Here is a 57671-nt window from a genome sequence, read left to right on the forward strand (position 1 = left end):
CGCTTTGCTGGTTGCCGCGTTCGTGGCCTCGGGCTGTGGGCCCAGCCCCGCGCGCGAGCGCTTGCACACTCCCAAGGAGCCCTTTGCGGAGTTGCCCGGCCTGCGCGCGTCGGAACACCCCGAGTTGCGCCGCGAGCTGGCTCGGTTGTTGGACGAACATGCCACGCCTCTACTGGTGCAACGCGCGGCGGTTCCCATGGAACAGAACGCCGCGGCGCCGTTGACGGGGCTCTTCTCGCTCGATGATCTCGACTATCTCGAGCGACGCTCCGCGGCGATCGCTGCCCTGGGGGGGCTGCCCCTGGCCGGCGAGGCCCTCGAGCAGGGCGCGAGCATGCTGGCCGGGCACGAACATCAACTCGACGTCACGCGCCGCGCGCTCGATCGCCCACGCTGCGACCTGGGTATCGATCCGGCGCGTGGCGCCTTGGCCGATCTCTCGTTGGTGCGCACCGCGCGACTCGCCGCGCGGTGGGAGGCCTTCGCCGCGTCGCGCGCGCTGGCCAAACGCGATCTCTCCGGGGCGATCGAATCGCTCGTGCGCAGCCTGCGCTGGGCCGAGCATCTCGCGCACGAGCGGCACGTCGTGTCGCGCATCGAGGGCGCCTACGCTCGCATCGAAGCCCTGTCGATCGTGGCCCATCTGGTCGAACAGCCCGGCGTCACTCAGGACGATCAGGCCTATCTGGCCCATTTGATTGCTTATCAACTCGACCGCTGGCCGGCCGATGCCGAGGCCTGGATCGGCGACCGCGCGCAGGGCATGTACACCTACGAGATGGCGCGGCAACGCAAGATCCTTCGACTGCTGACGCCGGAAGAAATCGCTCAGTTCGAAGCCGAGGGACTCGCCGGCCGCTTCCGGCGATTCATTCCCAGCGAGCTCGATGCCGACGAGTGGTTCTACCTGGCGGCGATGCGCCGCTTGATCGAGGCCTGCCGCCGGCCCTATTTCGAGCGCGACGAGGCCTTCGCCACGTTGCACGCCGAGCTCGCCGACCTGGAAGCGCAAGAGCGCTACCCGCTGATCGCCGCTCGGCTACTACTGGCCGACGTCGAACACGCGCAACGCGTGCAAGCCGAAGATCGCGCGACCTGCGAGGCTTACTGCATTGCTCTCTCGCTGGCCGCGGGGCACGCGCGCCCCCCCTATGCCACGAACCCGCTCACCGGCACGGCGTACGAAGTGACCGATGAGGTGAGCCGCGTTTCAGTGCGACCCGTGGGAGGAGTCTCGCCGGGGTCGAAGACGGCCATCGTGCCGCGCGCCACGTTACGCTAGCGCGCCTAGCTGCGGAAATCGCCGTGACACTGATCGCAGCTCTTGGTGGCGGCTGCCGCGGCCTCCTGTGCTCCGGCGAAATCGTTGGCCCGCGTCGCCTCGGTCAGTCGCGACAAGGCGGCCTCCAATTGGCGAGCGTATTCCTGGTACGTCTCGTCGTCGCCGTACTCGTACTCGTGCGACTGAATAATGCGACCGAGCGCCGTCAGCAATTCTGCCTCGTGCAGAAGCTCTGGCGCGTGCCGCTCGAAATCCTGTTGCGAACCGGTCCAGGGGACGAGCCGATCGCGCTGGCCGGTTTCGAGACGCGTCATGATCGGTCGGCGGTCGGCGATCGTGGCCCAATCCTCGCGCGGCTTGCCTTCTCCGGCGATCCCCGTGCCGCCGCGCACGAGATCTTGCAGCTCGGTGCTGCGCACCCGGGCCTCCTGAAAGGTGGTGTCGGATCCGGCCTTCGAGTTCCTGCCTGCCCGGGCCATCGAGTCGCGCATCGAGGGGGCGACCTCTTTCCAGCGCACGTCGGTGTCGTACTCGGCGATGATGCCGAACAGCGCTGCTAGCACGGTGAACTGCACGCGGGCATCCTGATAGCCCCCCGACTTGAACTTGCCGGCCGTCTGCGTCAACTCGCCGAGTGTCTGCGAGATCGCTTTGACCTCGTCCTCGATCGTCTCGGGCGAGATCACCTTCGACCATTGCTCGGCCTGTGTCGCGGTCGCCGCCGGCGACGGACTCGGCGGGGAGTTCGCAACCTTGGGAGGCGACGGAGTCGGCATCGCCCCCGCGAGCGGAAGCGAGGGAGCTGTGCCAGGCCCCAATTCCTTGCTTGCGTCGGGAAAAAAGACGTCGCGGACGCTAGCATCCCACCGGGGTGGCGGCGCCGTGAAGTGGGCCCGCGGACGGTGGCGCCGGCGGGCCAAAGGCGCCTGCGCAGCGGCCAGCTCGACCAGCGTATGGACCGCCAGGCCCAGGCAACCCAAGACAACGATCGTGGCGAGAAAAGGTCGCGGCATCCCTCGATTATGAGCCCACCTGGCGCTAGCGGCAAGCAAGGTGTCGTGCGCCAACGGGGCGCCTCACCGTATAATCGAAGCATGCCGCACGACGAACCACGCACGGGCTCACGGCGCGACTTTCTCACCGGAAAGGGGGCCGTCGATGCGCTGGCGGAGCTGGTCGACCAGGGGCTCGCCGATACTTCACCGGCCAGCGGTTTGCGCGGACGCGCCGCACCGGCCGAGCCTTACGTCATTCGCTACGGCCGGCGCGCGATGGCCTGCGAGTTCGAAGTGGTCGTGAATGCCGGCGAGCACGAGCAGGCCACGACCGCCGCGCTGGTGGCGCTCGACCTGGTCGATCAACTGGAAGCACAACTGACCGTCTATCGCGATACGAGCGAGATCTCGCGCCTCAATCGCGAGGCCGCGCTGGGGTGGATGGCCGTCGAGCCGCGGCTGTTTCGATTGCTGCAGCAGGCCGCGCGGTTGCACGAGGAGACTGCCGGCGCCTACGACATCACCTCCGGACCCCTTTCCAAGGTTTGGGGCTTCTATCGTCGCGAAGGGGCCATTCCTACCGACGAGGCGCTCGCCCAAGCGAGGGAATCGGTCGGCATGCGGCACGTCGAGTTCGATGAAGCGCAGCGAACGCTCCGCTTTACCAGGGCCGGAGTCGAGTTGAACCTGGGAAGCATCGGCAAAGGCTACGCGCTCGATCGCGCGGCGGCCAGCATGTTTGCCGCTGGGGTGGACCATTTTCTCTGGCACGGGGGTCAGAGCAGCGTCCTGGCGCGCGGCACGCACGCGGCGCAACCCGTCGACCGGCCCGGCTGGATCGTCGGCCTGCTCGATCCCTTGCATCCCGCGCGGCGCATCGCTGAAATCGTGCTCCACGATCGAGCGATAGGCACCTCAGGGGCCGGCAGCCAGTTCTTTCGCCACGGGGGGAAACGTTACGGCCACATCCTCGATCCGCGCACCGGCTGGCCCGCCGAGGGAGTTCTGTCGGCGACCGCCGTGGCCCCGACAGCCGCCGAGGCCGATTCGCTCGCCACGGCCTTCTACGTCATGGGGGTCGAGGCCACGCGGGCCTATTGCGAATCCCGGCCGCAGATTGGGGCGGTACTCACCTACCAGCCATCGCCGGGGGCCCCGCTGGCATGCGAATCCATCAACCTGCGCGACGAAGAATTCCGGCGCCTGGACGAAATTGTCTAAGGTGGGCTAATCGATCCCCCTACGTCCGCCGGCCGTAGTAAACCGGACGAGGGTGAACCGATTCCCATCTTCCCTGTTGTGCGACCGCAGTCGCAGTTGTCCAGTTGGGGAAGAATAGGTAAGTTTTCAGGTTGTTCGGACTAGAGGAAGCAGGCAAGTAGTGGGGAGCCCTGCGGTTGCACCGACCGCTGCCGGCAGCCTGGGTCATGGTGACCGCGCCTGGCCGGTCGGAGACGTCCTTGCCTCGGGTCCCGCCCATTACCCCGCCAAGTCGTTGGTGTTCCGCATATTCCGACTCTAACAGGCAAGGTTCGGCCCACGACCGCCTAAGTTCCGACAGCCTTAAACCGCGGGCGGGGTTAGAATTGATCTGGTGTCCGTTCCAGGGCGCATCCTTCCGCCGCTCGCACCGTCATCTCCCCTGATGTTCGATTACCTCTTCGGCAACATTTCCTACTTCGGCATTGTGGCGGTCCTGCTGCTGAGCGGGATAGGCCTGCCCGTGCCCGAAGAACTGCCCGTCGTCATCGCCGGCGCCGCGAGCGCCTATGGCCAATTGAATCCTTGGCTGGCCTTTCTTGCCTGCCTGGTGGGGGCCTTGGCCGGCGATTGCCTGCTGTACGCCATCGGCTACCACTTTGGTCACAGCGCGCTCAAAGACCATCGCTTCTTCACACGGTTTCTCCGACCCGAGCGCGAAGCACGCGTCGAGCAGATGATTTTGCAGCACGGCCTCAAGGTGCTGATCCTGGCGCGTTTCATGGTCGGCATCCGCTCGGCCGCCTTTCTCGCCGCGGGCATTCTGCGCTTGCCGTTTCGCCGCTTCATCGTGGTCGATGCCATCTGCGCGACCATCGTCATCGGGATCTTCTTTAGCCTCAGCTTCCACTTCGCCCCGCGCATTCACGAGTTGCTCACCTGGATCCGTGGCTTCGGCCTTGGCTTTACGGGCCTCGTCTTGCTGGTGGTGGCGATCGTCGGTTACGTCTACTACCGTCGTCGGAAGAACCGCATCGCCCGGGTACTCGAACGCCGTGTCAGCCGGAACCTGGCCCGTAGCGGCGCGAACGGCCTGGTAACGCCAGACGGCGCCAAGAACGAGGCCCCCGCCGATACGCTCGACGACGAAAAGTCGGTCGCCTGAACCGACGGGACGCTCGAGCCGGGGGAACTTCGGCGATCCGATTCGCCGCCAGCGGGGTTAGCAACTTAGGGACGTGCGGACGTGCGAGCCGGACGATTTTTGTTCGCCGCGGTGGGAGCCGCTTGGTAAATTAAAACTGGCCACTAAGCTGCCTCCAGCTCAGAACTTGGAAGAGGAGTAGCATGCCCGAGCTTGCGCCCCCATCGACCCAGGCAGCCTCTGCGCCCACGGTGCAGCCGGCGGCGGTCGAAGATCTGCGCGCAGCCGGCGGCCGCTTCTCCGGGCTGCTCTCGCAACTCACGACCCTTTCGGCGAATCGCACGTTGCTTTGGGCCGTGCTCATCAGCCTGGGACTCCATTTCGTGCTGCTGGCGGCCTTCGGCCAGATCGAGTTCGCGGCCATTCCCACGGTCGTCCTGCGCGAGATCGAGGCCCTCGTCGATCAGCCCGAGCGATTTGAGCCGCTCGACAACTTTCCCGAACAACTCGAGATCGCCACCCCCAGCGAGATGATTAGCGAATCGGTTTTCGCCTCGGTCGGGGGCGCGTCGAGCAGCGCCATGCCCAGCTCAGTCGGGGGAGGCGGAGGTGGCGGCAGCTTCAGCAGCTCGATCGTCGGCCCCCAGATTGCGCTCTCGAGCGCCCTGCCCACCACCGGCTCGGGCGGACCTTCGCTCGAGATCATGGCCCCCGAGCAGATCCGCGGCATCGAGCTCGACAAGGTGCTCGTCAGCCACGGCACCGTCGGCGGAGAAGTCGCGTCCGTCGAAGGGGCCGTCGATCGCCTCACGCGCGAGATCGCGCTGAATCTCGAACAGAGCAACGTGCTCGTCATCTGGCTGATGGATGCCTCGATCAGTCTCGTCGACGAGCGCGAGGCGGTCGCCGACCGCTTGAAGCGCGTCTATCGCGAAATCGACGAGCTGGGTTCTCTCTCCGCGGGCGCGCTGTTGAGCACCGTCGCCTCGTTCGGCCAGAACTCGGCCACGCTCGTGCCACCCACGGGCGATGGCGACAAGATCGTCGACGCGATCCGTTCGGTGCCGATCGATGACTCGGGGCAAGAGAACGTCTTCTCGGCCGTCATCGCGTCGGTCGATCAGTACAAGGCCCTCCGCTCGCGTGAAAAACGCAAGCTGATGGTCGTCATCTGGACCGACGAGTCGGGGGACGACATGGCCCGGCTCGAAGAGGCGATCAATATCTGCCAGCGGCTGACGGTACCGGTCTTTGCCGTCGGTCCCTCGGCCATGTTCGGCCGCGAGGTCGGCACGCAGGAATACCGCGATCCCGAGGATGGCCAGGTCTATCAGCTACCGGTCGACCGCGGTCCCGACACGGCCCGGCCCGAGCTGTTGAAATTGCCCTACTGGTTCAATGGTCCGCAGCACGACAACCTGCGGGCCGGCGTGGGCCCCTACGCCCTGACGCGCCTCGCCACGGAAACCGGCGGCGCCTACTTCATCAGCGAAAGCAAGGCGGACGGTTCCCGCTTCCGACTGGCCGATCTGCGCCGCTATATGCCGGCCTACACCTCGGCCAACGAGTACACCAAAGGGGTCAAGCAGAGCAAAGTTCGCCAGGCGGTCCTCTCGGCGGTCGACATCACCCATCAGCGAGATCTGAAGGGAACGCCCACTCTGTCGTTTGCCCCCACGGGCGACAACTTTCAGCAGCAGCTTCGCGAAGCGCAAGAATCGGTCGCCTACGACCTGTTGACGATCGAACGGGCGCTCGCCCCCTTTGGCAACAAGGGGATGGAGCAGGAGTATTCGCAAGAGGTCTCTCCCCGCTGGCAGGCCTGGTACGACCTGACGCTGGGCCGCCTGCTGGCGATGCAGGTTCGTTGCCACGAATTCAACTGGGCCTGCGCCGTCATGAAGGGAAAAGGCTCCGACTTCGTCGATCAGAAGTCGAATCGCTGGGAGTTCGTCCCCGACGAGAAGATCAACTTCGGCAGTGTCTCGGAGCGCGCCGCCGCCGAGGCCACGCGTCTGCTCAAGCGTGCGGTGGAAAACAACCCCGGCACCCCCTGGGCTTTATTGGCCCAGCGCGAGTTGGAAAAACCGTTCGGCTTCCGCGTGGAAGAGGGCTACGTGCCACCTCCCCCCGCAATGAATACGCCCAACGCGAACAATCCACCCCCGCCGGGCATCCGCGTCGAGCAGCCCCGCATGATCCCGCGCAAGACGGCCGACCAGTTGCCCAAGCTCTAAACGGCCGGGCAGCGCCATCCACCACACGGTCATTTTCCCGGGCCCCACTCGTCGATTAGAATCGCGGTGTCGCCACCTGGCGGGGTCGTGATCCATCGTGAGATCCCCCCTGCTCCTGCCGCGTACCGCATTGCGAGATTCCCCCATGAAGGCCCGTCTCGTTCGCTTGTTTCTACTCGCGTTGTTGCTGGTCTTGCTCCACACCGAGCACGCTTCGGCCGACCATTGGCCCCAAATGCGCGGACCGCACGGCACCTGCGCGACCGAGGCACACGACCTGCCCGTCGAATTCGGCAAGGAGAAGAACCTGCTATGGCGAGTCGAGATGCCCGGCCATAGTGCGGCCACGCCAGCCGTCTGGGGCGATTACATCTTCACCGTCACGCCCGAGGGAGAAGAGGTCTATCTTGTGGCCCTCGATCTGGCGGGGCAGGAACGCTGGCGGCGCAAGGTCGGCACCGGCAACCGCAAGCTCGGCTTCAATGGCAAGAACAACTTTGCCACTCCCAGCCCCGCCACCGACGGCGAGCACGTCTGGCTTCTCGTGGGGACGGGCGAACTGCACTGCTTCGACATGGACGGCGCGCCGGTTTGGAGCGTCAACCTGAACGACCTCTTCGGCAAGTACGACACGCTCTTCGGCTTCGGCTTCACGCCGCTCTTGTGGCAGGATTCGCTCTTTGTGCCCTACCTGCACCAGGGCACGTCGCTCGTCGCGGCGCTCGACAAGCGCACCGGCGAGGTGCGGTGGAAGACCGGCCGCACGACCGACGCCAAGGACGAGTCGAAGGACGCCTATAGCAGCCCCTGCATCCTCACGTATCCCGATCGGGCCGAAGTGGTCATCTGCGGCGCCGATCTGGCGAATGCCTACGACGCCGCCACGGGCGAGGAGATCTGGCGCCACGGCGATATCAATCCCACGGACAACAACACGCTGCGGATCGTGGTCTCGCCCGTCACCGATGGCCAGCGCATCTACGTGTCGAGCGCCAAGCGCGGACCGGTCCACGCGATCAAGCCGGGCGGATCGGGGGATGTCACGGCGACGCACCATCTTTGGACGCGCACGGAAGACACCCCAGACGTGCCCACGCCCGCCGTGGCCGACGGTTTATTCTACATGCTGCGCGAGAACGGCGTGCTCAGCGTGCTCGATGCCGCCACGGGCGAGCAATGCTACTCCGAGCGTGTGGCCAGCCGCGCAGGCGCGTTCAGCCCCAGTCCCGTCGTGGCCGACGGCAAAGTCTACCTGGCCAGCGAAGGGGGCATCCTTGCCGTCGTCGCCGCGGGCCGCACGTTCGACAAACTCGCCGAAAACGATCTCGGCGAAATGATGATGGCCACGCCGGCGATCGTCGGCGATCGCATCTACGTACGTACGGAAAAGGCGCTCTACTGCTTCCAGAAGCAATAGTCCGCTCGTCGCTTCCGATCTTCCGCGCACGAATCGCCTGGCCCACGCATTTCTCTTGCGACGCTTTGCGCCTCTCGCATAAGATGGGGGGCATGCAGCATCGCTCGAACATTTGCCGGTGCGTGTGGGCAATTCTTGCGGTCGCGGTGTTCCTCTCGAACGCCCCAGAGGCCGCCGCTCAGAAGCTCTCGATGAACGAGAACCTGAGCAAGCAGCTTGGCCGCGTTCAGCTTCTCGTTGCCGGTGGGCGCATCGTGGCCCAGGCGCCGCAACTCGGCGGCCGCATCACGTCGAACTCGACGAACGAGGATCGCAGCGAGCGGCTCACGATCGAGTTCACCGGCACGCAGCCTACCTTCGAGTACGAGCTCACCACGGCGACCGAGCAGATTCTTGCGCAGGTGCATCAAGGGGAACGCATCACGCTCCGCCGCCTGCCGCGCAGCAATGCCTCGGAGATCGAGCCGATGTCGTTCGTGCAAGAGATCGGCACGAGTCTCGAGCTGAGGATCGGCGCCGACGGCCAGGAACGGGTCCATCGCTCCACGTCGCTGTGGTACCTGCTGATGGACGAGCCCGACGCTTGTCGCGAGCATCTGGTGCCGCTGCTCGAGATGCTGCGTCCCGACTGGCGTTTGATGCAGACAGCGCAGGAAATTGAAGAGGGCATGATTCGCGCCGCGCAGTCGCCGTCACGCACGAATCGCGAGCAATGGAGCCAACTCGTCGCCCAGTTGGGAAGCGACGCCTTCGCCGAGCGTCGCGCCGCCGACCGCTTGTTGCGTCAAGTCGGGCAGGCGATCATTCCCTACCTCGATAGTCTCGATTCGGGCAGGCTCGATGCCGAGCAGCGCTTTCGCATTCGACGCATCGTGGGGGACCTGGCCAACGACGAAGCCGAGGATCTGCCCGCCCGCGTCATGCAATCGGCCGCGGCCGATCCTCGCGCCTGGCTGACGTTGCTCGACCGTCCCGACGAATCGCTGCGGCGTTTGGCGCTCGCTCAGATGCAAGAGTTGCTTGGCGAGCCGCTCGAGTTCGACCCTGCCGGCGAGGTCGCCCAGCGCGACGAACAGATCGCGCAGCTTCGCACCCGATTCGAACGCCCCTCCCCCTCGGCAGGCCGCGCGCTCTGACCACTAGCCACTGCCCCCCCGTCGCGCCGCCGCTACTCGCGCGGCAATTCTTTCAGATAGACGTTCTTGAAATAGAGCGTCGAGCCGTGGCTCTGCAGCTCGATCTGGCCGGTGGGATAGATCGGCTTGTCCCGTTCCCAGTAGTTTTCCATGGGCACTTCATCGACCACCAACTGGTCGTTGAGCTTCACGGTGACGCGATCTCCCACCATCTTGATGTAGAAGGTGTTCCATTCGCCCACCGGTCGGTCGGCGACCACGCTCGGCTTCGAGGGATGCTTCTGATTGTTGTACAGACCGCCCGAGCCGACCGGATCGTCCCAGATCTGCACCTGCGGCGAGCCACGCAGGTAGATGCCGCTATCACCCTTGGGCTCGATTTTCCAATCGACCCACATTTCGAAGTCGCCGTAATCCTTCGTCGTGCAGAGCGAGTGACCGTGCCCGTCGAAGACCAGCATGCCGTCCGACACGCTCCAATGGGCCCGCATCTTTTCGTCGGCCCCCTTCTGCAGGTCTTCTAACTGCTCGGGCGTCAGCTTGGCCCGCTCGACCGGGTCGAGCACTAGCCCCTTCCAGCCCGACAGGTCTTTGCCGTTGAACAAAGCCACGAACCCCTCCGGGGGTGCGTTGTCGGCACGCTGATCGTCGGCCAGCGAGGAGCTCGCGGAAAGAATCAGTCCCAGTAACAACGAACTCGCGGCCAGCCGAGCATTCATGGGGTAATCTCGGGGGAATTGGTGAGGCAGGAAAAGCAGGGGATAGCGGAGCGTGACAGCGTCGCCGGCGCCGAACAGAAAACGGCCCCGAACGACCGCACGTCATCGTAAACGGCGCAAACAGGCGAAGCAAGCAAGCGACTATCTCCGGAAGCGATCCCTTCGTCGGGTCGCTTCGGGGGGGAATTCTGCCACTTTTTCCCTGATCGGGTCTCTTCGGCTGTGAACTCGGCTTGTGGCGTGGGGGGCGTTTGAGTATCTCTACCCGCCCCTGGAGTGGCCGCCGGCCATTCGGCCAGCCTTTCGCAGGCAGCATCACCCCAGGACGCGGCGACCTCGGTCGTTCGCCACCCTTCGACACTCACGTCTTCGCTCGTCGCAGTCACCTGTTGAGTCACCGCAGCCGCACGGAACACGTGTTGATGGCCCTCCTCCGTCCAGCAACGCCCTACGGCACCAGAAAACACCATGCCGGCGCCCCTCGTCTGCGCGCGGTGCTCTGGATGATCTGCGGAATCATTCTGGCAACCGGCTGGGCCGAAGTGACGGCGCTCGCCGGGTCCGCGTCTGACTACCGCACTTCCTATCGTGTTCCACCGATCACGGCCGACCGCCTGGCGGGACTGATGAAGCAGTGGACCATGACGCATGGCAACATCTTCGAGCTCCAGGCGATTCGCCAAGAACAAAGCCACTCGGAGCGTCGTCTGAAGCTTTCGGGCGTCTTCGGCGCGAACCTTGCGCAGGGACAAGAGCCGCCGATCATCCATGTGCCGCCCGGTAGTGAGCGACCGCTCCGCGTGCGCGGCCAAAGCCCCGATCCCCAACCGTTGGCCCCGCCGCCGGCAGCCCGACCGGTCTCGCCGTCGCGCGGCGCCGCTCCGGCCCCCACGGGCGCGGCTGCGCCGCCGGCCTCCTCGCCCGAGGCCCAGATGGTGGTCGACGTGCGCGTCTTGGGCAACGAAACCGTGACCCCCACCAAGTTGCAGTCGCACATTCGCACGCGTCGCGGGCGACCGCTCGATACCGAAATGGTCGAAGAGGACGTCCAGCGTCTGAACGCCACGCGTTGGTTCATCGAAATCAAGCCCCTCTACCAGCAAGTGCCTGGCGGCGTGGCGGTGATCTTCCAGGTCGTCGAGCGTCCCTCGGTGAAGGAAATCCACTTCATCGGCAACGACTACGTTCGCATCAAGGTGCTCAAGAAGCAGATCGATCTGAAAGTGGGCGGCCCGATCGATCCGTACGCCGTCGACGACGGTCGTCGCAAGATCGAGGATTTCTACCGCGAGCGCGGCTTCCACAAGGTGCGCGTCGAGGTGGCCGAAGGCGACAAGAGTGGCGACCGCCGCGTCGTCTACGTCATCAATGAAGGACCCAAGCAGAAGATCGGCGACGTCGAGTTCTTCGGCAACACGATCGCCACCGACGCGCGACTCAAGACGCAGATTCAGTCGAAGACGCCGATCCTGCACGTTCCCCACCTGATCGAAGGCTTCAAGGGCTTCTACGACGAAGAAAAGCTCGCGCAGGACGTCGACAAGCTGACGTCGTACTACCGCAGCCTGGGCTTCTTCCAGGCCAAGGTGAGCTACGAGCCGATCTTCAAGCCCGACCAGAAGTGGGCCACCGTGCGCTTCGTCATCAACGAAGGCATTCGCTACAAAGTCCGCAACATCTCCTTCGTCGGCAACAAGAAGTACACCGTCGAAGAATTGGTCGAGAAGACGAAGCTGCGCTCGGGGCAGCATTTCGACCAACTGCAGATGGATGCCGACCTGCAGGCGGTGCGCGACGAGTACGGCGGCATCGGCCACGTCTTTGCCGATATCCAAGCCGAACCGCGCTTCCTCGAGGAGCCGGGCGAGCTGGACCTGGTCTTCTCGATCTCCGAGGGGGCCAAGGCCCGCGTCGGTACGATCACCGTCAACATCAAGGGAGACCATCCCCACACGAAGCAGAACGCGGTGCTGAATCAGTTGTCGTTCGCGCCGGGCGACATCATCGACATCCGCGAAATCCGCAACAGCGAACGCCGTTTAAAGCTCTCGGGCATCTTCGGCGCGAACATCGCGCAGGGACAACAGCCGCCGCAGATCGTCTACTCGCCGCCCGGCACCGAGGGGGGCGAAGAAGGCATCGCCGAAAAGCCGCGCCGCAATCGCGCCCGGGGACAAAGCCCCGATCCGCAGCCAAACGCCGTGGCACGCCCCATGCCGGGCATGCCGGTCCCCGTCTTCGCCCCGGCTCCTCAGAATCCAACGCCCCCGGCGCCCGCGCCGATGCCCGCCCACTTCCAGACTCGCGCAGTGGCTGCCCCTCAACCTGCTGCCGCGCCGCAGCATCCGGCCCCCGCCGTGCCGCAGAACTTTAGGGCGCCCGGTTCCGAGGAACTCGCGCCCAGCTATGCCGATCAGCCGGTTCGCGGTCGTGCTCGGGGACAGAGCCCCGATCCGGCGCCGCGTACCGCGGCCAGGCCGGCCTGGCCCATGTCGCCAGCCTCTGAAGTTGCTCCGGCGTCGCCATCACGCACTCCGGTGCCATCGAATCAAATCCCCCACCATTTGCGAGCGCGTCGCGTCGACGAAACGGCTCCCGCGACACCACCGCAATATCCTGCGGTGCCGCCGCAGCCGGGACGCTTCGATCCGCAGCTCTATCGGCCGATGAGCATGACCCGCCCGGCCACGAGCGGCGAGCGCGCGATGCCCGTGCAACACGGCAACCGCCATTCGATGCCGATCATGCGCGGCGTGTCCCACTCGATGCCAATCGTGCGTGGGCAATCTCCCGAGTTGCCCGGGGGCGATTCGCGTTGGGGAAGTCGCCCTGCCGAGATGTCGCCGAATGCGCGCTCGGCGGCACGTCCCAACCTGGCTCCGGCAGCCGGCCAGCCCCCGGTAGTGCGTGCTCAGTACACGGCCCCGTGGCAAGGCAACACGCTCCCTTCGACCACGCCACAACCCTATCCGACGGCGGGCGTTCCGGTGGCCGGCGCCTCGGCCATGCAGCAACCCTACGCGCCAGCACCATATGGGGCGCAACCTTACGCCGCGCAGCCCTACGGGGCTCAGCCCTACACGGCGCCCGCCGCGCCTGCGTACGCTCCGCCAGCGAATGGCTACCAGCCCCTGCCCGGTTACGCGCCGCAGACAGCAGCCCCCCCGCCCGGCTCGTATCCTCAGCCCTATGCCGCTCCGGCGCCGGGTGGTTATGCGCCTCCCCCGACCGCCACGCAGGCCTCGCCCTATGGCGACGGCCCCCCGGGGTACTTGCAATCGGCTCCTCCGGTAAGCGCGCCGCCGGCCAGCACGCAGCCCCCTCCCGCGGCCTACGGTCCGCCGGTCGAGGGTTACGACACGCCCGGCTCGCTCTTCCCCGAGAATCAGCAGTTCCCGCAAGCGCTCGAAGACGAGCCGACGATCACCGTGCCGATCAATGTGAACGTCGAGGAAACGCAGACGGGGCGCTTGATGTTCGGCGTCGGTATCAACTCCGACGCCGGCCTCGTCGGCTCGGTCATCATGGACGAGCAGAACTTCGACTGGCGGCGGCTGCCGCGCAGTTGGGACGACATCCGCAACGCCACCGCCTGGCGCGGCGCCGGACAGCAGCTTCGTATCGAGGCCGTGCCCGGCAGCCAGTTGCAGCGCTACATGGTCACCTTCCGCGAGCCCTACCTGGCCGACACGCCGGTGAGCCTCACGCTCAGCGGCTTCTTGTTCGACCGCCGCTACTTCGAGTGGGACGAACAGCGCATCGGCGGTCGTACCGGCCTGGGGTATCAGTTCTCGCCCGACTTGTCGGGCACGGTCACCATCGGCGGGCAGAGCGTCAAGATTCGCAATCCCGCGGTGCCCACGCCGCAGGAGTTGGCCGATGTCGTGGGCGACAATGAGCTCTGGACGGCACGCGCCGCGCTCGTCCACGACACGCGCGATAGCGCCTTCCTGCCGACGGAAGGGCATCGCATCGAGCTGGCCTACGAACAGGGCTTCGGCCAGTTCGACTACCCGCGCGGCATCATTGAAGTCAGCCAGTACTTCCTGCTGCACGAGCGTCCCGACCGCTCGGGGCGTCAGACGCTCATGTTGCGTAGCGTGGCGGGCTTCAGCGGCAGCCAGACGCCGATCTTCGAGAACTTCTTCGCGGGCGGTTTCTCGACCCTCCGCGGTTTCGATTTCCGCGGTGCGTCGCCCCGCGAAATGGGCATCGTCGTGGGTGGTGAATTCCAGTGGCTCAACACCGTGGAATACATGTTCCCCATTACGGCCGACGATATGCTCCGCGGCGTCGTCTTCTGCGACTTCGGTACGGTCGAGCAGTCGATCGAGATCAACGCCGACAATTTCCGCGTGGCGCCGGGCTTCGGTCTGCGCGTGAGCGTGGCGGCCCTTGGGCCGGCCCCCATTGCACTGGACTTTGCCGTGCCGGTTGCCCACGCCCCCGGCGACAACATCCAGAACTTCAGCTTCTTCGTCGGCCTGGCCCGCTAAGCTCGCCTAATAGCCGCGACGATAGCTCACCTGCATGTGCGTATCGTAATAGCCACGATGCCACGTTCGTCGCGGGTAGTAGTGCGCGCCGAACCAACCGTAGTTGTACGTCGGCACGTTGAAGCCATAGACGAAGTGCCGCGACGGGGCGGGAATCACCTGGGCGCGCGGATAGTCGACCGCGCGATACCGGGGCGGATCGTAGTACCAGGGATGCGTGTGCGGATGAATCGCCGAGGCAGACTCGGCCCAGCCAAGGCACCACGCGAGCGCCACCAGCGCCGGCAACCAGCAAGCAATTCGCTTCACGGCTCGATCTCCCAGATGCTTCCGTGCTTCGAGAGCAATGCCCCGGCTCATGCCGAGCGACAACGCGCGTCCCGGCGCGTCGAGGCGGGCCCGTCTTAGATAGAAACGGGCGTTCGCGGGCGAAAGCGTCGCTTTATTCCACAATTGCCGGTTGCGGAAGCCAGGTAAACTTTAACGCGCGGCAAAAAGCAGGCCTGCTAGCACGCGCCGAACGATCAACCGGCTGACTTATAGAGCCGCGCGGCCGCCTCGACCTCGGAGGCGTGCAGGGCCAGGATGCGCGTCCGGAGCGATTCCAGGTGGGCGAGCCGCTCTTCATCCCCCAGGGGAAACTTTTCGCGCAGCTCGGTCTCGATCGTCTTCAGCCGCGCCGCCACCTCGACCAACTGCTTGGCCGCCTTGGGCCCCTTGGCGAGCCACAACTCGCGACGCTTGCGGAGAAGCTGCTTCGTCTCCTTGAACAGCTTGAACTTCGACGGCAACGCCGCCTCGGCCAGCTCGGTCCAGCGGTTGGCCAACTCGCGATAATGCTCGGCGCACGAACGCCAGGCGGGACGGCGCGCCTGATCGGCGGCCTCGTCCAGGAAATCGGCATAGAGCGTGCGATAAAGCCCACCACCGGTACCGGCCGTCTCGATCGAGTCGAACATGTCGCGCAACGCAAGGTAGATCAGCCCACCCTTGTACATGCGCGGCCAGCCGCGCTGGCTTTTCGTGTTCGTGATCACCTTGGCCCACTCGGTGAGACCCGGCAAACCGTACGTTTGCAGTGTCGGGCGAGCGAAATCGTCGGCGCAGGCCCGGATGCCCGAGATCAACGCCGTCTTGAGGGTCGATTCCGAGAGCTTCGACGGCGCATCGATCCGCAGGCTGCGGAACTTGTGCGAGTTGACCCGGCTGCGAAATTGCGCCAGCTCGTCGAGCGGAATCGCGAACGTGTCGGGCGCGCAATCGCCCACATAGGCCACGTCGTTGTGCAGGTCGATCCGTTCGACGAGCGTGACGTACATGCCGTAGGTACCGGCCCAGCCCAAATGCGTGTCCGCCAGCGGAGCACAATAGACGAGGACGGGCTGGCCGTGCGCGAGCCCCTCGACCAGTTGCTTGAAGCCGGTCGCCGCGCCGCCCGTTTCCTGGATCGTCACCTTGGCGCCGAGCCGTTCGAGAGCGCCGCGACAGAAGTCCGCCCCCGTTGCCAAGGCGCGGTACCTGCCCACGACGGAGATGCCGCTCCCCTGTCCGTGACGCACGAGCGACGGGCAGTACGAGTAGCCCGCCCCCAGTCCTCCGGCCAGGCCAAAGCACATGGCCTCGCTCAGCGAACGATGCGTCAAGGGATTGCGCACACGGGCCGAGGCCAACAGATTGGCCAACGCGGTCGACTCCCAATGTCGACCCCCAGCGTGATGGTAGCCGCCTGCAACCATCACGGGTCAAATTCCCCACCCAGCCCATGGACCGAAGGGCCCATAGCTGGGATATGGCGCGTAGAACGGAGTGGCCCAACGCACGTAACCACCCCACCAGCCCCAGCGCCCCCAGCCCCACGGTCCCCAACCGGCCGAGTATAAACCGCGGAACGCCACGAAGTGCTGCGGGTTGCGCGGATTGCCGATGCTGAGCACACGGGTCCCATCGTTCGCATAGACGTACGAAGGATCGGGCAGGTAGGCGCCGAAGCGGCGACGCGGAAGCGTGTCGTCGCACAACTGGATGTGCGTGACGCTCGTGCCGTCGTTCGCATAAGGCCGCGAGTAATCGATGGGATCGACGGTCGGACTCACGAGATCGAGACGTTCGAACTTGTCGGGCGATGCACCGTAGTAGGTCGAGCCCGAGGCAAAGGCGATAAAGTGGGCCACGCGCGAGGCCTCGACTTTCAGATCATCGGCCAGCGCCACCCCCGCACCGCTGACGCAGGCGACGAGCGCCCAGACCGTGCCGATTCGAGCGAAGTACGCGACCATGATGCCTAACCCATCGTAAGAAGAGACGCCCGCGACCGTTTTTTCCGATCGCGGCGCTCCATTTACGTTGGACGGCGGGGCGAAGTCAAGTTTCGAGTCCGAATCGCGCGTTGATCGGTCGCTGATACTCGGCGATGCGACCTTCGAGCACGTCGGCCACCGCGACGCGGCTTCCCAATTTGTCCGACTCGAGCAGGGCAAACGTCGCCGCCAGATCGGCCAGGCCTTCGCGGCCACTGGCGCGTGGCGGACGTCGATTGGCGATTGCAGCAAGCCAATCGAGCTGGTTCAGGGCGAAGGGATCGGTGATTCCCCGCGGAAAATCGCGCTCGCGCTGCTCGGCGGAAGCCTCGGACTCGTACAGCGCGGCGAGCGAGGCCGTACGCCCGCCGTCGAACGTGACCTCGCCGCCGGTGATGCGGCCTTGGCTGCCGTAGAAAACACTTCCGGCTCCCAAGACGGTGGGGGCGCCGTGTCCGCCCCAACTCGCCACCAGGCTCCCCTGCGTCCCTCGAACGGTTTCGAACTGCGCAAACACCGTATCGTCGGCATCGCAGTCGATCTGCTCGACGACCGCCCCCTGCACGTCGCGTCGCACGCGGCGCGGTTCGAGGATCGCCGTCCGCGCCGAGACCGAGGCGATCTCCCCCGCCACGAGCCGGAACTGATCGAAGAAATGGACCCCCAGGTCGAGCGTGATGCCCCCCCCTTCGGCCAGCAGGTGCCGCCACGGCGTCTCGGCGACGATCAAGTCCGGCGCCCACCACGTCGCCAGGTACCCCAGCAAGATCATCTGCAGCGAACCGTACCGGCCGCTCTGATTGAAGAACCAGTCGAGTTGCCGCGTCTCGGGCAGGAAGCGAAAGTTCTCGACAATGCCAAAAGACAAACCGCGGCGATCGGCCTCCTCGCACATGGCCCGGGCAGCCGCGACGCTCACTGCCAACGGCTTTTGCGACAGCAGGTGCTTGTTTGCGCCGAAGGCGGTCGCCGCCACCTGGTGGTGCAAGGCATGGGTCGTGAAGTCGTTCACGGCGTCGATCGGCGCCTCGGCGATCATCTGCCGGTAGTCGGTGTAGATCTCCACCTCGACGCCGTCCTGGAAATCGGAGAGATACTCGTCGCCGATCGACAACGGATCGCCCGCGATGTGGCTCACCGCGGGGCGCTGCGCCGGACCATGCCCACGGCGCACGTACATCTGGGCATCTTCGGGGCGCCGGGCGCAGAGTGCGGTGATACGAAAGTCGTCGAAGCCCGCCTCGCGCAACAGGCGATAACCGCGCAGATGCGCGGCCAGGATCCGGCCACAGCCAACGATGCCGATGCGAATCATGCCAGCGCGTCCCGTTTCCACAAGCCAGTCAGGGCTCGCTAACCTACCGGCACGCTGCGTCGAGGGAAAGTAAGAACACGCCTGCGCCAGTCGCACGACGAGGCCGCGCCCCCTCGCCCCGAGGCAATGGGCCGCTCCCCCCGGCGCGAACTCCCGCCAGGTAGTGGGGTCGGGTCGTAGCGGCTCGAACGGTCGTTCAACCAATCGTCTCGCGCCCGGCCGATGGGACCGATTTCCGGCCCTTGTTCGACACCCCGCGCCCCCGCCAGAACCTAGATTTCTAGACGTATCGATCTTTCGCCGGACCTACAGGCAGAGTGCAGCGTGATTCCCGCAACCAGCGACCTATCGCCACTCTATTCCAGCCTCAGCAGCGATCCCGATCTGGGGGGCATCGTGGCGATCTTCGTCGAGGAGATGCCCGACCGCGTGGCCGCCATCGAGCGGGCCTTCGAAGGGGCCGATTGGGATCTCGTCCAGCGTTTGGCCCACCAGATGAAAGGGGCTGCCGGCAGCTACGGCTTCGATCAGATCACGCCGTCTGCCCTGCGTCTCGAGTTCGCTGCCCGGGCGCGGAACGATCACCTCGAGCTGCAGAGCGCACTCGCCGAGTTCGTCGGGATGTGCCAGCGGATTCGCTTCGGCGGCCCGGAACGATAACGCGCTGAACTTTTCCGGCATCGGCCGCGCGGTGTCTACTCTTCCGCCGCCAGCGAGAGCACGAGCAAGTACGGCACCGGCGTGGCCCCCAGGGCGTTGAGCACCGTGCCGCCGGCCGTAAAGCAGTGCGTGACCCAATCCGGCTGGCCGTAGCGCTCGAGCGCGACCCCCCCTTCGCCGCCGCCGACGTACACCTCGATGCCCGCGTCCTTCATCCGCTTCAATTGCTGCACGAAGGCGCGCGTGCCCGCTTCGAACTTCGGATCCTCGAACATGCCGAAGACGCCGTTATGAAACGCGACGGCCGGCGCTCCTGGGCGCTGCTCGGAACTAGAAATGAATTCGCCGACCTGCTGGGCAAAGTATTCACTTGTCTTCGGGCCGACGTCGAACTGCTGCTCTCCCGGTCCGATCGTCTCCGACACGCGACCGTCGGCCAGAACGAAGTCGACTGGCAGAATGAACTCGATGCCCTCGCTACGCCCCTGCGAGATCATCTTCCGCGCCTGCTCGATGCGCTCCGCCGGAATGTAGTAGGGTTTGTCGCCGTGCGCGGGGTCTTCGGCCACACCCAGGGTGAAATCGCCGCCATCGAGTTGCGCCGCTGCCTTCTTGAGCGCCATGGCGAGCGAGCCCGCCGCGATCACGCGACGTATCTTGCCGCGCGCGATCATCGCCTCGAGATCGTCGAGCTTGTCGATCTTCAACCCGCTGAACACGACCAGCTCCGTATCGAGGCAGCGCCGCATCGGGCCGTCGAACTCACGCGCCACGTACTTGCCGAGCGCCACGCGATCCATCGCCGCCGGCACGATCGTGGTCGACGTATCGAGGCTTCCCGCCGATAGCGCTTCGTTGACATAAACACGGGCAATCTTGGCCGCTACCTCACCGGCGAACGTGGCAAGTTTCTCGGACAGCTTGGGCACGTCGGCCGGCTTCGCCTTCCATAGCACGCGCTCGATCTCGTACTTGCGCGTGTTCTCGAGCAGCAATACTCCCCCCGGAGGCAACGCGGCGATCTTTTGCGTCACCCCGTCGGGAATCGAGAGCGATGCCTCCTCGAGCCAATCGCCGACGAGCTCCACCGGCGTTCCCAGCAGCTCGGACAACCGGGCGCCGACCGCCTTGAGCGATCCTTCGGGTTTGCGCCCGATGTGCCCGCAGATGATCTGCTTCCATCCGCGCTCGCGGCCGTACTTGAGCGTTTCGACCATCGAGCGGAGACGCACGTCTCCTTCGCCGATCTTGGCGCCCGGCTTGCAATCGACGTCGCCGCGCACGAGCACCGGCGTGCCGCTGGGAACGTCGGCCAGGTCGTCCAAACGCGGAATCGCCGCCAGGTATTCCGCGAGCGTGCGCGACGGCAGCGCGGGATTCGCCCCCAGCAAGTTGAGACACCACTTTTCGATCTTCTGAGCGAGCTCGGACATCGTCCACCTCGTAAATCTGGTTAGAATGCCGAACTGCGCGGCTGGACGGAAACCGGCGTACTCGCGGTTTCATCCAGGAATCCCCTTCGCTTTCGGGTTGGGATGCCACCATTCACAACCCGAAGCGTGAGCGAGGGCGTTGATCGATTCGGCGAACTGAATAGACAACCGCGGGCACGTTGCCCGTGTGCGTCTCAAAATATCAAAACCGGCCCGGAGCGAAAGCCGCCCCGGCCGCATGGCGGTCGCTCCGCAACGGCGAACCGCGTGGAGCCAGGCCCTATGAGCAGCGTCGGATTCATCGGACTCGGCACGATGGGCGCCCCGATGGCCCACCAATTGTTGAAAGCGGGGCACGAGCTGACCTTCTTCGCGCGGCGCGAGGAGGTCGCGGCCGAGTTCACCGCCGCCGGCGCACGCCGCGCCGCGTCTCCCGCCAGCGTCGCTCGCGCCGCGGAGTTCATCATCACGATCGTCACGGCCGATGCGCAGGTGCGCGACGTGGCGCTCGGCGAGAATGGCGTCATCGCCGGCGCGGCCCCACACAAACTGCTCCTCGAAATGAGCACGATCGGACCCGACACGGCGCGCGACGTGGGGCATCAACTCCGACACGCCGGCATGCGCATGCTCGATGCCCCCGTCTCCGGTGGCCCCTGGGGGGCGAAGGCCGCCACCCTCTCGATTATGGTCGGCGGCGAGCGGAGCGATTTCGAACGTGCCGAGCCGATCCTACAGGCCATGGGAGATAAGATCTTCTATCTCGGTCCGCAGGGGACCGGATCGACCGCCAAGCTGGTCAATCAGATGATGGGAGGCGCCATCATGACCCTCATCGGCGAAGGTTTCTCTCTGGCTCGGGCGGCCGGCATCGACCTCAATCAGCTTGCCGACGTCATCTCGGTCTCGAGCGCCAACTCGAGCTTGTTCGAAGCCCGCGGCAAGAAGTTCATCCTCGAGAACAAGTACATCCCCGGTTTCACGACCGAGCTCATGCGCAAGGATGTTGGACTGGCGCTCGAGCTGGGGCGCCAGTTGAACGTGCCCCTGCCGGTCGCGGCCGCGGCCTACCAGCTCTACACCGCGGCCGTCGCCGCCGGCCTCGCTGCCGAGGATTTTGCCGCCGTGGCAAAGATCGCCGCGAAAAACGCCGGCGTGACACTGACGTAGGTCAGGTACCCCGTACCTGACAATCGATCGAGTTCGCCATGTCGAACCTTTGTCGTTAGCAGCAGCCAAACGCATCGAGCGCCACGATCTGACCATCAATCGAGTTCGCCATGTCGAACCTTTGTCAGGTACGCCGTACCTGACCTACGAAAAAACCCGGGCACGATCGCGCCGTGCCCGGGTCGTGAAACTCTCGGGGGCGAACTCTTCGACGGCCTTACGGCTCGACCGGCGTGTCCTCCTCGTTGATCGTGGCGCCTTCGAGCGACAGTTCCGCTTCGAAAGCCGAGTCCGATTCGTTGGTCGGTTCCGCCGCTGGTTCCGTCGCAAACGGTGCGCTGGTTTCGATCAGCTTGCCCGCGGCGGGGGTGCCTTCTTCGATCGTCCAGGCTCGGATGCCATCGGTCGTGGATACGAACAGGGCGTTCTTGCCCTCGATCTCGCCGGCCGCGATGCCGGTCAGCGTTCCGCCCGTGCTGAACTTGTCGAGCGGCTGGCCGTCGGCAGCAATCAAGTGGATCGAGCCATCGGCGCCGGCCACGATCCATTGCTTCGCCGGGCCGACGATCCGGCCGGCCGCGATCATCTCGATCGGCTGCTGATGCAGGCCAGCGGGCAGCGGATAGCTCCACAGCTCGGAACCATCCTCGGTAAAGCCAACGAGCGTTTCACCACCCGCTGTCGTGGCCGCGATGCCGCACAGCTCCGGTCGACCGTCGCCGTCGAGATCCTCGGCCACGATGTAGCGGAGGAAGCGTTTGCCCACGGCCACTTCCGCACCACTCTTGCCCGTGTGGTCGATCGGCGCCACGGTGCCGCGCGTGTTGGCGCACAACAATCTGCGATGCCCCGTGGCATCGGGAGCGGAGATTGCCACGCGGAAGGGGTTTTCCAAGTCCGTGTTGGTGAACAGCACGCGGCCGTCGACCGCTGCCACGTCGACGCCGGCATTGCCCCAGTAGCTCGTTACCAGCTCGAGTGTGCCATCTCCTTCGAGATCGGCCAGTTCGACGTCGGCCACTTCGCGGCCGTCTTCGGTCGGATGGCTCAAAACGAGCTTCCAATCCTGATCGAAGACATACGCCCGCGGTTGCGTCGTGGCGGCCACGGCGAAGAGACGCTTCCCGTCGCGTCCCACGCCTGAGCGAATGAAGCTGATCACGGCCGAATCGGCGATCGCCGGCTGATGCTTGGCGATGACCTTACCGTCGACGCCCAACTCGGCGACCCCCTTCCAGCCTTCGTTGACGAGCAGGCGCGGCAGCGTCCCCTGGTCGGCGACGACGATGATGTTGCCCGGTTCGGTCACGTCCTGCGACTGCCACGCCTCGGTCAGGGTGAAGGTGCTGGGGGAACTGGCCGCGGCGATCTCGGCCCGGACGTTACCATTCGCATCGGCCTGCCCCAGCGGCTGCGCCATGGCGGCGTCGTACTCGGCGAGCCGCTGTTCGTACTGCCGGATCGTGTCTTCGTAGATCGACTTGCCCGCCAGCAGCTTCTCGATCTTGCCGGGCAGCTCGGCGGCGATTCGCGGATTGAAACCGACGTCATTGTCCTGCACCTTGCCGTCGGGACCGATCACGAACATGTTCGGAATCCCTTCGACCTGGAACACGTTGCGCGCCGCGGTCTGCGTATCGCGGGCAATCGGCAGCGAGACGCCGATCTTGGCGAACGATTCCTTGATCTGCGCCTCGGTGACGTCCGTCTCATCGATGCTGACGGCCAGGAACTGCACGCCGGGGTGCTCCTGGTACTTTTCATAGACGGCGTTCAGGTTGGGCAGGCTCTCCATGCAAGGTCCACACCAGGTGGCCCAGAAGTCGAGAATGACCACCTTGCCGGCAAGCGAGTCGCGCGAGATCTCCTTGCCGTCGAGCCCCTTGAATTTGAAGTCCCCCACCATCTGGCCGAGCAACTTCGAGGGGGCCGGGGGCTTCGGCAGCAAGGGACGCGTGTCGAAACGCTGCACGACCTTGGCCTGCTCCGGCATCTCGAACTTGAACGCCACGGCGTCGATCTTCGAGTCGATCACCGCGCCGCTCAGATCGGCCCACAGAGCCAGTTCTTTGACGTCGGCGCCGCCACCGATCACCTCGCGCAGGGCGTCGGTGGGGAACTCGATGCGGCGGACGACAAAGCTCTCGCGATCGATCCAGAAGATGAGCCGGCCATCCTCGCGCTGGATCTCGACGCCAGAACACAGGCGGCCGTCGATGCCTTGCGGATCGAGCAGCTTGGTTCCCTTGGCGCCGGTCAGGATGCCGTCGATGGCGTCATCGGCCAGCAACAGTCCTAACTGGGGGGAGGGCCCCGCGACCCCTTCGTTGATGACGCTCGCCAGCACCTCGTCCGAGACGAGCGATTCGAGCGAGATCGCCTCGGGGGCTTCGATCTCGAGCACCTGGCCTTCGAGATCCCCCACCGTCGAGTGCAGCAGCTTGCCGTCGCTGATGACGATCGCCTGGTACAAGTGCATGCGGACCTTGGCAGGCCGCTCGAAGGTGACCGAGAAATCGGCCGTCTCGTCGATGTTATCCTCGCCGCGCAGCAACTTGAAACGCAGGCGACCGCTGTCGGAATAGGTCTTCGCATGGCGATAGACCGTGGCCATGTTCTTCAGCAGCGCGTCGGCCGACAGGTTTGCCGCCTTCGCCTCCCCCTGCATCGGTTTCGCTTCACCCTCCTCGGCCGGTTTGCTGGGATTGCAGCCGACCAGGCACGTCGCCGCGACGAGCAGGGAGAGCAAGAATCGAACCGGCGCCGCGTGCGCCACCAATCGACTTCCATGTCGAGGCATGAGCGAGACTTCCTGTTGCAGGGTGTTTGCGGGTCGTTGAATTCCAAAGCGCGGCGGTAGCGGCATCGTGGCGCTCTCCGCGACGCGATAACTTTCATCCAAAGAGGGCGGGCATTATTCGCAAGTCGGACAAACGCGTAAAGCTCGATCTGTGCTAGCAGTTTTTTTAGTGGTCAGGGGTCAGCGGGCAGTGAAGATGCGGTAGGTGAGCTTTCTCGAACTGCCCACTGACCCCTGATCACTAACCACTGCCCCCTGCCTTGACCCATTCACGGCGCGAGGGATAAGATTCGGCGCGAGGCGGCTTTCGACGCAATTTACCAGCACTACGCAGTCTACGTTGTATGCCAACCCAAGTTCCTTATGGCCTCCGTTCTTCGCTCACGCTCGATGTGCCCGCCGAGGCCGTGATCGGTGCGTCCGAGGCGAAATTCGGCGAACGAGCCAGGGATGTCGGCGCTGCGGCGGCAGATGCCCTGACGAAACCGATTCATTTTCCGCCCCTCACCGGGGCGGTGGTGCCGGGCGATCATGTCACCGTGGCGGTCGATCCCGAAGTCCCGCAGGCCGACGCGATCGTCGTCGCCGTGGTCGAGGCGTTGCGCAGCGCCGGCGTCGCGGCGCGCGATATCACGTTGCTCTACGCCACCGATCCCGCACATGCTGTGAATGAGCATCGCGACGCCATGACCAGTCGCTTGCCGGCCGACTCGCGGGACGAAATCCGCATCGTCTACCACGATCCGGCCAAACGTGAGGATCTGAGTTACCTCGCCGCGACCGAACGTGGACGTGCTGTCTATTTGCACCGCGCGATCTGCGATGCTGATTTCGTCGTGCCGATCGCCTGTGCCCACTCGGGCGCCGCGATGGGCTGCCACGCGCCGGGGAGTTCGATCTACCCCCTCTTCTCCGACGAAGCGACCCGCCGACGCTATCGCTCGCCCCGTCTGCTCGACGCCGATCCCAACATCGACGATCAGGCCCGCAGCGAGATCGAAGAAGTCACCTGGTTGCTGGGCTCGCAGTTTGGAATTCAAGTCGTGCCCGGGCCGGGCGAGACCGTGCTGGCCGTGCTGACGGGCGAAATCAACGCCGTCTTCGATCGTGCCCGCGAACAACACGAAACCGCCTGGCACAAAGAGCTCGCCGTGCGTCCCAGCCTGGTGGTGGCCACGATCCCGGGGGATGCCACGGCACAAACGTGGGATAACGTCGGCCGCGCGCTCGCCGTCGCGGCAAACATCGTGGCCGAGAATGGCGCGATCGCCATCTGCTGCGAACTGGCCGCCGAGCCCGGCCCCGCCATGCAAGCACTCGCCGGCCGAGACGATCGCCCCCGCGTGATTCACGAAATCCGCAATGCCAGGCCCCTCGATAGTTCGGCCGCGCTCATGCTCATCCGCGCGCTGGAACGTGCGCGGGTTTACCTGCTCAGCCAGCTAGACGAAGGAATCGTCGAGGCCCTGGACATCGCCGCGGTCGACAACCCGGAGGATATCGAACGGCTCGTCAAGCGGCATCCAGACTGTATCGTCCTGGCCGGCGCACAGCACGCCACGGCCTACGCCGCCGAGCATGGGGCCTTGCGATGACGTCTCCCGCGGCAAGTGAGGCCTATCGCGAGATCACCGCCGGTGCGGGGCTCGTCGATTTCGGTACCCGCACCCAGCTCGAACTGCGTGGCGACGATCGCGCCTCGTTTCTGCACAACCTGACGACGAACGAGATCCGCAAGCTTCCGGTCGGCTCGGGCTGCGAAGCGTTCCTGCTCGACAAGAACGGCAAGATCCTGGCGTTCGTTTACGTCTTTGCCGGCCCCGAGTCGCTCGTCCTCGAAACCGTGCCCGAGCAAGGACCGTTTCTCATCGAGCACCTCGATCGCTACCTCATTCGCGAGAAGGTCGAGCTAGCCGACCGCAGCGCCGAGTGGAGTGAGCTTTACCTGGCCGGCCCGAACGCCGCCGAAGTATTGAGCAAGTGCGGCGTGATCGATCCGCCACAGGCGCGCCTGGCTTGTAGTGAATCCACCATCAACGACAAGCCCGTCCTGGTGCGACACGTCGACTTCACCGCGCCAGGCGGGTATCTGATCGCGTTTCCGCGTGATGCGGCCGACACGATTCGGCAAACGGTCAATCAGGCGGGTGCCAAAACGTGCGACAGCGCCGCGTTCGACACCGCCCGCATCGAGGCGGGCACGCCCCTCTTCGGCGTCGACATCACGCACGAAAACCTGCCCCAAGAGGTCGACCGCGACGCACTCGCGATCAGCTTCGTAAAAGGCTGCTACCTGGGCCAGGAAACCGTCGCGCGAATCGACGCCCTGGGCCATGTGAATCGCACGCTGGTAAAGCTGCGCTTCGAGGGCGCGGAAGTCCCCCCCCCCGGCACGCCACTCTCCGACACGACGCGCGAAGTTGGCAAAGTCACATCTTCAACCTTCTCGCCGAAACTGAACGCACCTCTCGCACTCGCCTACGTGCGCCGCGGCAGCAACACGCCCGGCACAACGTTGAAGGCAAAAGAGATTATCGCGGAAGTCATCCGGTGACCCCGTCGTGTCGTCCTGCCGTTGTGGCAAGAAACAGATGCACCACAACGGCGCGCTTGTAGGTCAGGTACACCGTACCTGACAATCGTTCGATGCAGCTAACCCAAAAGATTGTCAGGTACGGTGTACCTGACCTACAAGCTACAAGCGCGCCACCGCCGCAATCGCCAGCGGATATTCGAGCGACGCCAGCCAAGCGCGAACGCGCGTCAGAACATCCCCCTCGGCCGGAACTTGCCCCACGACGCGAAACGCCGCGCCATCCAGCGCCGCGCACAATTCCCGCAATCGCCCCGCAAAGTTTTCGAGCAGCGCCGCCGTCTCCCCCGCGTCGAGCTCATGCCGCACCAGCGCCACTTCCCGTTCGGTGCGTTGACGACTCAACGATACCAGCCGGCCCCGTTCCGCCTTCAACAACCTCCCCTGCGCGTAGGCCCGGCGCAACTCGTTGCGATCGTTGAAGTGCAGCGCGGGATCCACACCGAAAAAGAAGCTCGCCTGGCCCGTGCGTCGAAAGCCGACGACGACGTGCTCCGCCACGCTATCGAATGCCAGTTCCACACGCTCGACGAGTGCCGTTGCCTCGCGCAGCAGATCCTCGCGATCCGATTCTTCGCGCGCCATGGGGAGTAGGTGCCGCTAGCGGCCGGTCCAGTTCTTCACGCCCAGCTTGAAAAGCAACGTGAGCGCCTCGCGGGCTTCGGCCGCGTTGATCTTCGACTGGCCTTTCGTGCGGTCGGCAAACACGATCGGCGCCTCGCCGAACTTCGCCCCCAGCCGTTTCAGGTGCCAGAGAATCTCTTCCTGGAACGAGTAGCCGCGCGAGCGTACCGCCTCGAAGTCGAGCCGCCGCAGAAGGGCCGTGCTATAGCAGCGATACGATCCGCTGCAATCGCGCGGCGAGATGCCGAGCATCGTCCGCGCGTACAGATTCACGCTGCGACTCATCAGCTTGCGTTTCAGCGGCCAGTTCACCACGCCTCCGCCCGGTACGTAGCGCGAGCCGATCATCACGTCGGCCCCTTCGTACCCGGGGCGTTTCATGCCCGCTAGCAGCGAGGGCAAATGACGTGGATGATGACTGAAATCGGCGTCCATGTTCACCAGTTGATCGTAGCCGTGCTCGACGGCGTACTTCATGCCGGCCAGGATCGCCGTTCCGAGCCCCAGCTTGCCCGAGCGATGCAGGCAATGCACGCGCGGATCGGTCGCGGCGCGTTCATCGCACCAGCGCCCGGTGCCGTCGGGCGAGTTGTCGTCGATCACCAGGATCTCGACCCCCGGAGCGTAGTGGAAGATCTCGTCCACGAGCGCAGGCAGGTTTTCGATCTCGTTGTACGTAGCCAACGAAACCAGCGTCTTGACGTCCGATTGAGGCGCAACTTCCGACAACGGGGGCGCTCCTGACACGTTCGGGGGGAAAGGTCGCCCGGCGAGTGGCTAGGACTTCGCGGGCCGCCAACCGCCGCATGGTACGCGAGAGTGAAGCCACCGGCCAGACGAACCTGCCCCGTCGCGAAAGTGTCCTACCACTAACCTTTACCGCCAGGGAACGAGAGGGGCAGGTCTTGTGAAGATTTGCTCCATCCCCTTCGCCTGACCGGCCGTTATACTGATAGCAATGCGGCACACGTGGGACCGGGTCCCGCGACGTTGCCGCACTCCCTCCGCGGCGTCTCCCAGGGCGCCGCACACCCCCCCGCGCGTTCGGATGTATCGTCGCCTCGAACCTGACCTGTCGGAATCGCTCGCTGCCGCGGCGTCTTCGCGTGGCGTGGCCGAGCCGAATAAGTCGTCGGACAAGCACAAGTCCGCTCCTCGACGCCGCGGCGAGGGAGCCGGCGCCTACGATCGTGCCTTCTGGTACACGTACGCCGCCAACTCGGCGATGATGATCGCCATCAGCCTCCTGTTTCGCTACGCCGACTTCGTCACCTTTCTAGGTGGCGCCGAATACGAGCTCGGCTGGATCGTCGGCATCGGCATGGTCGGCAGCCTCGTGATGCGCCTGGCGCAAGGCGTCGGCATCGATCGCTACGGTTCGCGCACCATCTGGATGTGGTCGGCGGCCGGCTTCGTGATCGCCTGTTATGGCCATCGTTGGATCACCGCCACCGACGGCCCGGCGATCTACGGCCTGCGCATCCTGTTCAACACGAGCATCGCCGGCGTGTTCGGCGCGTCGATTACCTATATCTCGCGCCGCGCTCCGGTCTATCGCATGGCCGAGATCGTCGGCACGCTCGGCACGTCGGGCTTTGTCGGCATGATCACCGGCGCCTGGCTGGGCGATTTGATTTTCGGCGCCGGTCCGGCCGACCGCGCGCACCTCGACTTCATGTTCGAGCTCTCGGCCTGGCTGGGCGTGGCGGCTTTCGTCTTCGCCTGGTTGGCCACGCGCGGCGCCGCGCCACCGTTGCGACGCAAGCAGCCCCCGATGATGTCCCTGTTGCGGCGCTATCACCCCGGCATGGTCTTGCTCGTAGGCGTGGCGATGGGCTTCGGCCTCGGCCTGCCGCAAACGTTTCTGCGTCCCTTCGCGCTGGAGTTGGGGATCGAGCGCATCGCGATCTTCTTCAGCATCTACGCCCCCACGGCCTTCATCACCCGCATCAGCATCCGCAGTTTGCCCGAGAAGATCGGCATCCGGCCGATGATCTTGATCGGCATCGCCTCGCTGTCGATCTCGATGGTCTGCTGCCTGCTGGTGCAGAACGAGTGGCAACTGGCCGTGCCGGCGGTCTTCCTGGGCGTGGCGCACGCCCTGCTCTTTCCGTCGGTGGTCGCGGGGGGAAGCGCCGCCTTCCCGATCCGCTACCGCGGACTCGGCACGACCCTCGTGCTGGCGATGTTCGACCTGGGCAACCTGATCGGCGCGCCGACCGCGGGCGCCATCCTGCACCACGCCGAGAAGGCGGGCCTGCCCAAGTACGTGGTCATGTTCGGCGCCGTCGCGACGATCCTGTCGACGATCGGTCTGGCCTACTACCTGTCGAGTCGCGCCGCGAGCGAGCAAGGCACGCAGCCCAAGGTAAAGCCCCGCCGACGCAGCCATCCCGGCCGCACCACGGTCACGCTCGAACGTCCCCTCGCGCTCACCCCCTCGCGCGGCGTCTCGTTGCCGGCGCCAAAAGAAAAGTAGATCAGGCCCCCCGTGCCTGGCTCTTGTTCGGCGCGGCCACCTCGACAGATCTCTCCGGCCTCGCGATCGAACCTTTCGCCAGCGATCCGGGCAGAGCCGGTCCTGCCCTTCAAGCCTGTACGCGACCTCTCCATTAGGTAGACTGACGTTCACGTGTCGTGCCGGTCCAGGAGGGCCAGCCTGCCGCCGGCGATCGCGTTCACGGAGTCATCCAGCACGAGACACACCGGCCAGGAGGCGGACCAGGAGCATGTCCGCACGGCGCAAGCATGAAGATTCTTTGTACGGGCGATCTGCACCTCGGACGGCGCTCGAGCAAAGTGCCCGAGGACCAGACGAGGCGTCAGACCCCCGCCACCGTGTGGGAAGCGATGATCGCCTGGGCCATCGACGCGCACGTTGGCGTCGTGGCGCTGACGGGTGACGTCGTCGACCGCGCGAATCGCTACTTCGAGGCGCTCGGCCCGCTCGAACGGGGGCTGAAACGGCTCGTCGAAGCCGGCATCGACGTGGTAGCCGTCTCGGGCAACCACGATTTCGACGTCCTGCCGAGGCTCGTCGATACGCTCGCCAGCGAGCGTTTTCACCTACTCGGACGGGGCGGCGTCTGGCAAGAGTTGCAGCTCGAGCGTGCCGGCGAGTTGCTCCGCGTGCAGGGGTGGTCGTTTCCGAGCGAGCATTTCGTCGAGAGCCCGTTGGCCAGTTACACCGCGCTCGCCGAGACGCACGCTTCCACGAATCAAGCCGCGTCGACCATCGTGCTGCTGCATGGCGATCTCGACGTCGCCGCCAGTCGCTATGCCCCCCTCACGCGACGGGAGTTGGCGGCGCTCCCGGTCGCCGCCTGCTTGTTGGGGCACGTACACCGTCCCCTGTACGAGCCTTCTGCCCGTGGCCCGGCGGTACTCTATCCCGGCTCGCCGCAGGCGCTCGATCCTGGCGAAGCGGGCCAGCATGGCCCCTGGCTGCTCGAAGTGGCGGGCAACAGGCTGCGCAGCGCGCGGCAGATCCCCCTCTCGTTGATCCGCTACGAGGAACTCGACGTCGACGTCACCGGCGCGCTCGAACTAGCCGAGGTGCAAACGGCCATCGGCGTGGCGGTGCGAGGCATGCTCGCCGAGATGGCTTGCGATGGCGGCGCGCTCGAATTGCTTTCGCTGCGGCTGAAGCTCGTGGGACGCACGCCGTTGCACCATCGTTTGTCGCGAGAGTTGGCCGGGCAACTCGCCGACTTTCGACCCAGTCACGACAGGGTCCACGCCCAGGTCGAAAAACTTTTCTACGAGACGCTCCCCGCTGTCGACCTGCACGAGCTCGCCCGGGCGCAAGACGCTCCCGGCATGCTGGCCCGCTTGATCCTCGACCTGCAGAGCGGGACGGCGAGCACGGACATCGAGCATCTGACCGGCGCCGCGCAACGACGTCTGCTCGAAGCCCACCATGCGTCGGCCTACGAGCCGATCGCCAGCGACGCGCCGCCGGACGGGGTCGTGGCACGTCGCGTTTTGCACGAAGCGGCGGCAGCGCTGCTCGACGAGCTCCTGGCCCAGAAGGAGCCCGCATGAGCCCGAAGTTCGCCTTCACCGCCCTGCAAGTTCGCCGCGCGCCCGGCTTTGCCGAGGCAGGCTTTCGCGTCGAGCAGTTGTCCCCCGGCGTGAATATCGTGTTTGGGCCCAATGCCTCGGGCAAATCGACTTTTGCCCGCGCGATCCGACGCTTACTGTGGCCGCAGGAGGCTGCCCTGCCGCAGGAAATTCGGGCGACGTCACTGATCGGCGAACTCCTTGTCGACGGGCAGAACCGCACGATCGAATTCGACGCCGGCTACGTGCGGCATCAATGCGAGGGCGCCGACGCCGATCCGCCGCTGATCTCCCCCGCGGACTCGCGAGACCGCTACTTGCTGGCGCTACACGAGCTGCTGTCGGACGAAAACCGCGGCTTCGCCCAACAGATCGCGCGCGAATCGGCCGGCGGATACGACCTGCGCGCCGCCAGCGAAGCGTTGAACTTCAGGCCGCAGATCCCCAAGACGAGCAAGGAGCTGACCGCGCTGCGGCAATGCAGCGCCTCGTTGCGGCAAGCCCATGCCGAGCAATTCGAGCTGCAACAGCGTTACGACACGCTGACCGAGCTGGAACGGCGCCGCGAGGAGGCCGATGCCACGCTCCGCATGGCGGACCTGGTCAAACAGGCGCTGCGTTTCACCGAGACTCAGACGCGCGCCGCCGCGGCCCGCAGCCGGCTCGAGGAGTTTCCCCCCTCGATGTCGCGCCTGCGGGGGGACGAGCGCGAGCGGCTCGGCCGATTTCAAACCAGACTCGAGCGGGCTGCCGAACAACTCCGCGACGCACAACGGCAGAGCGAACAAGCCCGCCTCCGCCGCGATGCGTGCGGCTTGGGCGAGTCGGGCTTGCCGGCCGGCACGATCGCCCGGCTACGAACGCTCTTCGACGAGCTGGAAACGGCCGAAGCCGAACGTGCGCGGCAGACGAACGAACGGTCGCGGGCCAGGTGCCTGGCGGACGACGCACGGGCCTGGTTCGGCGATGAGTCCTCCGGCGCCCCCCTGAGCGAGCTCGATCCCTCGGCGCTCGAAGAGTTGTTAAAGCTGGCCCGACGCCTCGAAGATCACCGTGCGCGCTACGCGGCCGCCAGGGCGGAGCGCGATCGACTTGTCCCCGATCGCGATGCTGGAGATCCCGATGTCCTGCGCACGGGGCTCGACCATCTGCATCGCTGGCTGGCCGCCGCCGACGGCCCCGACGTCGATCAGTCGCCTCTCCGCTGGATCGCCACGGCGGCCGGCGCGGTCGTCCTGCTCATGTCGCTGCTGGCGGCCGGCATCCACCACTTGGCGTGGTTGCTGGGAGCCTTCGTCGGCGCGGCATTCGTCGCCGTGGCATGGCTGTGGAAGGGGCCAGAGCGGGCAGGGCATCGCGTGGAGGAGGACGTTGTCGAGTTTCAGCGACTCGGCCTCGGCGCCCCCTCGTCCTGGTCGAGCGAGGCGGTGCGAACATTCGCCGCCGAGCTGGCCCGACGCTGGTCGCGCGCTCGACTCGAAGCAGAGCGTGCCCTGCGCCGCCGCGAGCTCGAACCTGAGCTGACTCGCCTTGCACAAGAGCAGCAAGCGCTCGCGGCCTCGCGCACGCAGCTCTTCGCACGCTGGCAGCTCGCCGAGCAAGACGAGCTCATCGCGTCGGTTTGGGTCGATCACCTGATCCGCTGGCAACGGGCCCATGCCGAGGTGCGGGCCCTGACCGCGGCCATCGACACGCTCGAGCAGGATACGGCCGAGCGACGAAGCTTGCTCGCCCAGGAACTGGCGACCTTCGGCTACGAGGTACGCCAGCGGGCCGATGCCGGCGGAGCCATCGATCACCTCTCGGGCCGGCACGATCAGTTTCAGCAAGCGGCCGCAGCCTTTCGCGAGGCGGCCGCCACCACGGAGTCGAATCAGGGAGAGCTCGAGCGCGCCCAACGCGAATACCGCGAATGGCTCGCGGGCCTGGGGCTCGAGGACGAATGCGAGCTCGTGCCTCTCATCGAGCGGTATGACGCTTACGTGGCAGCCTGCGAAGAGTGCCGTCTCGCGGAAACCGCACGCGATCTGGCGGATGCCGCGCTCGCCGCGGAGCCGGGCTTGAAAGATCGCACTCCGCACGAATTGGCCGCCGAACTGTCTCGTGCCGGCGAGGCCGCCGAGCAAGCACGGCAGTTGAGCGAGGAGATTGGCCGCATTCGCCAGGAAGTCGAGGCCGCGAAAAAGAAGTCCGACGTTGAGCAGTTGCTGGCACAAGAAACCACCCTGGCCGACGAGCTGCGCGAGCAGCGGCAGCGAGTCGGCCGCGCCATCGTCGGCGATTTGCTCGCCGCGCAGGTCAGTCGGCAGAGCCGCGAACGCGATCGCCCCGCCGTCTTCCGCCGCGCGAGACAACTGTTCTCAAAGATCACGCACGGCCGCTATCAGCTCGAACTCGACGATGGCGAGCCCCCCTGCTTCCGCGCGATCGATACGTCGAACGGCTTGGGCCGTGCGCTCGACGAACTCTCGAGCGGCACGCGGCTGCAGTTGCTGCTGGCCGTACGCGTCGCTTTCGTCGAAAGTCAGGAGCAAGGCCCCAAGCTCCCTCTCTTACTCGACGAAACGCTCGGCAACAGCGACGAGCGCCGGGCCAGCGAGATCATCGACGCGGCACTCACGATCTGCCGCGAAGGCCGCCAGTTGTTCTACTTCACCGCGCAGGTCGACGAAGTGCGCAAGTGGCGCGAGGTGCTGGCGGCCGCGGGGGACGTCCCCCACCAGGTGCTCGATCTGGCCGCCTGCCGCGACTTTTCCGAGGCCGAACGACTCGGACGATTGGACCCGTTGCCGGCGCCGACCGTCGAGCTGCCATCGGCCGAGGGAGTCGATCATGCGCGGTACGGAAAACTGCTCGAAGTGCCCGCCTTCGACTATCGCCAGCCGGCCAACGCCGCGCATGTCTGGTACGTCTGCGACGATCCGCTCGCCGTTCACGACCTGCTCGAGCTGGGCATCAACAACTGGGGGCAACTCGAGACCTTGCACCGGCTCGGCGGCCCCCGACCCGCGGTGAGAAACTTCGATTTCGCCCGGGCCGAAGCGGCCGCTCGCGCGCTCGATCGCATGGCCGAGCTGCGCCGCGTCGGGCAAGGCAAACGGGTCGATCGCGCGGCACTGCTCGAGTCGGGCGCCGAGACGAAGTTTTTCGACGACATGGTCGCACTCTCCGAGCAAGTGCAAGGCGACGCCCGGGCCCTGCTTGCGGCGCTCGAAGGCAAGGCGATTCGCGGCTTCCGCGGGGCCACTTTGGGAGTTTTGCGCGAGCATTTTCTTGCCGCCGGCTATCTCGACGAGCGCACCACGTTGACGCGCGATGAGATTCGTCTCGAGACACTCAGCGCCGTCATGCACGATCTGAACGAGGGACGCATCAGCCCCGCGCGGATCGATCAACTGCTCTCGTTCGTCGATCCGCCGGCCAATGCCGCGCCAGACGACGGCGCCGATACGAACAGCAAACCGCGCAGCAAGCCGAATGGCACGTCCTCAAAATCCGGCCGCGTGGCCGTCGATTCGTCGATCGGCGACACCCTGTTTTAGGCCCGTCTTCGGATCGATCCAGATCGAGTGGGCGTCCCCTTGTACATAAGCAGGCTGCCGCACGCGATGCCCCATTCGCTGTAGTTCCGCCACGAGCGGCGCAAACTTCTCCGCGTCGACTCCCTCGAACGACACGCGATCGGGCAGCCACTGATGGTGCAAACGCGGGGCCTCGATTGCGGTGTGCAAGTCCTCATCGAACTCGAGCACGCCGAGCAACACGCACAGCACCGTGTTGATGATCGTGCGGCCACCCGGAGAGCCAGTGACCAGCACGGCCTTTCCGTCGCGAGCAACCACCACGGGGCACTGCGAACTGAGCATGCGCTTGCCCGGCGCAATGACGTTCGCCGGCGTGCCGATGTTGCCGCGCCGATCGGTGTGGCCGGGCAGGGGATTGAAGTCTCCCATTTCGTTGTTGAGCAAAAAGCCCGCTCCGCGCACGACGATTTGTGATCCCCAACTCTCTTCGAGCGTGTAGGTATTCGCCACCGCCATGCCCTGCGCGTCGACGACGGAAAAATGCGTCGTGTGTGGGCTTTCTGCCGCCAGAGGAATCGCGCCGGCCAACGAATCGCTCGGCGTCGCGTGTGCCAGATCGATCGTGGCGGCCAACTTCCGGGCATATTCTTTTGTGGTGAGCCGTGCGGGCACATCCGTAAAGGCCGGATCGCCGATCCACCGCGCGCGATCGAGATAGGCACGCCGCATGGCCTCGATCGTCAGGTGTACCGTCTCGGGCGACCAACGGCCGCGCGAGCGGAGATCGAATGTCTCGAGCACGTTTAGCATTTCGACGAGACAAGTGCCGCCAGAACTGGGGGGCGGCGCGCCGTAGATGTCGTAACCCCGATAGGTGCCGTGGATCGGCGTGCGCGCTTCGGCTTTGTAAGCCGCAAGGTCTTGGGGAGCGATGATTCCACCACCGGCCTTCATTTCTTCGACGAGCAGTCGCGCCGTTTCGCCCGTGTAAAACTCCTCGGGACCGTGTTGTGCGATGCGGAGGAGCGTCAACGCCAATTCTGGTTGCACCAAGCGATCGCCGGCCTGCCACGTGCCCCCCGCGCGCGGCGCGGCAAAGACTCGCTGGAATTCGCTTTCGTGCGGCGCGTCGGCCAATACGTCGTTCAGATCGGCGGCCAGATGCTCACGAACTTCAAAACCTTTAGCAGCCAGACGAATCGCCGGTTCCAGCAACTTCTTCCAAGGAAGTTTGCCGAACCGCTGATGCGCAAGCGCCAGTCCGCGCACCGTGCCGGGAACGCCTACTTGCAGGTGCGTATGGCGATCGGCATCGAGACCGAACATCGTCGGCGTCGCCGCGGCCGGTGCTGTTTCTCGATAGTCGATGCACAGCGGAGGCTCGCCCCCGCCGGGATGCACGATCATGAACCCGCCGCCGCCGATGTTGCCCGCCGGCGGATATGTAACGGCCAGGGCAAAAGCAGTCGCCACGGCGGCATCGACGGCGTTACCCCCTGCGTGGAGCGTCGCCACGCCCGCCTCGTTGCCCTGCCGACAGACCGAAACCACCGCGGCGTGCGGTACCGAGATCTTACGGTCGTCTGCCGTCGCCCGAGTGGCGGCCGTGGGCAAGCAGACGAGCAGGACGAGCCAGACGATTCCGCGTCGTCGCCCGTGCGTCAGTCGTTCGAACTTCGGTGTCATGCGTTGTCCTCATTGCACTGGCGGCCGCGCGCGACGCGGCTCTCGCGGAGCCCATCATAGCCGAGAGCGCGGCCTGCCAGCATCGAGTGACGGCAGTGAATTCTTGCCTGGCAGGCATTGGCACTCCTGCCGTGCGAGCGCGGAATTCGCGGCGAAAACCACCCGTTTTCCCGGCACAAAAAGCACCTTGGCCGAATCGGGTCCCGTCGCTATGATCCCCCCTCCTCAAACAGCTCACAGCGTTCGGAGCCGGCTGTCGGGCCGGTCACCTTAGCGTGTCTCTGGCATGCGCTGCGCGCGCCGTGGAAGCGGTCGACGCGCCTGTTCGGCCGCGGAAGCGGCGCCCCTTGCGCCGCGATCTGCGAGCCATCGTCTGCGACGGCGCTGCGTTCAGCGTCATGGTCGGCATCGGCGAAACCTACCTGCCGGCGTTCGCCCTGGCTGCCGGCATGGGGAGCGTCCTGGCCGGCCTGGTTGCCTCGCTACCGATGCTCGGCGGCGCCATCTTGCAACTGATGGCGCCAGCGGGCGTACGCATGCTCGGTTCGCACCGCCGCTGGGTCGTGGCCTGTGCCGCCTGCCAGGCGCTCTGCTTTGCACCACTGGTCACCGCGGCCTACCTGCATCGAATTCCCACCTGGCTCGTCTACGGCGTGGCCACCATCTACTGGGCCACCGGGCTCGCGACGGGGCCGGCCTGGAATACCTGGGTGGGGCGCATCATTCCGGCCCGCTTGCGCGCTCCGTTCTTCGCGCGACGCACGCGCTTCAGCCAGGCGGGGGTTCTCGTGGGCTTTCTCGCTGGCGGATTGTTGCTGCAGGCAGGTACCGCGCAAGGCGATCCCCTGACTGCGTTTGCCATCTTGTTCGGCGTGGCCCTGTTGAGTCGCTCGATTTCATCATATTGCCTGGCTTCGCAAAGCGAACCGAAATCCAGCATTGCCGCCGAACGCTACGTCGGCCCGCTCGAGCTGTTGGGGCGCATCCGCCGCGGGGGGGACGGGGCCCTCTTGCTCTATCTGCTCAGCGTGCAGGTAGCGGTGCAGATCTCCGGCCCCTTCTTCACCCCCTTCATGATTCGCGAACTGAAGATGAGCTACGCCGCCTACGTGGCGCTCCTGGGCCTGGCCTATCTGGCGAAAATCGTGGCCCTGCCGACGCTCGGGCGATTGGCGCGCAACGCAGGCACGTGGCGCGTGCTCTGGCTGGGTGGAATCGGCATCATTCCCGTCTCGGCCATGTGGCTCGTCTCCGATTCGTTCTACTTCCTCGCCTTCGTGCAGGTCTTCGGCGGCTTCGCCTGGGCAGCCTACGAGCTGGCCATGATGCTCCTCTTCTTCGAAACCATTCACGAACGCGAACGGACGAGCGTGCTGACGTTGTTCAACGTGGGGAACGCGCTGGCCATGGTCGTCGGCTCCCTCGCCGGCGGTGCCCTGTTGCACCTGATGGGCGAATCTCGCTGGGCGTTCTACATGGTCTTCGCCGCGTCGGGCCTGGCACGTGTCGTGGCGCTCGGCGTCCTCGCGTTCGCCCGCGAGATCAAGCTCGAATTCGTGCCCCTGCTCACCCGCACGATTGCCGTGCGCCCCGCGGCCGGCACCATCGAACGCCCGATTCTGACGAGCAGCGCGGTCAAAGAGAGTGGAGAAATCATCGTGGCGGGCAGCGTGCCCCAGCCAGCGAACGACGCGCACGAGTGGCAAGAACCAGCCCCCATGCGGCGGGCGGCGTAAGGCGCGCTCCGGGCCGAGTTGGGCTCCAGTTCGTCAGTCGATCTCCTGCTCTCCTGTTCAACTTTCTCGGCGGCCAATGCCGTCGCGGTAATACTCCACGTACCACTCGACGAAGCGCCGCACCCCTTCTGCAAAGGGCGTACCCGGCCGGTAGCCCAGATCAGTCGCCAGCGACTCGACATCGGCGCAGGTAGCCATCACGTCCCCCGCCGCCGCGGGAGCCAGCTTGACGATCGCCTGACGGCCAAGATTCGCTTCGAGCGTGGCCACGATCTCCGGCAATTCGATCGGATGGCGATTGCCCACGTTGTACAGTCGAAAAGGCGCGTGGCTCGTGGCGGGGTCGGGCGCCGCGCTATTCCAATCGACCGCCGGCGTGGCTGGCCGGTCGAGCACGCGGGCCACGGCCTCGACCGCGTCGTCGATGTAGGTGAGGTCGCGCCGCATCTGTCCCGCGTTGAACAGCTCGATTGGCCGGCCGGCCAGAATGGCCGCCGTGAAGCTGAACAGCGCCATGTCGGGCCTTCCCCAGGGACCATACACCGTGAAGAAACGCAGGCCCGTCGTGGGAATGCGGTAGAGATGGCTGTAAGAGTGGGCCATCAACTCGTTGGCTCGTTTCGTGGCCGAATACAGGCTGACGGGATGATCGACCCGATCGTGCGGCGAGTAAGGCAGCTTGGTATTCGCGCCGTAGACCGAGCTCGACGAGGCGTAGACCAGGTGTTCGACCCGAGCCCGGCGGCAGCCCTCGAGCACGTGCAGAAAACCGGTAAGGTTGCTTTCGACGTAGTCGTGCGGGTGATCGATCGAGTGCCGCACGCCCGCCTGCGCCGCCAGGTGGACGACGCGTTCGATCTTGGCGGTGGCAAACAGATCCTCCATCCCGGCTCGATCGGCCAGGTCGAGCCGATGAAACTCGAACACCGCGTGCGCCGCAAGTTGCGCGAGGCGGTCTTCCTTCAACCGCACGTCGTAGTAGGGATTGAGATTGTCGAGCCCGATCACCACCTCGCCGCGCGCGAGCAAACGCCGCGCGAGATGAAAGCCGATGAATCCGGCGGCGCCGGTCACAAGAATACGCATGGTTCGGGCGTGTCAATTTCCTGCACGCGGCGCGGCGCTGGGTTACTTCGCCTTGCGGCCGGGCGTGGGGGTAAGCCCATTATAGGCTGCCCGATCGATCTCCCAGCGCCAGATCGGTCCGTCGTCGGGATCAACGATCTCCCCCGCCAGTTTGAGCCCACAGCGTTGCAGCAACCGGTTCGAGGCGTTCGGCTCGGCCAGGGTATGCGCGATGACGCGCGACACCACCGGTTCGGCGAAGGCCCGAGCGATGAGCACGCGGGCCGCCTCGGTCGCCAGCCCCTGTTCGCGGTATTGGGGGGCAATCGCATAACCGATCTCGACGACGCCCTCGACCGGGGCGCCCTTGTAGCCCCCCAGGCCGACCAACTCGGCCGTCTCGGTCAGGATGAAAAGCTGCGTCCACCAGCGGGCCTCGACCTGTCGGGCCTTGAGATGGTTGAGCGAGAAGACCAACGCCTCGGGAAACTCGTTGTAGTCGTCGACCACGCGCCAGCCGAAAGCGGCGTGGAAAGCTGCTTCCCCTTCGATCAACCGCTCGAGATGCTCGGCCGTCGCCGGAATGATCGCCAGGCGCGCGGAATGTTGATGTGCCGTCGTCATCGGACTGCCGTAGGATAGGTGGCTCAAGTGCTATCCAGGGTTCTAGCAACTTCGCCTGCGGAGGACTAGTTTAAGCCGATCCACTGCGGCGCTGTGCCGACTTCCACTCCGCTGGTGAAAACCGCCTACGCTATGCCAGTTCAAACCTCGCCCAAGCAGGTCTCCTACATCGCCACCATTCAGCACGTGCGCGAAGTAACGCTTGTCGGCACGAGCGATCTCGAATACTGGTCGAAGCACCTCCGGTCGCGGCGGCTGTTTCCCTGGATCAACGCCGGGCAGGCCGAGTTGCTCGTCAGCGTGCCGCGACTGCGCTGGCTGGGGCTGGAGTTCTGCGAGCTGTCGATCGCCGTGCGAGTCAGCCTCTCGCCCGACGGCGCGACCGACGACGGAGTCTACCTCGCATATGCCTTTAACAGCCGCCGGCTGTTGGCCGCGATGGAGCGGACCTGGTTCTCGACCCCCTACCACCACGCCCAGATCGAGCTGTGCGAGACGCCCCCGCAACACTTTTCGCTCCACGACGGCGACCACACCGTGATCGAAGCGCGGATGGGTTCGAGCGAACGCGAGTCGGTCTCTCGCGAAGAGAGCTGGGAGGGAACGCTTTATCTGCCACCAGCCAGCCGTGCCGCCAACGGCGCTCAAAAGCAATTCCACGCCCGGATCGCCGGACAGACGACGATCCTACCCTTCGTCGCCGGCGCCGATTCGTTCGTCGCGCACCCCTCGTTCCGCCACGCCGGCTTGGATTGCCTTGTCGACGGAGGTTTCACGCCCCGCGAGTGGCACATCCGCTCAGACGCCGTCCATGCCCGATCAAAGACCTTCCGCCGCGATGCGTAGCGCCCCCTCACGTGCTGGTATCGATCTCGGAATAGAGATCGCCTTCGCCGCAGAGCCAATTGATGGCGCGGTGGCGCTCTGCGGCAAGACTATTGCACTTGTTGATCAGTTGAGGATTCGCCTCATGGATGCCGACCTCTCCGATGGCCAGATCGCGTCCGACGATGCGATAGGTGGAAATATCGAAAGGACCAAACCAGCCTTTCTCGGACATTTCCACGAAGTCGACGGGGCCCGGGTGCAGGAAGAAGTTTCTCAGTCGCCAGTGGAACATAAGGGCATGCGTCTGATATGCAGCCAGTTCGTTCGCACTGCGCAATTTTGCATTCTGGATGAGTTGCCGCGCGGGTCGTGGATCGAACATGCCGGCCACTTCAAACAGTTCCAGCGGCACGACAGTTTCGTCGTACGCAGGAAGTTCGTGCAGGTGCAACGCCCAGAATAATACGCCCAACCCTTCGATGCGCCAGATAGCATCAATCATCGTTTGCGAATCCATCTCCCCGAGCGGGCATCGCATCACGTCGAGTTCCTCGGGCTCGATTTCCTCCAACAGTGCAAGCTCCTCCAGCCATTCGAGCATGGCCTCGCAATCTTCCTCGAACTCTTTGCTCGAGCCAGATTCATTTTCGATCAAGCCGCGATTCGCCAAAGCACAAAGAACGAGCGCACGCTGCGCGACTCGTTGCGGAGAGGGGGGAGCAGGCTCGTCGTTCTCCGACTCGTCAGCCATCGCCGGTGCGGAGTCATCGACGGAAATCGATGGCAGACGGGCAGATCGATCCGCTGGCTCACAAGACGAGAAAAACACGCGACCTTGGGCATCACGCAACGAAGTCGGCGTAAAGATCAGACCATCGATGCGACGGCATACGGCAAACAGCCAATCGAGCCGGGGATCGTCGCTCGCTAGGTCGAGATCCGCCGCCGGCAGCCCCACGGCGAATCGCAGGTTTTGAATCGTTTCCCCCAACTCGGGCCGCAATTCGCCGCCGGCCAGTGCCGCACAGTGTTGCAACAAGCCGCCAATCTGATTCGGCCACCGCGGCCCCAGGTAGTAGTTCGAATCGTGGACAATGGTCAATTCGAGCCGGCGGCGCAGCAGTCGTCGTGGACCACGAGCAATCAGCGTTCGCCAGCCCTCGGGCGCACCGTCCAGTTCTATCTCGTCGGCATATTGCCGCATGCTCTCGACGATGCTCCGCGGATCGATCCGGGTAGAAAAAATCGTCAGCGGCTCTTTGGCCATCGGCTGCCCCCTCGTGGTGGACTCCATACGCAAATCGCGTCGGATTGTGACGAAGGCTGACGCAGAAGTCCAGTTTCAAAGCTCCGCGTTTCAAAGGATTTACACCGGGGGCACAGCTTCTATGCACCGTTTGTGCGCATACAGTACGCAGAACATGACAGGATCTATGGCGTGCGATTGGCCGAGGAGGAACGCTCGGCACAAAAGCTGACGAAACCTATCCCGTCACGGGGCGGAACAAGAACCCCATGACAAACAGCAGCGAGACGAGTCCGACGAGTCCCGCGTACGTCAGGAGCCTGCCGCGCTGCGGATCGGCTTCGAGCCAGGGGATGAGCAGCCGAGTGAGTGTCGGCATGATCAACCATTGCAGCAGCGACACGCTCAGCGCATTGCCCACGAGCATGGAAAAGGCCATTCCCAGCGACGAGACGTAAGGCGTCACGAAGATCGTCAGCAGCATCACCGTCGGATAAAGACCGAACAGCACGGTGAGGGCCATCTTCCAGCCGGGGGGCGACTTGCCCGCGGCGGCCGTTGCCCCGCGAAACCACTCGGCAAAACCACCCTCGAGCTTCTTCAGCTCGAAGTCGCCCACCGTGGCGCGCAGTTTTTCGACCCATCGCGCCCGCTCCGGCGAGTCGAGCCATTTCTCGAGCGATTCGTGATCCTCGAAATGGAGCAGCGTGACCCAATCTCCCTCGCCGCCTCCCATGGGTGGATAGATATCCGTTCCGTCGTAGCCGGGAAACTTCTCAACTTCTTCCGTGACGCCGCGCTGCCACTGGACGAAGCCTTCGATGGCCGACAGCGGCACACGCTGAACCACGGCCGCCGAAGCGCGGGCAGTACAAACTTCCATCGCAAACTCCTCTGTCCTGTGGCCAGGACCTGCGGTTTATCAGGCTGCTGAAAAAGTCAGCAGCCTGCTAGGATCGCCTGGATGCGATCACAAAATAGCGACGGAAGTCGTTATTTTGCGAGCGGTGCGGAGTTCAACTCCGCACTTCGCGAGGCTGAAAAAGGCCACGACGGACCTTTTTCAGCAGCCTGTTAGTGCGAGACGACCGTCGCGGGACCGACGTACGACTCTTCGTTATCAAACACACCGAAGTCGTACGGCACGGTGCCGTTCGCCTGTTGCTGCGCAGCGCCCTTCTTGTACAGCCGCTCGCCGGCGATCCACGTCTCGTCGATGTTGCGATCGTCGCCGATGGCCATCACGCCGAAAAGCAGCTTGGCTGCCTCGTGGACATTAGCCGGGGTGGCTTCGGCCACGAGCGACTGATGCCACTCCATCGCCAATTGACCGGCATTGCAGTCGAGCGCGACGAAGTCGGCTTCCTTGCCCGGGTTGAAGTTGCCCAGGATGTCGTCCAGGTACAGTGACTCGGCCCCACCCAGCGTGGCCAGGTAAAAGGCACGATACGAGCTGAGCTTACTGCGCTCCGCTTCGGCCGAATTCTGCTCGCGCGGATTGACCGAGCCGTCGAGCATCGTGTTGTTGCACATGCCGACCTTGTAGGCCTCTTCCATGACGCGAATCAGGCTGAAGGCGTTGCCGCCACCGACGTCGCTCCCCAGGCTCACGCGCACACGATGTTGCGGATCCATGGCGCGGCCAATGCGGAACAGGCCTGAGCCCAAGAACAGATTCGAGAGTGGGCAGAACGAGACCGCGGCGCCCGCCTTTGAGAAGCGACGGAACTCGTCGTCCGAGAGCCACACGCCGTGACCGGCCGTGAACTTCGGACCCAACAGCCCGTGCAGCTCATGGACGGCGGTGTAATCGCTGCACTCGGGATAGTACTGGTGACAGGTGCGAATCTCCGAGGGATTCTCCGAGATGTGGGTGTTGATCCAGCAGTCGTTGAACTCTTCCTTCAGCCGGCGACAGCTTTCCATCATCTCGGTGGTGCAACCCACGGCGAAGCGCGGCGTGATCGCATACAGGTTGCGACCCTTGCGGTGATACTGCTCGATCAAACGCTTCGATTCGAGATAGAAATCTTCGGGGGTGATCGTCGAACCTTCCGGGGCGAAGCGATCGATACCGGTCAGGCCGGCGATCACGCGGATGTTGCGCCGCGTGGCTTCTTCGAAGAGCTCTTCCGTCGGCACCGGGCAAGCCGTGGTAAAAACCTGAGCGGTCGTCGTGCCACCCGCCAACAGAGCGTCGAAGAAGCGCTTGGCCGCATGGCGCGAGTAGTTGCGATCCTGGTACTTCGCCTCTTCCGGGAAGATCGATTCCTGCAGCCAGCCGAGCAACTGTGCGCCGTACGCACCCAAGGCACGTGTCTGCGGGAAGTGAATGTGTCCGTCAATAAAGCCCGGCATGATCAACCGGCCGCGAATCTCCGTGGTCGGAATGCCCGGGTAGCGCGACGAGAGCTCGCTAGAGGGACCGAAGTCCTTGATCAGGCCATTCTCGACGACCAGCAAACCATCGCGAATGAATCGGGCAGCCTCATGCTCCGCGCCAAGGTGCTTCCAGGGATCGCCCACGAGGTCGAAAAACGAACCACGAATGGCATGGACGGAGCAGCTCATGAAAGCTCCAGTGCGGTTGGGGTATGCGGTAGATGGCCGGCTCGAAGAACCGGCGATGGCGTATGCCGTCTGCGACGATCGTCTCGCGGACAGCAATCAAAACTAGCACACCCCTTGAGAGGGATTCCGAATCTTTGGCCGCACAAGCGTGCATAAATTGGCTAGACGTCAACTGGCGAATTGCCCGCAGCACCAATCTTTCAAGGGGTAAGGCGCCACCAGTCGAAGCTCATAACTGGCGCAACTTGTTTTATTGGTCGCGGTTGCCGCTATCCCCCGCCCGTCGCTCTCACCCCATTACCCGCTTGTTACGGTCACTCCGCACACCGTGCCGCTTGGGTCACCTTGCGCGTGGCGCACTCTGTAGCGCGACGCTTGGGCTGCTGTTGTCATTCAGCACGGCGGCCTGGGGCGAAGAACGCGCGAGCAGTCAACACGCTGCCCAGATCCAATTGCAGAATGATGATCCTCCTTCCACCTTTCGCCTCGCTGCCGAAGAGACCAACCCGGCCGCGGAAGATTTCCAATTCGAATCCGCGCCGCGCGGTGGTGGCGATGGCGGACGACAAGCTCCACTAAGCGAGCGCGACCGTGCCGGTGCCGAAGTGCCCTATCACCTCGGCGTGTCGGGCAACCCCGCCGCCGTGAACATCAACGTAGGCACCGGCAAGCTCGGCCGGTTGCTCGGCCTCAGCGAAGACTCCGGCCTGCGCCTCGGCGGCGTCTGGGTCGGCGATGCCAGCGGCGTTCTCAGCGGTGGTGTCGAGCCGGGGCAATGGGGGCTCAACAACCTTATCGTGGCCGACCTCTCGCTCGACGCCGGAAAACGCTGGGGATGGCACGGCTGTTCGTTCGGCACGCAGTTTCTCGATTTCACGGGCCAGCCCACGAATTCGCTCGCCGGAACGGTGCAGGGCTTCGACGGCATTCAGTCCTCGCCGCCGCTGAATCGCACCGAGCTGTATCAGCTCTGGTGGCGGCAGGAATGGTTCGACGGCAAGCTCATCACGCGCCTCGGAAAATCGGTCCCCTCGTACGACTTCGGCAACGTGCTCGCCGGCGTGCCGGTGCATGACGCCGCGTACAACATTCCCGCCGTCACGAGCTTGATCTACACGCCAATCTTCGTGAACCCCACGATGCTCGGCCGCTTGCCCGGCTACTACGATTCTTCGACCGGCATCTCGATGACACTGCTGCCGACGGAGCACGCGTACATTTCGTACGGCTTCTTCGACGGCAACAATGCGCACGGGCATGACATGGGGATGCGCGGCCCGCTCTTCAATGGCAATTACTTCCACATCGGCGAAATCGGCACGACGTGGATGTGCGGACCGCTAGAGAAACCGGGCAAGGTCGGCGTCGGCCTTTGGGGGCAAAGCGGTCAACTTTCGACCCCCAGCGGCGACGAGGTCGACGGCGATGGCGGCGCCTACATGTTCGCCTCGCAACGTCTCTGGTTTCGCCATCCGGGCCGCGACAACAGCGGCATCTCCGGCTTCATGCAACTTGGTGCGAACAACTCCGATGCGCTGCTGGTGCGCAAGTACGTTGGCTGCGGCTTCACCGCCTTCGGCCTCGTGCGCGGCCGGCCGAAGGACTCGCAGGGCATCGGCATGGCCTGGGCGTTCCTCAACAATGAGCCCACCGCCGGGTCATTCTTCTTTCCCGGCCCACCAGCGAGCAACGGCTCGCAGGAGCTACGCTCGAACGAGCTCATGCTGCAGGCCTACTACCAGTTCAACCTCTGGGACGGAGCGATTTACCAGCCAACGCTCACCTATATCCCCAACCCTGGCGTGCGCAACGACGTGCCGGCGGCCTTTGCCCTTTCGAACTATCTGATCATGCTCTTCTAGAACATTGGCATTCCAGGCTGGTCATTCGCCACAATAGGTCACGAGCCTCGAGAACTACCCATTCTCAAATTGCCGGATGTGCTCCAACCTACAATGACGGCCGTGTATCGCGTCGCAGAGACTCCTGTCTATTGCCTCGGAGAGATCGGCCCAGACTTCGCGGACTTTGTCTATTTTCGTGGCGGCAAGGTCACGGTGCGGCCGTTTGTCGTCTTTCTCTTCTGGATTGCCTTCACGATCATGATCGCATTGTCGACGGTGTTTTCTCGCTCTGTGGATCGAGCCACTCAATCGAACTGCCCTCTTGCAAAACGCGCCTCCATTCCTTGACGACTCGTCGCGAAGTACCCCATCGCCACGAACGCCACCAGCACCACAAGCTGCGCCACCGCGAAGGGGGCCTCCGTCTGCGTGGGGGCCAATGCCCGCAGCGCCGGCACCTTCAAGAACGATTGCACCACCAGCACGAAAAAGTTCAGGTAGAATGCGGCCAGCGCCGTCACGACATAGGTCGTGCTCCAGCGGCCTGCCAGATGCCGCCCATATCGGGCGTACACCGCCACGCCCAGCACCACGAGCGAAATCGCTCCCAGGGCGTGCGAGGGGAGCAACTTCTCGAACGGGAATAGATAGCCCGAGGCACTCGTGGCGATCGTGGTTCCCAGGAAAGCGGCGTTCCATCCATCGAGCCGGCGACCTTTCAAAAAACCATGCACGACGACGAAACCGGCCCCGATCGCGAACAGACTGACGGCGACGTGGACGAAGGTGATGGTCGAGAGGTACATGGCCAGTTCCTTGTGCTGATCGTCTTGGGTCGTTGTCCCTCGCCTGGAACTACCGGCCCGAAAGCCGTGGCTTACAGCCTGGGCGGAAAAAAACTTTCTGGCCGCAGGGTGTAAGAACACGCCTGAAGATCGGTACCTGCGCGAACCGCGCTTGCGAGTCCTCGCACCCTGGCGTAGCTAGCAGCCTGGGAAAAAATGTCCTCGTGGCATTCTTCCCCCTCGCCAAGTTCACAGCAAAGCTGCTCACGGCTCCCAAAATCACAACGGACGTCGCGATTTTGGGATCGCATCCTGCTGCGATCTGCACAGGCCGAGGAATACTTTCCCGGCCTGCTAGTGGACACCGCTTCTCGCCACCCCCGATAATGAGGCCCGCTATATCCCGTGGGGAAACACTTCGAGCGAGGGAAGCAGAATATGTCCAGTGCCGATGCCCGAGCGCAATTCGAAAAATTTCGCGACGATCCCGGTCCCCTCGACACGGCGCGGCTCGACGCCTACTTCGACACGCTCGAGCCCATCTCGTGCGAGCAACTCTTCGGCGCGTGGAAGGGGGGCGAGCTCAAGACGGGCCACAAGGGGAGTCTCGCCCTCAAGGCCCTCCAGTGGCACGGCAAGACCTTCCACTCGCGACTCGACGTCAAGCCGCTGATGTGCCGCAATGACGAAGGCCAACTCTACTCGAATCAGGCCATGAAGGGGGAAGCCAGCTTGTGGATGATCGAGTTTCGCGGCAAGACTTCAGCCTGCATGGTCTACGACGGTCAGCCCGTCTTCGACCACTTTCGTAAAATCGACGACCACACCGTCATGGGCATCATGGACGGCAAAGAACAGGTCTTCGATAACGGCAAGCACTTTTACTTCTATCTCGAACGGGAATAGAAGAGGTAGTGGTCAGTGGGCAGTAAAAAGAAGCAGGTAGCGGGTAGCACCGATCATTTTGCGGAGCAAGCTTCAGACAGACGCGCAGCATCGAATCGCAAAATGGTCGGTGTTGCGCAGCAACAAGAGGACGGGTGACCACGTGATTCAACCATCGACACGGCACAACGAAAAACAAATCCACGAAATCTGCGGATGAAAACCATCCCAGCCGGAATCCCTCCCTGACCCCTGACCCCTGACCACTATGCCCCCTGTTACCGCCGCCGTTGTCCGCGAAAAAGGTGGTCCCTGGTCGCTCGAGCCCCTCGAGCTCGACGAGCCGCGCGACGACGAGGTGCTCGTCCGCATCGTGGCCACGGGCGTCTGCCACACTGATCTCTCGATCCGCGATCAGTACCTGCCGCTGCCTCTTCCCATCGTCCTCGGCCACGAGGGGGCCGGCATCGTGGAACGCACGGGGGGAAAAGTAAAAAACCTGGCCGTCGGCGATCACGTCGTCCTCGTGCCGCTGAGCTGCGGCGCGTGCGGCAACTGCCAGTCGGGCATGCAGGTCTACTGCGACCAGTTCCTGCGGCTGAACATCGGCCTCCGCCGCCCGGACGGCTCCGCCACGCTCCGCGCCGGCGAGAAAAAGGTCCACGGCTCCTTCTTCGGCCAGTCCTCCTTCGCCACGCACGCCTTGGCCCACGAGCGCAACGCCATCCGCGTCCCGCGCGATCTGCCTCTCGAACTGTTGGGACCCCTCGGCTGCGGCGTCCCCACCGGCGCAGGCACCGTGATGAATGCCCTGCGACCCAAGCCCGGCGCGAGCATCGCCATCTTCGGCGCCGGCACCGTGGGATTGTCGGCCATCATGGCGGCCAAGCTCGTCGGCTGCACCACGATCATCGCCATCGACCGCCGCGAAATCCGCCTCGAGCTGGCCCGCGAACTGGGAGCCACGCACACCATCCACAACACGACGAGCGACCCGGTAAACGCGATCCGCAAGCTAACCGGCGGCCGCGGCGCCAACTTCACGATCGACACCACCGCCGCGCCGCAGGTGATGCGTCAGGCGGTCGATTGTCTTGCCCCACCAGGCACCTGCGCGGCCCTCGGCCTGGCCCAGGCGGGCGCGGAATTCTCGCTCGACATCAACACGCTAGGCCAAGGCCGCACCATCCGCGGCGTGACCGAAGGCGAATGCGTGCCAAACATCATGATCCCAACCCTGCTGGAACTCTGGCAACAAGGCCGCTTCCCCTTCGACCGCCTGATCCGCAAGTACGCCTTCCAAGAAATCAACCAAGCCGCCACCGACCTGGCCAGCGGAGCAGCACTGAAGCCAGTGCTGGTGATGGGGTGAAGCCCTTTGAATGGGGGACAATCGCCCTGCCGAGTCTCCGAAACACGATTCATTCTCAACTCGAAGCACGGTCCATAACCCTCATCGGGTACGACCGATAGGGTGTTCATGATGTTACCGGTTGGATAGGCGAAAACGGCCTTCATCGCAACGCGCCGAGTCGCGAGGGGCGCTCCGGCTGAATCGTGGAAGGTGGAGGCGGATTCGATTCATGCCCTTGGCCGCGACCGGCCGATGTTAATTTCTACCGGTCACGGATGCTGGGTCGAGTTTCGCACCTGCGAAGCCTGTCGGGGCTATGGAGCCCGGCGAGCACGCGGCGCGGGCGAGAACGATCCTCGGTCGTCGTGCATGGCAAGGACGCGGAACCCTCACGTCCTGCCCTGCATGAAGACACTCGTGAACCGACCGAAGCCCAGTTACCTGCGGCTGCACACCGAGGAACCGCCCCAAGTGGAGGTCTCCGAGGTGGCAGCCCTCGAGATACTGCCCGACCTGTCTCGGGCTTTTGAAGCGGCCACCGGCTGGGCACTGCACTACGCGCCCGGCCCCGCGCCCGTCCAAGATCCAGAGCTGAAATGGTCCGCCCCGGTAGAAACGGGCGTCGGAGCCTCTCTCGGACACTTCAGATTGGATCCAGGGCGGGCGCATTGGGCGCGCGAGCGCAAGGTGCGCCACGACCTGCCTTCGATCGAGCCGCTGGCGAGCGCCGTGACGCAGCTCACCGGTGAGATCTTGAAGGGGGAGCATCTGCTCTGGCAGCGCGAAGCGGAATTGGCCGCCGGCGTGCCCGTCACGCCCCATCGCGAAGAAGAGAAGCATCTCGCCGAGCGGCTCGAGGCCATTCTGTCGGGCGGCGCCCGCGCGGTGGGCTGCCAGGCCGCGGCGCTGTATCTGCTCGACGCCGATACCACCTCGCTCAAGCTGCGCAGCGTCTGGGGCCTGCCTCGGCGCAAGTTGGCCGCGCCGCCGCGGCAGCTCGATGGCGCCCTGGCCGATCTCGAAGCGCTGCTCGGCCATGCCATCGTGCTGGAAGACTCGCACACGCAGCTCCCCTGGAACGCGCCCGAGGACTTTCCCGCGGCCGTTTGCGTGCCGGTGTCGACGCCGACCGTTCCGTTAGGGACGCTATGGGTCTTTTCGTCCGTGCCCCGCGGTTTTAACGACGAAGAGACGAACATCGTCGAGATCGTTGCCGGGCGACTGGCGGCCGAGCTCGAGCGAGAAATGCTCCTGGCTGCCGGCGTCGCCGATATGCGCCGCCGACGCGACATGGCCGCCATCGAACGCTGGCAACAACAGCAACTTCCCCGCGTGGCGCCGCTGGTCGAAGGCTGGGATCTGGCTGCCTGGTCGCAGGCGAATGACTATGCCAGCGGCACGTTCTACGATTGGCTGCCGCTCGACCCCGGCCGTTTCGCCGCGGTCGTGGCGCAGGCCGACGGGGCGACAGCCGACGCGGCGCTGGTGGCGGCCAACGTGCGGGCCATGTTCCGCACGCATGCCGAATACCCGCTCGACGCTCGCTCGCTGCTCACGCGCGCCAATCGTACGTTGTGGTTGGCCTCGCCCGGCGATCAGCGCGCCGATGCCGTCGAACTGGTGCTCGACGAACAAACCGGCCGGATTGAATGGGCCCTTGCCGGGCATCCGCTCGTGCTGCAGATCGCGCGCGACGGGAGTTGGCGCTCGCTGGTCACGCCGGCCTTGCCGCTGGGGGCCGAAGACGAGGCGGTATTTCCACGCCAGACCGGCCTGCTCGAGCCTGGCGATACGCTGGTGATCGCCACGGCGGCGACCCGATCATTGTGTTCAGCGAACGGCTGCCCGTTAGGAGATGCGGGCATGGCGGAGTTGGTCGCCTCATTCTCGGCCGACAGTGCGCTGCAGTGGGCCGAAGCGATCCGCCTTCAGCTTGTTGAATGGGAAGGTGATGCCCGCCAGGACCGAACCTTGCTCGTCGTGCGGCGTCAGAGACGGTAGCGGTCGCGCAGGAGTTCGCGCCGCCGAAACGACAAAAGTGACGTGGGCAGACCAATTTCGGCCATGCGGAGCGGGTTGACTCTCTGCCCCGCGTGGTACTACACTTCAAGGCTCGCCGCGGGAATGGCGGAATTGGCAGACGCGCTAGGTTGAGGGCCTAGTGACCTTTATCGGTCGTGCAGGTTCAAGTCCTGTTTCCCGCACTACTCAAATCGTTCTGAAACACCAAGTTGTGTTACCTGCCGACGTTCGGCAGTGCAACGATCCCACGAGAGGCAAAACGGTAGATACCGTTTTGCGAACATTTGGGAGATTTGCACATGCCGAAGCTCGTTTCCGCACTGCCAAAATATCGTCAGCACAAGGCTAGTGGACAGGCCGTCGTCACCCTCAATGGCACGGACGTCTACCTCGGCCCGTGGGGCTCGAAGGTCAGCCGACTCGAATACGACCGCGTGGTCAGCGAGTGGCTACAGAACGGACGCTGCTTGCCTCGGGTCGACGTGTCGGCCGTGACAGTCACCGAGGTGATCGCCGCGTACTGGACGTTCGCCAGCGGCTACTACGTCAAACACGGCAAGCCGACCGATGAACTCGCCTGCATCCGCGTGTCGCTTCGGTTCGTCCGCCAATTGTACGGTCACACGCCGGCGTCGGAATTCGGTCCGCTCGCCCTCAAGACGGTGCGCCAGAAGATGATCGAGGCTGGCCATAGCCGCGGATATCTGAACAAGAACGTGAGCCGCGTCCGGCGCGCGTTTCGCTGGGCTGTCGAGCAGGAACTCGTGCCGACCCACGTTCATCATGGTTTGACTGCCGTGACGGGCCTGCGACGCGGTCGAAGTGAGGCACGCGAGACGGAACCCGTGAAGCCCGCTCCCGAGCAAGACGTCGAGGCCACCCTGTTGATGTTGCCAACGGTCGCCGCAGACATGGTTCGCCTGCAACGCCTGAGTGGCTGTCGGCCGGGCGAAATCTGCCTCATGCGCCCGTGCGATCTCGAAAGGACGGGGGCCATATGGCTTTACCGTCCAGAATCGCACAAGTGCGAGCACCATGACACCGAGCGGGTGATCTTCCTCGGACCTCAGGCGCAGGTGATTCTGCGACCGTATTTATTGCGCGGAGAGGCCGAATATTGCTTCCAGCCGTCACGACGGCGAAACCTTTGCTACTCGGTCAATGCCTACCGGAGACAAATCCACACCGCTGCAAGGAAAGCTGGCTGCCAGATATGGTCGCCGAATCAGTTGCGGCACTCTGCGGCGACCAGCGTCCGAGAGCGATTTGGACTGGAAGCGGCCCAAGTCGTGTTGGGGCATTCCCGCGCCGACGTAACCCAGGTGTACGCGGAGCGGAACCAAACGCTGGCCGCCCAGGTTATGGCTGAAATCGGATAACCACAAATTGGCGTGGTGGCCAACAGGCTGCAAGAAAGTCTCCGATGAACACGGCTCGTTCTTCTAGCTTCGACTCAGTCGCACGCGCGGTGCAGATAAATCGCAGCCTTGCGTTCCACAGTTCGCGAATTGCTGGACTCGCCCGGAAAATCAACTACGACCTGGCTGCCAACAACCGTCGCGGTGTCGCCGACCACCCTTGGGTGGCTGACGCGTTCCCGACGGTAAAGGATGCGATCGACGAAATTGTCGACTTCGATGATCGACACGCGAAACATCAGTTGTTGCGTGTCCGCGCGGGTAAGCGGGTGACCTGCGCTCAGCCGTTCGATAAAAGCTTAGAGGACGCCTTGATACGCCGGGCAGAAATCGCCATCGAGCAAGTTCTGCCGACCATTGCGACTCATGCGCCCCTTCTCAGGATCGACCCAAAGGCAGAGGCAAACCGCGCGCGCGCCGGGTACTTCAAGGACAAGATCTTAGTTCCAACCCGTCGCTTGTATCAAGAGCGCCGTGAGCAGTTTCTCCTCGAGCTTGCTGTGGCAAGAAATGAACCTCCCACACCGGAACCTATCGCACGCCAACCCCAAGTCCCGCGAAGGGACAAGGCCAGCGAAGCTCTAGACCGGTTGTGCTACCGACTTGACAAGAAGCGTGTTAAGTGGGATCGGATAGTTTCAGAAGTCCAGTCCCTAGCGCAGAAATTGGGACTAGAAGAGTCGCCAATTAACTCAATCGGTGGCGCCCGGCAAGCATCACAACGCTATGCGAAAGAGCATGGTGAGCCGCTGATCCCGCCTCGCAAGCCTGGCCGGCCAGCGAAGAAAAAACAACGCGCTCAGGCGCGTAAATAAAAGTAAATCTGCACAATTTTCTTTGTCCAGCTGCATGCTCAGAATCTCGTAGTCACTCGCGTCCCTTCGCGATTACGAGGAACCAAGAGCATGTCGATCGATTTCTCCCAAGAGCAATTGCTCAGCTTTCCAGGTGCCGCTCGGCGCCTCCCTGGCAATCCCCACGTCAGCACCTTGCACCGTTGGCGCCTGCGTGGCGTACGCGGCGTGCGGCTCGAAACCACACTCATCGGCGGCAAGCGATACACGTCGATTGAAGCCCTCCAGCGCTTCGCCGACCGCCTGAATGGCCACTCCGACTCGTTGGTCCCCAGTCGCCCCGCCACGCCCCCAGCCGCCCGTGCCAAGCAGATCGCCGCTGCTGACCGTGACCTCGATCGCGCCGGTTTTTAAGCCCGCCATTCCCCTCAATGAGCGGCCACGCATCGGCCGCAGACCCGACGATGCTCGACGTCTTCCTGGAGAGTATTCCCGCCGAGCTGAAGGCGCTCAGTCAATGGGTCTTGTGGCGATATGTCAATCGCAACGGCAAGCCCACCAAGGTCCCGTACGACGCGGCCACCGGCGCGCCGGCGAAGCCGAACGATCCTGCTACTTGGTCAACGTACGAGTTCGCCCGTCAAAAGTGGCTAAACCGGCCTGATGCGTTCAGCGGGATCGGCTTCGTCTTCCGCGAGGATGGCGGCTTGGTCGGCGTCGACCTCGACGACTGCATCGGCGACGACGGGGACCTGTCGCCTTTCGCCACTGAGATCGTGGAGAAGCTCGCGACCTACACCGAGGTCTCGCCGTCCGGGAAGGGTTTGAAGCTCTTCTGCCTCGGCAACCTGCCAATCGCGCGGACCGGCGTGCGCAATGACCAGCTAGGTGTGGAGGTCTATCAGCACGGACGGTACTTCACGGTCACGGGGCGTCAGTGGCCAGGCACGCCGGGCGCGCTAGCCGATCGACAGACGGAACTCCTCGAGCTACTCAACCAGATTCGTCCTGCTCGTCAGCATGATGTCACCACCACCGAAATGAGCAACAAAACGCCGGTCGTCTTAGCCTCGGACGAAGTGATTCTGCATCGCGCCATGACCGCAGCCAACGGCCAGAAGTTCCGCCAGCTCTACGGCGGCGACACCTCCGCCTACGCGACGCCAGGGAACGGCGGCCACAGCGAGGCGGACCTCGCCCTCGTGGGCCTACTGGCATTCTGGACCGGCCCTGACATAGCTCGAATTGACGTCCTGTTTCGGTCCTCTGGCCTGATGCGACCGAAGTGGGACGAGCCGCATTTCGCCGATGGACGGACCTACGGACAGGCAACAATCGAGCGTGCGTTACTTACTACGCGTGCATACTACCCCTGGAAGCGGCAACCCATGTGCTCCACACCCATGAACTATGTAGTCGAAGTCGAGACCTCGGCGGCGCCATCTCATGTCAGCAGCTTCGAGGGACAGTCTGACTTGGCCAATGGCATCCGGTTCGCTTCGCTGCATGGTTCGGACGTGCGGTGGTGCGACTCGCTGCAATCGTGGTACGTATGGGATGGTACACGTTGGTCGGTGGATCGCGAACGACGCGTCGACTCGCTGGCGAAGTGCGTTTGCAAGCATCTGCGCGAGCAATACAAGGCGTCGGCAAACGAACCGAATATGAACCACGCCAAGTGCCTCGCCTTCATCAAGTCGACCGAGTCGGCGCGCGGCATCGCGGCCATGCTCAACCTGGCGAAAAGCGAGCCTGGCATTCCTGTGCGGCCGGAACAGTTGGACCAGCAACCGTGGTTGCTCAATGTCGCCAACGGTACGATCGACTTGCGGAGCTGCGAGTTGCGTCCTCATCAGCGAGGCGACTATCTCACCCAAATGTGCCCAGTCGAATTCGATCGGACCGCGCAGTGTCCCCAGTGGAAAGCATTTCTCTCCTCCATCCTCGACGCCGAGACGATCGCCTACCTCCAGAGGGCTATCGGGTACTCGCTGACGGGCGTCGCACAAGAGCACGTCTTGTTCATCCTGCACGGTGTGGGCTCGAACGGAAAATCGACGCTCATTAACACCATCGTGAAGATGATGGGATCGGACTACGCAATGACCGCTTCTCCCCACCTGCTGATTGCCAAGAAGTACGACTCACATCCTACAGAGCGGGCCGACCTTCAACTGCGGCGGTTCGTTTCGTGCATGGAAGCAGAAGAGGGCGATCGGCTCGCCGAAGCACTCGTCAAGTCGCTAACAGGGGGCGACCCCATGCGAGCCCGAAAGGTGTGCCAGGACAACATCGAATTTCAGCCTACCCACACCATCTGGCTCACGGCAAATCACAAACCCGAGATTCGTGGAACCGATCACGGTATGTGGCGACGCGTCAAGCTGATCGAGTTCAAGACGCGCATCTCCGACGAGATGCAGGACAAGGACCTGCCCGAGAAGCTCAAAGTGGAGTGGCCAGGGATTCTGGCGTGGGCGGTCGAGGGCTGTCTCGCGTGGCAGCACGAGGGCTTGGCCGAACCGCAGACGGTGAAGACCGCCACGGCGAGCTACCGCCACGAGATGGACGTCATCGGGGCCTTCCTCAGCGAAGTCTGCATGGCCGACAAGGCCGCGACGATCAAGTCGAGCGAACTCTACGCTGCCTACACGACCTGGTGCGCGCAGACGAAGCAGACGCCCATGAGCTTGACGAAGTTCGGCTCGAATCTGACTACACGTCGCTTAAAGAAGCGCAAGAGCAATGGCGTCCGGTACCAGGGGCTACGCTTGCTCGATAGCGCCGGGTAGACCAGCTAGCTGGTTCCTGCCGAGGCCACAGCGGTCGAAGTCCTATAGAAGTTCTTCCCCGGCTGGTGCAGCTGAATTACTTGCGGCTCAGTGGAGGGCGCGGAACACTTGGAACTGTTTTCGGTGGCGGCATTACGGCTTCCAGCGCTATCACGGAAAGGTGTTCCAAGTATTCCAGGTGTTCCGCATCACGAGACGAAGGTAGCTGGCGCTCGCATAGGCCGACATTAGATACTTCGGCCAGTATGTCACGCTTGCTGCGCGTCTGCACCTACCCAGAACGCACGCACTAAAACACTGTGACCAAAAGCCTTGTGTCCGGCCTGATGACCGGTGCCCTACGAGTCTGCCCTACATGGGGCTTTTGCCACGCTCGGGAGCCGATGTTCGGTTTCCGCCGGTAGACGGTAGCGGACGATGCCGATCCCCTTGCTGTCGGGCTTATGAACATAGCGAGCCCACGGGCCATCGACCGAGCCAGGGAACTCCAGCACCTCTTCGCGCGTCCATTCGGGGGGATTGAGCCATCGAACTCGCAATTCGTCGAGTTCCTTCGCGGTGTCCGCGAAGGCGGCCTCTTGCTTGGTGGTCGGCTCGGGAAGCGCAACACTGCCAGCGATCAGCTCGCGTCACTCGACGCGTCGGGTTGCACCAGAGAACCGTCGATTCGCTCACCCTTGAGCCAGATTGGCCGGTGACCTCGCTCGACAGGTAAGGCCGTGGTATCAACTTTCTGACCGACCGGAAGACATGACTGAAATCGGTCCAACACGCCTTCGGGATCGAGATCGATGGCAGCAACACGCTTCAGGCACTTCCCATCTGCACATGACGAGCGTATCAACTGGACAAGCAGTTCATCGCTCGTCGGCAGCGAGAAACCGAAGAGCAGCAATGATTCCGCCTTGCTCATGGCC

The 57671-nt window shown here is 64.4% G+C and carries 42 protein-coding genes and 1 tRNA gene (2 of these 43 cut by a window edge); 25 read left to right on the forward strand and 18 right to left on the reverse strand.

What is annotated here, in order from left to right:
- A protein-coding gene (locus KF708_14335) for a hypothetical protein (GenBank protein ID MBX3413865.1) crosses the window boundary here: on the forward strand, nt 1-1282 show its 3' portion. It extends 8 nt beyond the left edge of the window; the window shows 1282 of its 1290 coding nt (coding positions 9-1290); its start codon lies off the left edge, out of view; the stop codon is at nt 1280-1282.
- A gap of 5 nt (nt 1283-1287) precedes the next feature.
- Here KF708_14335 and KF708_14340 read toward each other — a convergent pair whose 3' ends face one another.
- Nucleotides 1288-2295: a cytochrome c gene (locus tag KF708_14340; protein MBX3413866.1), complete on the reverse strand. Its 1008-nt coding sequence runs from the start codon at nt 2293-2295 to the stop codon at nt 1288-1290.
- Nucleotides 2296-2376: 81 nt separating this feature from the next.
- On the opposite strand from KF708_14340, the gene KF708_14345 reads away from it, so the two are divergent.
- The 5 genes from KF708_14345 (at nt 2377) to KF708_14365 (ending at nt 9411) form a co-directional block, all read left to right on the forward strand.
- Nucleotides 2377-3498 carry an FAD:protein FMN transferase gene (locus KF708_14345; GenBank protein MBX3413867.1) on the forward strand — a complete coding sequence of 374 codons (1122 nt, stop codon included), beginning with the start codon at nt 2377-2379 and terminating at the stop codon, nt 3496-3498.
- A 373-nt stretch (nt 3499-3871) separates the two neighbouring features.
- Nucleotides 3872-4642, forward strand: coding sequence for a DedA family protein (locus KF708_14350; protein ID MBX3413868.1), 771 nt, complete (start codon nt 3872-3874; stop codon nt 4640-4642).
- A gap of 182 nt (nt 4643-4824) precedes the next feature.
- The gene (locus tag KF708_14355) at nt 4825-6858 is read left to right on the forward strand and encodes a VWA domain-containing protein (protein MBX3413869.1); all 2034 of its coding nucleotides are present in this window, start codon (nt 4825-4827) and stop codon (nt 6856-6858) included.
- Between the two features lie 145 nt (nt 6859-7003).
- Nucleotides 7004-8275, forward strand: coding sequence for a PQQ-like beta-propeller repeat protein (locus KF708_14360; protein MBX3413870.1), 1272 nt, complete (start codon nt 7004-7006; stop codon nt 8273-8275).
- 191 nt (nt 8276-8466) lie between these two features.
- The gene (locus KF708_14365) at nt 8467-9411 is read left to right on the forward strand and encodes a hypothetical protein (protein ID MBX3413871.1); all 945 of its coding nucleotides are present in this window, start codon (nt 8467-8469) and stop codon (nt 9409-9411) included.
- A gap of 32 nt (nt 9412-9443) precedes the next feature.
- Here KF708_14365 and KF708_14370 read toward each other — a convergent pair whose 3' ends face one another.
- Nucleotides 9444-10130, reverse strand: a complete 687-nt coding sequence (locus KF708_14370) for a DUF1080 domain-containing protein (GenBank protein MBX3413872.1) — start codon at nt 10128-10130, stop codon at nt 9444-9446.
- A gap of 422 nt (nt 10131-10552) precedes the next feature.
- On the opposite strand from KF708_14370, the gene KF708_14375 reads away from it, so the two are divergent.
- The gene (locus KF708_14375; protein MBX3413873.1) at nt 10553-14626 is read left to right on the forward strand and encodes a BamA/TamA family outer membrane protein; all 4074 of its coding nucleotides are present in this window, start codon (nt 10553-10555) and stop codon (nt 14624-14626) included.
- Between the two features lie 6 nt (nt 14627-14632).
- Here the strand turns inward: KF708_14375 and KF708_14380 are convergent, their stop codons facing one another.
- From KF708_14380 to KF708_14395, 4 genes are all read right to left on the reverse strand, one after another.
- Complete coding sequence (locus KF708_14380; GenBank protein MBX3413874.1) at nt 14633-14935, reverse strand: hypothetical protein; 303 nt, start codon at nt 14933-14935, stop codon at nt 14633-14635.
- A 215-nt stretch (nt 14936-15150) separates the two neighbouring features.
- Nucleotides 15151-16308 (reverse strand): DUF4872 domain-containing protein, encoded by a 1158-nt coding sequence (locus KF708_14385; protein ID MBX3413875.1) that lies wholly within the window; start codon nt 16306-16308, stop codon nt 15151-15153.
- Nucleotides 16309-16368: 60 nt separating this feature from the next.
- On the reverse strand, nt 16369-16902 hold the full coding sequence (locus tag KF708_14390) for a hypothetical protein (protein MBX3413876.1): 534 nt from the start codon (nt 16900-16902) through the stop codon (nt 16369-16371).
- A gap of 85 nt (nt 16903-16987) precedes the next feature.
- Nucleotides 16988-18238, reverse strand: a complete 1251-nt coding sequence (locus tag KF708_14395; GenBank protein ID MBX3413877.1) for a Gfo/Idh/MocA family oxidoreductase — start codon at nt 18236-18238, stop codon at nt 16988-16990.
- Nucleotides 18239-18562: 324 nt separating this feature from the next.
- On the opposite strand from KF708_14395, the gene KF708_14400 reads away from it, so the two are divergent.
- Nucleotides 18563-18898, forward strand: coding sequence for an Hpt domain-containing protein (locus KF708_14400; protein MBX3413878.1), 336 nt, complete (start codon nt 18563-18565; stop codon nt 18896-18898).
- A gap of 35 nt (nt 18899-18933) precedes the next feature.
- Here the strand turns inward: KF708_14400 and pgk are convergent, their stop codons facing one another.
- A complete protein-coding gene (gene pgk, locus KF708_14405; protein MBX3413879.1) occupies nt 18934-20331 on the reverse strand; it encodes a phosphoglycerate kinase in 1398 nt (465 codons plus the stop codon).
- A 282-nt stretch (nt 20332-20613) separates the two neighbouring features.
- On the opposite strand from pgk, the gene KF708_14410 reads away from it, so the two are divergent.
- Nucleotides 20614-21501: an NAD(P)-dependent oxidoreductase gene (locus KF708_14410; GenBank protein ID MBX3413880.1), complete on the forward strand. Its 888-nt coding sequence runs from the start codon at nt 20614-20616 to the stop codon at nt 21499-21501.
- Between the two features lie 217 nt (nt 21502-21718).
- Here the strand turns inward: KF708_14410 and KF708_14415 are convergent, their stop codons facing one another.
- Nucleotides 21719-24301, reverse strand: coding sequence for a redoxin domain-containing protein (locus tag KF708_14415; protein ID MBX3413881.1), 2583 nt, complete (start codon nt 24299-24301; stop codon nt 21719-21721).
- Nucleotides 24302-24645: 344 nt separating this feature from the next.
- Between KF708_14415 and KF708_14420 the strand changes: the two genes are divergently transcribed.
- Both KF708_14420 and KF708_14425 read left to right on the forward strand, forming a co-directional pair.
- Nucleotides 24646-25896, forward strand: coding sequence for a DUF2088 domain-containing protein (locus KF708_14420; protein ID MBX3413882.1), 1251 nt, complete (start codon nt 24646-24648; stop codon nt 25894-25896).
- Complete coding sequence (locus KF708_14425; protein ID MBX3413883.1) at nt 25893-26855, forward strand: folate-binding protein YgfZ; 963 nt, start codon at nt 25893-25895, stop codon at nt 26853-26855. Before KF708_14420 ends, KF708_14425 begins: the two co-directional genes overlap by 4 nt.
- Nucleotides 26856-26996: 141 nt before the next feature.
- Here KF708_14425 and KF708_14430 read toward each other — a convergent pair whose 3' ends face one another.
- Both KF708_14430 and KF708_14435 read right to left on the reverse strand, forming a co-directional pair.
- Nucleotides 26997-27479, reverse strand: a complete 483-nt coding sequence (locus tag KF708_14430; protein MBX3413884.1) for a hypothetical protein — start codon at nt 27477-27479, stop codon at nt 26997-26999.
- 15 nt (nt 27480-27494) lie between these two features.
- On the reverse strand, nt 27495-28265 hold the full coding sequence (locus KF708_14435; protein MBX3413885.1) for a polyprenol monophosphomannose synthase: 771 nt from the start codon (nt 28263-28265) through the stop codon (nt 27495-27497).
- Between the two features lie 301 nt (nt 28266-28566).
- Between KF708_14435 and KF708_14440 the strand changes: the two genes are divergently transcribed.
- The 3 genes from KF708_14440 to KF708_14450 all read left to right on the forward strand — a co-directional run bounded on the left by KF708_14440 (nt 28567) and on the right by KF708_14450 (nt 35122).
- Nucleotides 28567-29997 (forward strand): MFS transporter, encoded by a 1431-nt coding sequence (locus tag KF708_14440; protein MBX3413886.1) that lies wholly within the window; start codon nt 28567-28569, stop codon nt 29995-29997.
- 269 nt (nt 29998-30266) lie between these two features.
- The gene (locus KF708_14445) at nt 30267-31562 is read left to right on the forward strand and encodes a DNA repair exonuclease (GenBank protein MBX3413887.1); all 1296 of its coding nucleotides are present in this window, start codon (nt 30267-30269) and stop codon (nt 31560-31562) included.
- A complete protein-coding gene (locus KF708_14450; GenBank protein MBX3413888.1) occupies nt 31559-35122 on the forward strand; it encodes an AAA family ATPase in 3564 nt (1187 codons plus the stop codon). The genes KF708_14445 and KF708_14450 overlap by 4 nt, the downstream gene beginning before the upstream one ends.
- On the opposite strand, the gene ggt is transcribed toward KF708_14450, so the two are convergent.
- Nucleotides 35069-36790: a gamma-glutamyltransferase gene (gene ggt, locus KF708_14455; protein MBX3413889.1), complete on the reverse strand. Its 1722-nt coding sequence runs from the start codon at nt 36788-36790 to the stop codon at nt 35069-35071. The two genes, KF708_14450 and ggt, sit on opposite strands and share 54 nt — an antisense overlap.
- A gap of 347 nt (nt 36791-37137) precedes the next feature.
- Between ggt and KF708_14460 the strand changes: the two genes are divergently transcribed.
- A complete protein-coding gene (locus KF708_14460) occupies nt 37138-38526 on the forward strand; it encodes an MFS transporter (GenBank protein MBX3413890.1) in 1389 nt (462 codons plus the stop codon).
- Between the two features lie 57 nt (nt 38527-38583).
- Here the strand turns inward: KF708_14460 and KF708_14465 are convergent, their stop codons facing one another.
- Nucleotides 38584-39612, reverse strand: a complete 1029-nt coding sequence (locus KF708_14465; GenBank protein MBX3413891.1) for an NAD-dependent epimerase — start codon at nt 39610-39612, stop codon at nt 38584-38586.
- Nucleotides 39613-39654: 42 nt separating this feature from the next.
- On the reverse strand, nt 39655-40242 hold the full coding sequence (locus tag KF708_14470) for a GNAT family N-acetyltransferase (protein MBX3413892.1): 588 nt from the start codon (nt 40240-40242) through the stop codon (nt 39655-39657).
- Between the two features lie 105 nt (nt 40243-40347).
- On the opposite strand from KF708_14470, the gene KF708_14475 reads away from it, so the two are divergent.
- Nucleotides 40348-41061: a hypothetical protein gene (locus KF708_14475; protein ID MBX3413893.1), complete on the forward strand. Its 714-nt coding sequence runs from the start codon at nt 40348-40350 to the stop codon at nt 41059-41061.
- 7 nt (nt 41062-41068) lie between these two features.
- Here KF708_14475 and KF708_14480 read toward each other — a convergent pair whose 3' ends face one another.
- From KF708_14480 to guaD, 3 genes are all read right to left on the reverse strand, one after another.
- A complete protein-coding gene (locus KF708_14480; protein ID MBX3413894.1) occupies nt 41069-42310 on the reverse strand; it encodes a DUF4272 domain-containing protein in 1242 nt (413 codons plus the stop codon).
- Nucleotides 42311-42527: 217 nt separating this feature from the next.
- Entirely contained in the window at nt 42528-43172 is a 645-nt protein-coding gene (locus KF708_14485) for a hypothetical protein (protein MBX3413895.1), read from the reverse strand.
- Between the two features lie 191 nt (nt 43173-43363).
- Entirely contained in the window at nt 43364-44860 is a 1497-nt protein-coding gene (gene guaD / locus KF708_14490) for a guanine deaminase (protein ID MBX3413896.1), read from the reverse strand.
- A 386-nt stretch (nt 44861-45246) separates the two neighbouring features.
- On the opposite strand from guaD, the gene KF708_14495 reads away from it, so the two are divergent.
- Nucleotides 45247-46722: a carbohydrate porin gene (locus KF708_14495; protein MBX3413897.1), complete on the forward strand. Its 1476-nt coding sequence runs from the start codon at nt 45247-45249 to the stop codon at nt 46720-46722.
- Nucleotides 46723-47009: 287 nt separating this feature from the next.
- Here the strand turns inward: KF708_14495 and KF708_14500 are convergent, their stop codons facing one another.
- A complete protein-coding gene (locus KF708_14500) occupies nt 47010-47510 on the reverse strand; it encodes a hypothetical protein (GenBank protein MBX3413898.1) in 501 nt (166 codons plus the stop codon).
- Nucleotides 47511-47927: 417 nt separating this feature from the next.
- Between KF708_14500 and KF708_14505 the strand changes: the two genes are divergently transcribed.
- From KF708_14505 to KF708_14540, 8 genes are all read left to right on the forward strand, one after another.
- The gene (locus tag KF708_14505; GenBank protein MBX3413899.1) at nt 47928-48395 is read left to right on the forward strand and encodes a DUF4334 domain-containing protein; all 468 of its coding nucleotides are present in this window, start codon (nt 47928-47930) and stop codon (nt 48393-48395) included.
- 247 nt (nt 48396-48642) lie between these two features.
- Nucleotides 48643-49746, forward strand: a complete 1104-nt coding sequence (locus KF708_14510; protein MBX3413900.1) for an NAD(P)-dependent alcohol dehydrogenase — start codon at nt 48643-48645, stop codon at nt 49744-49746.
- A gap of 399 nt (nt 49747-50145) precedes the next feature.
- On the forward strand, nt 50146-51729 hold the full coding sequence (locus KF708_14515; GenBank protein MBX3413901.1) for a SpoIIE family protein phosphatase: 1584 nt from the start codon (nt 50146-50148) through the stop codon (nt 51727-51729).
- Between the two features lie 117 nt (nt 51730-51846).
- Nucleotides 51847-51932 (forward strand) — tRNA-Leu (locus tag KF708_14520).
- Between the two features lie 117 nt (nt 51933-52049).
- Nucleotides 52050-53129, forward strand: a complete 1080-nt coding sequence (locus KF708_14525) for a tyrosine-type recombinase/integrase (GenBank protein MBX3413902.1) — start codon at nt 52050-52052, stop codon at nt 53127-53129.
- A 44-nt stretch (nt 53130-53173) separates the two neighbouring features.
- Nucleotides 53174-53983 (forward strand): hypothetical protein, encoded by an 810-nt coding sequence (locus tag KF708_14530; GenBank protein ID MBX3413903.1) that lies wholly within the window; start codon nt 53174-53176, stop codon nt 53981-53983.
- 90 nt (nt 53984-54073) lie between these two features.
- On the forward strand, nt 54074-54376 hold the full coding sequence (locus KF708_14535) for a DUF1580 domain-containing protein (GenBank protein ID MBX3413904.1): 303 nt from the start codon (nt 54074-54076) through the stop codon (nt 54374-54376).
- Between the two features lie 50 nt (nt 54377-54426).
- Complete coding sequence (locus KF708_14540) at nt 54427-56754, forward strand: hypothetical protein (GenBank protein MBX3413905.1); 2328 nt, start codon at nt 54427-54429, stop codon at nt 56752-56754.
- A 619-nt stretch (nt 56755-57373) separates the two neighbouring features.
- Here the strand turns inward: KF708_14540 and KF708_14545 are convergent.
- Nucleotides 57374-57671 carry the 3' portion of a hypothetical protein gene (locus KF708_14545; GenBank protein MBX3413906.1) on the reverse strand. The gene runs 791 nt beyond the window's last position, so the window shows 298 of its 1089 coding nt (coding positions 792-1089); the start codon falls outside the window, past its right edge; the stop codon is at nt 57374-57376.

The organism is Pirellulales bacterium (assembly GCA_019636335.1).
Lineage (GTDB): Bacteria > Planctomycetota > Planctomycetia > Pirellulales > JAEUIK01 > JAHBXR01.

Bases quoted from the DNA above. Each gene is read 5' to 3' on its own strand.
- KF708_14340 (MBX3413866.1), bottom strand. From the start codon at position 2,295: ATGCCGCGACCTTTTCTCGCCACGATCGTTGTCTTGGGTTGCCTGGGC.
- KF708_14345 (MBX3413867.1), top strand. From the start codon at position 2,377: ATGCCGCACGACGAACCACGCACGGGCTCACGGCGCGACTTTCTCACC.
- KF708_14355 (MBX3413869.1), top strand. From the start codon at position 4,825: ATGCCCGAGCTTGCGCCCCCATCGACCCAGGCAGCCTCTGCGCCCACG.
- KF708_14360 (MBX3413870.1), top strand. From the start codon at position 7,004: ATGAAGGCCCGTCTCGTTCGCTTGTTTCTACTCGCGTTGTTGCTGGTC.
- KF708_14365 (MBX3413871.1), top strand. From the start codon at position 8,467: ATGAACGAGAACCTGAGCAAGCAGCTTGGCCGCGTTCAGCTTCTCGTT.
- KF708_14370 (MBX3413872.1), bottom strand. From the start codon at position 10,130: ATGAATGCTCGGCTGGCCGCGAGTTCGTTGTTACTGGGACTGATTCTT.
- KF708_14375 (MBX3413873.1), top strand. From the start codon at position 10,553: ATGGCCCTCCTCCGTCCAGCAACGCCCTACGGCACCAGAAAACACCAT.
- KF708_14390 (MBX3413876.1), bottom strand. From the start codon at position 16,902: ATGGTCGCGTACTTCGCTCGAATCGGCACGGTCTGGGCGCTCGTCGCC.
- KF708_14395 (MBX3413877.1), bottom strand. From the start codon at position 18,238: ATGATTCGCATCGGCATCGTTGGCTGTGGCCGGATCCTGGCCGCGCAT.
- pgk (MBX3413879.1), bottom strand. From the start codon at position 20,331: ATGTCCGAGCTCGCTCAGAAGATCGAAAAGTGGTGTCTCAACTTGCTG.
- KF708_14410 (MBX3413880.1), top strand. From the start codon at position 20,614: ATGAGCAGCGTCGGATTCATCGGACTCGGCACGATGGGCGCCCCGATG.
- KF708_14415 (MBX3413881.1), bottom strand. From the start codon at position 24,301: ATGCCTCGACATGGAAGTCGATTGGTGGCGCACGCGGCGCCGGTTCGA.
- KF708_14420 (MBX3413882.1), top strand. From the start codon at position 24,646: ATGCCAACCCAAGTTCCTTATGGCCTCCGTTCTTCGCTCACGCTCGAT.
- KF708_14425 (MBX3413883.1), top strand. From the start codon at position 25,893: ATGACGTCTCCCGCGGCAAGTGAGGCCTATCGCGAGATCACCGCCGGT.
- KF708_14430 (MBX3413884.1), bottom strand. From the start codon at position 27,479: ATGGCGCGCGAAGAATCGGATCGCGAGGATCTGCTGCGCGAGGCAACG.
- KF708_14440 (MBX3413886.1), top strand. From the start codon at position 28,567: ATGTATCGTCGCCTCGAACCTGACCTGTCGGAATCGCTCGCTGCCGCG.
- KF708_14445 (MBX3413887.1), top strand. From the start codon at position 30,267: ATGAAGATTCTTTGTACGGGCGATCTGCACCTCGGACGGCGCTCGAGC.
- KF708_14450 (MBX3413888.1), top strand. From the start codon at position 31,559: ATGAGCCCGAAGTTCGCCTTCACCGCCCTGCAAGTTCGCCGCGCGCCC.
- ggt (MBX3413889.1), bottom strand. From the start codon at position 36,790: ATGACACCGAAGTTCGAACGACTGACGCACGGGCGACGACGCGGAATC.
- KF708_14465 (MBX3413891.1), bottom strand. From the start codon at position 39,612: ATGCGTATTCTTGTGACCGGCGCCGCCGGATTCATCGGCTTTCATCTC.
- KF708_14475 (MBX3413893.1), top strand. From the start codon at position 40,348: ATGCCAGTTCAAACCTCGCCCAAGCAGGTCTCCTACATCGCCACCATT.
- KF708_14480 (MBX3413894.1), bottom strand. From the start codon at position 42,310: ATGGCCAAAGAGCCGCTGACGATTTTTTCTACCCGGATCGATCCGCGG.
- KF708_14485 (MBX3413895.1), bottom strand. From the start codon at position 43,172: ATGGAAGTTTGTACTGCCCGCGCTTCGGCGGCCGTGGTTCAGCGTGTG.
- guaD (MBX3413896.1), bottom strand. From the start codon at position 44,860: ATGAGCTGCTCCGTCCATGCCATTCGTGGTTCGTTTTTCGACCTCGTG.
- KF708_14500 (MBX3413898.1), bottom strand. From the start codon at position 47,510: ATGTACCTCTCGACCATCACCTTCGTCCACGTCGCCGTCAGTCTGTTC.
- KF708_14505 (MBX3413899.1), top strand. From the start codon at position 47,928: ATGTCCAGTGCCGATGCCCGAGCGCAATTCGAAAAATTTCGCGACGAT.
- KF708_14510 (MBX3413900.1), top strand. From the start codon at position 48,643: ATGCCCCCTGTTACCGCCGCCGTTGTCCGCGAAAAAGGTGGTCCCTGG.
- KF708_14525 (MBX3413902.1), top strand. From the start codon at position 52,050: ATGCCGAAGCTCGTTTCCGCACTGCCAAAATATCGTCAGCACAAGGCT.
- KF708_14530 (MBX3413903.1), top strand. From the start codon at position 53,174: ATGAACACGGCTCGTTCTTCTAGCTTCGACTCAGTCGCACGCGCGGTG.
- KF708_14535 (MBX3413904.1), top strand. From the start codon at position 54,074: ATGTCGATCGATTTCTCCCAAGAGCAATTGCTCAGCTTTCCAGGTGCC.
- KF708_14540 (MBX3413905.1), top strand. From the start codon at position 54,427: ATGCTCGACGTCTTCCTGGAGAGTATTCCCGCCGAGCTGAAGGCGCTC.